Raw genomic sequence first — 56,116 nt, 5'->3', positions numbered from 1 at the left:
GTCGATAGCCGGGCAGCTTGGCCGGGCGGCATCGACGATCAGCCGCGAGTTGCGGCGTAACAGTGTGAGGACCAAGGTCTGGGCGGGCGGTTACAAACCGGTCCGCGCGCAGCAGCTGGCCGAGCGCAGGCGGCGCTGGGACTGTCGCTTCAAGCTGGCGCGCCAGCCGTACCTGCGCGAGCGGGTGAGAGACGGCCTTGCGATGGGATGGTCTCCCGAACAGATCGCCGGCCGACTGGCGCGCCAGCACGGTCGCACCGTGATCAGCCCGGAGTCAATCTACCGCTTCATCTATCACCGCTCGGCCAGCAAGGACTACTGGCACCGCCTGCTCCCCCGCGCCAAGCACAGGCGCGGCAGGCTGGGACTGCGCGGCGGCAGTCCCGTCGGCTTCATCCGCCAGCGGCGTCCGCTTGCGGAACGCACGCAGGAGGCCGCCGACCGCCGCCTCCCGGACCACTGGGAGGCCGACTACATGCTCTTTGCCCGCTACGGCCAGTCCATCCTCGTCGCCCACGAGCGCGCCTCGCGCTTCACCGTCATCGTGCGCACCCGCGATCGCAAGGCACCCCGTACCGCCCGGCACCTCACCGAAATCCTCGGACCACTCCCGGACAGCCTGCGACGCACCATCGCCTTCGACAACGGAACCGAGTTCGCCCGCCATCACCAACTCGCCGACACGCTCGGTATCGCCACCTACTTCTGCGACGTGCGCTCGCCGTGGCAGAAAGGCGTCGTCGAGAACGCCATCGGCCGCCTCAGGAGATCGCTGCCCCGACGAACCGACCTCGACGCCATCGACTGCGCCACAATCCAGGCCGCCATCGACCGCTACAACTCAACTCCGCGAAAATGCCTCGACTTCAGAACCCCCGAAGAGGCATTCTCCGCATTCCAATCAACCGTTGCACTTCAAACGTGAGTCCACATCCCAGCTCTCGCTGGGATGACGGCACGATTTTAACGCCTGCAATTAGGCGCGTGCTGAAATTCTGCCACGCGCCCTTGTTGGTCGTTCCTGGCCTGATTGTGCGATCCCGGAACCTGACGTTCGGGCATCCCTTACCCGCCAGCTCCGGCAGTGGCGCATTCGGGTGGCGTCCCGATCCGCCAGAAGCGGTGAGGGGTGGAAGGTAGGCATTAGCTAGCGGTCGCCATCGGCTGTTGATTGGGATAGAGCGACTGAATGGTGCAAGCTGTAATTTATCTCCTCGTTGGGCTGGTTCTTGGCGGCGCTGTTTGGAAGCGTTTTCGACGTAGCCATGCGGACGCATCGATAATGGCTTCTTATCGCAGCAATCACCGGGTCCCGTTTTGGTATTTTACCGTTTTGCTGGGCATCTGCGCGTTGGCATGTGTCGCTTACGGCTTGTTGGTTCTGCTTCAGGTTGTGCCGGCCGGTACAGGTTTGCGCTGAACGCAATACGTCCGCAACGGCGGCGTATGCCGCTGGGGCCGGTCTCAGGCCAAATTTTTCGACGGCCTGGGGGCTGCTTCGCGCCCTTGTCGGTCGTTCAGGGGCCGATATGAAGTTCCGAACAGCGGTCCGTCCGGTATCCCTTGCCTGGCAGGTTCTTCAGCAGCCGGGATGGGTGGCTAGCTGCCGTCCGATACGAAGCCTTGCTTCATCGGAATACCCTTCGCTTTAAGCTCGCCGAACACGCACATTGATTGCCCGTACGTGGCTTCCTCGGCGTTGGACCACCTTACAGTACCGTTGATCCACTTGAGATGATCGGGAGGCAGACCGCATTTGTCTGCAATTGCGTGAAGCTCTGGGGTCCAGTCTTTGCTTTCGGCCAAGGCGGGTCCTTCCACCAACATGAAGGCGGCAATCGGAAGGAGCGTGCGGATCATCCTGCGACAATACATTAGCCGTAGATGGCCGCAACGGGGCGCGGGCGGAAATTCTACTGTGCGCCCTTGTCGGTCGGTCGATCGCGATCCTGACGATGCCAACAGACGACATTCCGCTTTCAGGCTAGCCGTAGGAGGGTCGCTGGCCGCAGAAAATAGGCGCTAACCGAAGTTAAGCAGAGACTTTTTGAATGGAATATCCTGCAGCTTTGAGCGCAAGGGCCGCTGCAATTGCTTGAAAATGTGCTTCTTGGCCCGGTTCGAAGAGGCGACCGCGTTGATCACCGGCCTTTTGGATTGCGTCACGCATCAAGCGATAGACTTCGTCGGGAACGCTGCCGTCCATCGTCAATTGTTCGAGCGACTGAACCATAATGCCTCCATCTGCGATGCCACAGTATCTAGGAATCAAAACACCGCGAACAAGTCTACTCTGTGGCAGCTGCTGATCGGCTACGCGCCCAAGCTGGCCGCTCAAGGGCCGATCTGGCGCGCCAGGAAGCTGTCTGTCCGGTTAGGCTTGTCTATCCGAGCGGCCAGCAGCCGTGATGGGTGGATTTCGGACTGGCGGCTTTGATCACCAGACGGCATAAAAAGCTGCCATTGCAACAAGGAATGCTAGGTGACTGTCGACAAGCGCGCGCTGTTCGAAACCACGAAGGCTCTTTGGCCAGATACCGTAAGCGTGTCAGACAATTCCAATGCCACAAACGCGATATACCAAGCCAACGAGAATGCGTTTTCGCAGAACGATGATTGGCGGCAATTAGCCCTTTGGGCATTTCATCAAGCTCTAGGGGCTCATGAGAAGCGGGCAGTGACGACGGGGCAGCCGCTATATCCCCAAGAAGTCTCCTTTCACGAGTTTGATGTATGGATGAGAGCGAACCTGAACGGCGATGCGTGCTGGTCCAACGAACGAGTTGAATACGAGAGTAGTTGAACGCCCGACCGCTCTCGGGCGGGCGCCGCGTCGCTCAGTACGGCGACAAAGGGGCGCGAGCCGAAATTCCGCCATGCGCCCGGCCTCATGGAGCTGGTGTGCTGGCCTCCCGACCAAGCTTCAAGGCGCGTAGGTCGGCCAGGCGCCCAATCAAGACGTTCGACCGAGATCACGGCAAACCGATGAGCGGACATTCTGTTTAAGACCGGGGCTGCGATAGCACCATCTTGCCGCATAAGCCCCGACTGCTATCGGGCAACGGCCACGGCTCATCGCGGGCGAACTCGCCGAGTACATCGAGGTCCAGCAGATGAGCCACGTCCGCGGCGTGCCGTTACATCCGCAAGATCGAGCGCTGGCGCCAGACCTGAAGAACCGCGTCCTGCTGCAAAACTGCTCCCTGCCCGGCGATCTCGAGGCCCAGATCAAGATGTTCGTGGAGCACTGCAAGCACCAGCGCTACCACAAGAGCCTGAACAACGTGACGCCAGCAGACGCTTACTTTGGCAGGCCTCTCGCCTTCATCAAGCGCCGTGAAAACATCGAGCGAATGACCATCGAATATCGCTTGCTTCACCGCAAGATCACCGCATAATATCAACGCCTTGGTGACTCTGCGCTAATCCACGCCTCGTTCTGGGCCAAATGTTTCGACGGCGGACAGCGCGCGCTGCCTGCAGAAGAGGGCCTGTCGCTGGGAGATCGTTTCTACCTTGCCCTCGCCAAACGCGAGCGCGTTCCCGCCTATCCCGCCGATCAGGCATGGAAGAAGGTGGCCGACGCCGCCAAAGTGAAAGTGACGGTCATTCGTTGATATGAGTACGCCTTCCTCGCCGACCGCCCCCGACCCGACGGCGTTTGTGGCAGCGATGCTCAATCTGCCGGATACCGGCAGCAAAGGGTTTGAGGGCTTCGTGCGCGATTGCCTTGAGGAGTTTCTGGGTCAGAGCTTCCGGCTCATGAAGTCGGGACACCAGCACGGGATGGATGGCGCGAACGACGCGCCCGCCAATGGCCTGGCGATCGGCTTCGAAGGCAAGAAATACGGTTCCAATAGCAACGTTTCGGTGGCCGAGGTCCAACGCAAGATATCGGACGCTGCGGTCAACATAGATGCGTTGGACCTCTGGATCCTCGCGACCACCACCCACATCACCCGGACCGACCTCGCCAAATTTCGCGAAGTCGGCGCTGAACGTGGCATACAGGTCGAGGTTCTTGACCCCTCGGGGCGCGAGGATCGACCGAGTTCGCTGGCACTGCTGGCTGCGTCCGCCCCCAATGCCGTCAAAGCCCATCTTGGCGAAGCCCCAGCGATAACCGGTTATCTTGCTGCGATCGCGGCGGACGACGACTTCGAGGCAGACTGCGCCCGCGTCTTCGAGCCGTTCCGGCGGGACGACGTCGGCTATGCGTCGACAAGGATCGCCGGCGCACGCTGGCTCAAAGAGGCCTTCGAGAATGATCGCGTCGCGATCACACAGCTTCAATGCTACGGCGGTCTCGATGCACCCGGCACGATCCGGGTCGCGCGCGCGGGCCCCAGTGCCGCATTCGAGCAGTGGTGGACGATGGGTCCCCTCCTTCCTCTTGTGGTGCTGGGCGCCGAGGGCGTCGGCAAGACCTGGAGCTTCCTGGCCTGGTGGCAGGAGAAAATGGCAGCGTCCCCCGATACGCTTCCGCTCACGATCGTGCTGCCTGCGCGCGGTCTTGTCGCCCCGCCCCTTATGCCCCCGCACCGGTTCCTCGCCAAAATTATCGCGCAGCGCGTTCCGGGCCATGACGAAGATTTCTGGGAGCGCAGAATACAGCTCTGGACCAGAGCACCCGCTCAGGCGCCGCGTATCCTGCTCGTGATCGATGGCCTCAACCAGGAGGTCAATTTTACCGACTGGCAAAAGGTGATTCAGCCATTGCAGGCTGGAGGCCTTGAGGGTCATGTTGCGATCGCCCTCACCTGTCGGAAGGAATATTGGGAGGACGACCTCAAGTCCCTCTCCAACCTACTGCCCCAGGCGTGGCCGGTGACGGTCGAGGACTTCACGGAGGCCGAACTCGACGAAATGCTGTCGCGCCACCGCGTTCCTCGCTCCGAGTTGACCGAAGAGCTCCTCAAGCTGATGGCGATCCCACGCTATTGCCAGCTGGCCATCCAGCAGCGCGAACACCTTCAGGCAAGCGGCGACATCACGATCGAGCGCCTGATCTACGAAGACTGGCGGCACCGCCTCAACCTCCATGGTTCAAACCTTACCCCGAGTTCCGAAGATTTTCATCAGTTCCTAGCTCAGGAGGGTAACCGGCTCCGCGCGGCCATCGAGGATGACGCCGATGCCGAATTGCACTTGACGCGCAAGGACATGATCGAGGCGCTTGGATCGGAAAGTGGAGCTGGCGAGCCTGCCCTTCGAACGGCACTCAGCGAGATTATTTCAGGCAACTGGGTGGACCGTGTGCCTGGGAGCGCGCACCGCTTTCGTCTCAAGAAAGATCGTGTGCCCTTGGCGCTGGCCCTCGCGCTCATCGCCGATCTGGACCAAGCAAGAGCAGGACGCGCGGATCGACTGGCGCAGTTCATGGAGCCGCTGCGCGGCACCGACCGGGGCGTCGATATCCTGCGCTGGGCAGTCACCGCTTCCCTTGTGCGCCAGAATGCTTCCGGCGAAACCTTCATGCTGTTGCTGCGCGACTGGTTCTTCCAGCAGAATTTCGGTCGGCATGATTTTGCCACGCTGAACCGATTGATCCCAGGTGCGCCAGAGCAGTTCCTGGATTTCGCCGAGCAGATTTGGCTTCGATACAATAGCTCTCTTCGTGACGAGAACATCTTCATCACGGCATTCGCGGACGCGGCCAAGTATCCGGTCTTCCGCGATGCACTGGCCAACCGCCTGTCCCGATGGCTCGGCTATTACTGGGTCGATGCCACCCGGCTCCGAATCGCAGAGCGGAAAGCAACCGAGGAGGACGCGCACGCTGCGACCACCGCGGCGCTGGAAGAGCGGTATCAACGCTGGTCGGCTGTGGAGGCGGCCCAGGCTCCCGCAATCAGCACGACGCTGCAGAAAGTTGAGATGCCCGAACGGAACGAGCGCGACTATAGCGGCTTGTCAGGGAGAGCGCTTGGCATTCTCTCCATGTTGCCACGACACCCCTTTCTGCCTGCTATATTGAGCTGGGCTGCCTCGCGTGCCATCAGCGAGGCGCTTGGCCCGTTTGACGCAATGGGATGGGTGCTGCGGATCAATCCTGTCGACGGCGAAGAGACGGCTGCTACGCTTCTGGGGCTGGCGCGCCGACTGATTGATAGCGGCGATGACGTCGGTCGCGACGTTGCCCGCCTTCTTCTCGACGGCCTCGCCTCGCCGGATGCAACCAAACTGCGGGCTGAGCTGCCTGCCGTGGAGCGGCGCACCTGGTTCGGGCTTCGTGCCACCGTCGATGAAGCAGGTGTGGCCCATTTGCCGGAGGTTGCGAGCGGCAGGACGGGGGACAAACCTCTCGAGCGGTTCATCGCGCTCAAGGAGCTGGCATTTGATCCGAACGTCACGCTGGCTCCAGAGGATCAGGAACTCCTGGTCGCCGCCGCCGAAGACACCGATGCGTCCGCCGTGTTCCTGAGCGCGATGGGGCAGGATTCAGCGGACTATGCCTTGCTGCACAGTGTGCCTGTGCTGGCGCGCTGGGCGCCCGACGCATTAACGGACTTGATACGGCGAATCTATGCCAGCGCCGAGACGCGCCTCGCTTCGAATGAAGGTGAAGGCGAGGAAACGCTCATCCGGCTGGCCAAGGAGATCGGGCGATACTGGCCGCTCCTCGATGCGGAAACCCACGAGATGTTCGCGCGATCCGTCGGCCCTATGCTGGAGCACTCGCTCCTCACCAGGGAGGACAGCGACTGGCTCCATGCCCAGATATCGCGTCTTGCAGGGAAAACAGCGGCGCAGCAGATCGCAATCTTCAAGAATGACCCCACGGCCCCTGTTTCTACACGGACGAAGTCGCAGTCTTCGCCACCCCTGTGGCGGCGGACTATGAGCTCATCCGGCCTTTGCTGGGTGGTGAGCATCGGCAGCATTGGATCTCTTACCTTGCCAGCGTCGGTCTGAGCGAAATGCCTTCCAGCCTCGCGGAAGACCTTGTTGCCGGCTTTGCGACCGACAGCGATGTTACCCGGCGGCTGTTCTTCCTGATCGCTCGACGCAGCAACCAACCCTCTCTCCTTCAGGCCCTGGTCGACACCGGCTGGAGCTGCGCTGCCGACACCGAAATCAATGAAGCGGCGAATGGGTCGCTCGCGTTGATTGCGGCCGCCAGACATTTCCCGGTGCCTGACCTCGACACGCGCATTGATCCGGTCGCCTGGGGCGCGCGAGTTCAAGATGAGCCCAACGATGAGGACGCGCTCGACCATTTCGAGGCGTTCGTCCTGGACACAATCGGCAAGCAATCGTTTCCTGACGGCTTTGGCAAGCAGGTTTCATGGCTTAACGCCAATGAGGGAATGCTCGTTCTGGCCGAACGGCGCGGCCCCGCGCTTGTTGCGGCCATCGATGCCCTGCTCGCGCGCGGCGCGGAACATGCGTTCGCGTTCGACAATTTCCCGGTCATGACCGCGCTACGCGCTTTGATGATGAAGCAGCCCGAAGAGGGCGCGAGAATCTGGTCAACGCTCTATCCTCATTACAAAGAGAGCAGCTGGACAAAGATGGACAGCTTTGAGAGCCTGCCCTTTTACAGCGACCGATCCGAGATGACCCGTCACTGCGAACAGGTTCTCGAAGATGCGAACACGGATCACGCGCTGGCTTCGGTCGCCCGGTGGGCGACAGAGGGCGGGCGGCTGGGGTGGCTCCTCGACCGGATGTTCGGTTGGTTGGAAAGCCCGCTCGCCGGCGACATCGCTCGAGCGTTCGATCTTGGCCGCTTCCTCGACCCTGGTCCCGATGCAGATGACTTCTGGCAGCGAGCGAGGGCGATCCAGACCTCTGGCTGGTTGCAGGAGACGCAGGACAAGGCAGAGGAAAGCTATCGCCGACGGACCGCCGCTGGTCACTGGCGTGACCGGTTCATGTCGGGCAACGACCCGGACAAGGCCTTTGCCTCCCTCACCCTCTTCCTTGCCTGCGCCGATGATCGGGCGATCACGTTGTTCGAGCGTGCAATCGCAGCGCGCGGGTTCGATGGGCTCCCGTTTGAAGAGATGGCGATCTGGCATGCGGCGCGCCGAGACCGAGACCGCGTCGAGAAAGAAGCGACGAAGAATCTGGATAAGCGGCTCTATTTCACCGATATCTGCAAGGAGACCCATGCACCCTGGCGTGCCAGGGCGCGCTCCCTTCCGGACTGAGAAAAGGCAGGCACCGAGGCGATGACAAGAGACCGAGCGGGATTCATCAATAGTTTAACGAAAAAACGTTGAAATAGCGATGAAAGGCTATATTTGTGGCTCGTAAGGAGCCCTTATGCTGTTCGAACTCGAAATTGAGAACTTCTTCTCGATCCGCGACAAGCAAGTTGTTGACCTGCGTGTGGCGGCAAACGCGCCGGATTTACCCGGCCGTCTCTCCCCGGTCTGGCCGGGCGCTTCTGATCGCGCGCCCAAGGTGGTGGCCATTTTCGGTCCGAACGCAGCTGGCAAGTCGACCATTTTGCGGGCGCTATCGTTTATCGCCTGGTTCGCGCGCGAAAGTTTCCAACTCTCGCCGACCGGTCGGCTCCCGTATGAGCGGTTCAACAGCGTGGAAGGACAATCAGCGCCAACCCGTCTGAGCCTGTCCTTTGGCGGTCACAGCGAACCAGAGGACGAGACTTCGCCCGCCTGCCGCTACACCTATTCGTTGGAGCTGGGCGGTTCGAACGCGGCCCAGCAGGTCGTGTCGGAAGCGCTGCACTATTGGCCTGAGCCTGCACGTCGAAAGGTGCGGCTGTTCGAGCGAAGCGCCGAGGGCAAAGTGGTGGCGGCCGGCGCATTCAAGCTAACCGGGTTTCGGCAAGCGCTGGAAAAGGTGTTGCGCCCCAATGCGAGCGTGATCTCGACGCTGGCCCAGCTGAAACATCCGATTGCTACCCAACTTTGGGAGGCGGCGAATACGATCTCATCGAACATCCTGATCGAGCGATCGGACGGCGTCGAAGAGCAGATGGTTCGACATTATGCAGACAACCCTGGTCTTGTCGAGGCGCTCAACCGCGAGATTGAACGCATCGATCTAGGCATCCGTACCATGCGGGTGGAAAGCGGGCCCAACGGGCCGGTAGCGCTTTTCACGCACGAGGGCCATGACGGTCCGATGCCGCTCGTACTCGAAAGCCATGGTACGAGGATGTTTCTGCGCCTGTACCCCTTCCTGCTTCGGGCTCTGGAAACCGGGGGAATTGCCGTGATGGACGAGCTGGACACGGCTATCCATCCGTTGATCCTTCCCGAAATCCTGCGCTGGTTCTATGACCCAAGCCGGAACCCGCACGACGCGCAGCTCTGGATGACCTGTCACAACGCGTCTCTCCTTGAAGAACTCATCAAAGAAGAGGTGCTGTTTTGCACCAAGTCACCGGACGGCAGGACGGAGGTTTACGCCTTACAGGACGTCCAGGCTGTGCGACGTGACGAGAATCATTACCGCAAATATCTTGGCGGCACCTACGGTGCCCTCCCGCAGATCGGATGAGCCGCCAGAAGCGCAAGGTCGTCCCGCAGCGCCGCCGTATTTTCGTGGGCTGCGAGGGCGAAAGCGAACAGGGCTATGTCGCGCTGCTGACCCGGCTTGCGGAGACGCAGCACCTCGCCGTGCATCTCGATGCTGTCCTGCTACAACCGGGCGGTGGAGACCCCTCGTCACTCGTGGACCTGGCGATCAAACGTGCCGCTGAACGGGAAAAGCGCCACGGGGCGTTCGAGGGGCGCTTCATTCTGCTTGATGATGACAAGCTGGGCATCAGCCCTGACCGGGACGCCCGCATCGCTCCTGCGGCCAACAAGGCCGGCCTGGGTTTGATCTGGCAGCACACTTGCCATGAGGCTTTGCTTCTTCGGCACCTCGATGGCTGCGCGCAGCGGCGGCCCGGCAGCACCAACCTTGCGATCGCTGCGCTTTCGCAGGCTTGGCCTGGCTATCGTAAGGGTATGCCGGCGGTGCGGCTTGCAGACCGGATCGACCATGAGGCGATCGCACGAGCAGCAGCGGTTGAAGGGGCCCTCGCTGGCCTTCTTGCCAAAATCGGCCTTATCGAGGCCTAATTACTTTTAGCAGAAAGGAACTTCGATGAATAATGCTGAACTGGCAGACGCCCTCGCGCGGCTAATGGCTTGACGAAGGCAGACGCGCGCAAGGCGGTCGACGCCGTTTTCGCCGCCATCACCGACGCGGCAGCCAACGACGAAGAAATCGCGATCAATGACTTCGGGAAATTCAAGGTGAAGCCCCCCCCCGAGCGTGAGGGCCGTAATCCTTCCACCGGCACAACCATCACTATTGCCGCAGCCAAGAAGCTCGGCTTCACGCCGGCCAAGACTGTCAAGGATCGCCTGAACGGCTGATTTAGTGCGAAGGGAGGCGGAGCTCCCCCTCCTTGCCCCATTGATCGCTTACGCTCGCCTGATCACGAGCCCGGAAGCTCCTCATCGTCGGGTTCGAACCGCTCGGTTGCGACACATGTGTGAAGCTTTCCGTCGAAGCGGGCCTTCTTTCCCACCGCCACATAATCGCCGTAGAACCGGCAAAAGCCGTCTTTAGGCGGCATGGCCAACATCATGTCATGCCGTTGTTTGGTTTGAAGCGCCTGAACATCGATTTCAGCTATAGTTGGTTTCGACATTGGTTTTCCCCTTGCTGGCAAATCAAGGCACCGCGCGCACCGGAATGCTCAAGGCGCGTTCGGAGGATTCCTTCTGAAGGTTAATGAGCTGCTGGATGATCGTGACGATCTGCATCGACCGAAATCCGCTTTCTGGAATGCTGTAATCATGGTCCATGAACCGAACAGCGAGCAGCGCTGACCGGTCCCGCTTTTTCTCGACTTGAAACAGCGCAACCCTTTCTTTCTGCTCGCCGGCGCAGTTGGTCGTCCCATCGGCGCAGACAGCCAATGTGGGGGTAGCAAGCAGGCCCTGGTGCCTCACCATTTCGCCTACGGCGCGCAGCACCGCCTCCGGCGATCTGAACACCAGTTCTACAACCACTTTGGCCCTCTGCCTTTCGGCCACGCCATTTACGACCGTGCCTACCAGCGCGTAGTTATCGCCGAGATATTGCGCTTCGGCCTGATATTCTGAGGGTACCGCAAGTGCGGAGGCGGGTTGCGGCACTCCATCACAGCTTCGCAGGACCAGCTTGGGCATACGGCTCTTCGCGCCAGGCTTTACCACATAGACGGTCGCATCCGTTTTTCCGTCAGCGCTGATTCCTTCTGGATCGGACAAACCGAATTTTTCCCCATCAAACAGGGCCAGTTGCTCGAGGGTAATGCGGTCCTTGCCGGCCGCTGTGCTGAGATCCAGGCGGGAAATCGGGGCAATCTTGGTGGCCGAGCCGCGCATGTCTGCCACGTCGAGCGCGTTGCAATCGATGATGGCCTGGAATCGCGCGCGATCGCTGGCATCGTTCCGGATACTCGCGATTGCATCGCCAATTTTCTTATCTTTTACCGTCGGGTCCTCCCGATAAAGATCGATCCGTGCGATCAGGAGGTTGGCTATAAGATCTGCTTCGAACCCCTGATTTATGAGCATTTCGACGGTAGAGAATGGCACTGCCGACAGGATGCCCTGATAGAACTTCTGCTGGTCGAATACCTGGACGTCGAACGCGGTCCCAGAGTTGAGTTCACCGCCGATCTGGGGAGTGTAGACATCGACCCCTTCGGCAATCCCGCTGACGATTGAAGACGTGGAGGCGGGCGTAGTCACTACGCTATTGTTTGTTGTGAGCCCTGCCGGAGCCAGACTGGTGCCGGCAGTCGTTGCTGTGGAGAGGCTGTTGCCGCCGGTTTCGCTTTGGGTAAGGCCCGATCCCCGCAACTGGCCGTTCATGCTCCCAGTCGCTTTCATGGAGAGCGTTCCGGTAAACCGGCTAACGGATGTGAAATGCGTGGGCATTCCCTTGCTTGCCCGCAAGATATTCAGCATGGTCTGTTCATTGGCCATTGAAGCCAATGCTTCATTATACTCTACGCCAAATCGCTGGACATGGGTTGGAAATGCGCAACCGGATACCAAAAAGACACAGCTTAGCCCCAATACACCAAACTTCATCATGCCCCCCCCCTAATGCCACTGATGAAACCTTAATTTAGTATAAGGGATTAAGGCCGGCAAGCTAAATATACTGTCAGGCTATATCATAGTCACATCCAGATCATTGCTATATTGTCCGAAATGGATATTCATGAGGATCGATCCATTTCGGAAGTGTTTGCATCTGACTGATGGTGATAGCGATTTGCGTATTGCGGTAAAACTAACTCAACACTACCTCATGCATTGCCTGCAAAAAAACGTTTTTTCTATCGAGTATAAATAATTATTGCAAATTTCATCGCGCGATGATGATAAATTTATTTCGGTGTTGTCAATCGCCGTGTGATCCCCCACTTGGCTCGTTTAGTTGTGCAGAAAACGAGAGAAATGTGGACGCTATTGATTATGATCCCGATTATGACGGACGCACGGTCTTCTTGCCGGACGTTTCACTTTTCCGTCCCGGCGATATCGTTTTAACCTCCAGCGTGGAGTCGACGGATGAGCGCTCAAGGGGCATTTCCCAACGTATATGCGAAGCGACCGGAAGTCGTTTCAGCCACGCGCTAATATGCACGAGCCCGCCCACGCTTACTGAAGCTATCAGCGAAGGCGTAAGTTCATTATCTCTAGTCAACTGCTTCGCGCACGCGCTTGAAAACGTGCGCATTCTTCGTCATCGAAATGAAGGATTGGCGAGGAGGGCCGCTGCCTACGCGCAGCAGGGGATCGGACGCGAATACTCGTTTAGGCAAGCTATGCAAAGTCTGCGCTCTGACGATTCTGCTGTAGCAAAAATCAGCGATAACGGGACTTTCTGCTCGGCCTTCGTGGCCCAAGCTTTCCTAAAGGCGGGCGCGGACGAATTTTCCGGCGTGCCGATCGAAAAAACGACACCGGCAATCTTAGAGAGCCTAGATGGTCTAGTCGATGTTACAAATCAGGTCTTCCATGCAGAAATGGCGCCTAGAAACATCGAGCAGATGAGTGCCTTGGACGGTGACTATGCCCTGACGCCGTCGTCTCCACAGACAGAAATATTCCAACGATATGCAAAAGCTGTCCTTCCAATTGCAGAGCGTGTTTTAAAGGATTTTCCTGAAGCCGAGTTAGAGCGGCAGACGACCTACTTTGGCCTGCTGCTTATGATCCTTAGCGCTGACGCCGCTATCCAGAAGATTGACGACTCCCGCCGGGCTCAATTTTCATGCGCGATCGCGGAACTGGACACCGCGCTTGCCGCGCAACAGGCGGATGGTGCACTCAAAGCGCTGCATGCAAAGATGGTGGCGAGCGACACCGAGCAATTGCTACGGAACCTCCAAGAGACGTTCGCCGCAACCCCCGATATTGACGTCGCCGCGATGAAAAGCCTGTATAAAACTGGTGAGGAAGGGATTGCCCAAAGAAAGTTCGCGTTGAATTCCATGAAAATTGGGCAGGTTTGGCAATCCATCAAAGCGCATTGCGAAGTCCAGGAAGCGGGTATCTACTTTCTGATTCAGAGGCAGAAATTAATCGAGGAAGTTCTGAACAGGATGGGGTGTTCGCCGTCGGGTTGAGCAAGGGGGGGGCTTCGGACGGGAGTCATCCGCCTTATACCATACCTCTTAAATCTGACCCTCCGAGGGTATCAGGCTTGGCGCTGACTTGTTTCCCCATCGTAACCGGTAGGAGTTTTGCGATGGCCGCGCCAAGGATGTTGGCCAAGTCCGCCGCCTGCTCTCGATTGCGCCGAACGCATACGATTGATAATACCACGAGGATGCCAAGACAATTTCGCGAATTGAGTTTCCGAATTACGCGACAACGGAAATAGAAGCTCGACAGGAAGTGATTCAGGACGCTCCTTTAGCCATCGTGAGCGTCAGCTATCCTCGCAACGAAATTCCAAACCTGTCGTTCGCCAATCGGCCCATCGCGGCCACTGACGGCCCTCGAATTGACCAGCGCACTCACGCGGAGAGAAAAGCCGTCGCCTTTCAGTGTCGCTTCCCATTCGTCGAGACTAGCCGCAAAAAGGGCTTGGGCTTGCCCTGGGGCGGCCGCACCTCAGCCGCAGGTGCGCTTCTAGGCTCACTACAGCGGTTGCTTTTGGGCGAGCCGGACCTCGCTTTCCTCGTGGTTGCGCCATCGATCATGTCCGCCCAGTCCTGAAGCATGCGCCGCCGCGAGGAAATATAGAGCGCGCTGTTGTATGCCCCCCTCACCGAGTTGGTTTCCGAATGCGCCAGAGCCATCTCGATCCAATCGGAGCTGTAACCTTCCGTTTCGTTAGCCCAGGTCGATGCCAGTCCTCGGAAGCCGTGAACCGTCTGCCGGCGCCGATAACCCATGCGATAGCAGGCATAAATCATGGTGTTCTCGGAAATCGGCTGACCGGGCTTCGGACCGGGGAAGACGAACTCGCTTTCGCTTGCTGAGCGGCGACGGTGCAGCAGTGCGACGGCCTGCCTCGGCAAGGGTACGAGATGCTCGCGCCCCATCTTCATGCGTTCAGCCGGGACGCGCCAGAGAGGTTCGCTTCCCTCCAAATCCTCGAATTCATTCCATGCAGCGAATCGCACCTCACTCGTCCGCGCCCACGTCATCATGGTGAACATCAGGGCGTCGCGCGTAAGCGACTGGCAGCGCGGGTTCTCTTCGCCATCGTAGGAAGCGATGGCCCGCAGCAATTGGGGCAGTTCCTTGAGCGGAACACGAGACATGTGCTTAACACGCGGCCGAGGTTTGAGCGCTCCCGCAAGGTGAACCGAAGGATCGTCTTGCGCCCAGCCGTTGGCAATCGCGAAACGGAAGACCTGCCCCACGCATTGTTTGGCCCGGCGACTAATATCGAGAGCCCCACGCTCTTCAATCTTACGGATCATGGCCAGGATCTCGGGAGCGGTGATCTGGGTTATCGGCTTTGCGCCCAGCATCGGGAAGACGTCCCGCTCCATTCGACTCAGCACACGCCTGGCGTGCGCATCGTCCAGCCCCCCTTCTCTATTCGCGTGCCACTTGCGCGCCACTGTCTCGAAAGTGTTCGTCCTGACCTGGACCTCCGCAGCGATCTCGACGCCAGGATCGCGCCCCTCGGCGAGCAGCCCCCGCGCCACATCCCTGCGCGCACGGGCGACCGCGAGGGAGACCTCGGGGTACTTGCCGAAGCTCAGCAGCTTCTCCTTGCCCGCGAAGCGGTATTTCATCCGCCATAGCTTCGAGCCGTTGGGCTGGACGAGCACATGCAGCCCACCCCCGTCCGAAAGCTTGTAGGGGCGCGGCCGGACGGCCGCATATTTCACCTCGAGTTCCTTGAGTGCCATGTGGGGGTATCGCCGTTGTGGGGTATGCGGCGATGGTACCCCCAGATTCGGCGAAAATTCAAACCGACACCCCCAAACGCAGCCGAACGCGCTCGGACGTCGGCGCACGCGGACAACCGGGAAAAATAATTGATTTTAAAAAGAAAAAAGACGCTGCCGGCTTGTTCTGGACTAGCGCGGACAACGTCTGAAAATGGGGTATGGTAGCGGAGGAGGGACTCGAACCCCCGACACGCGGATTATGATTCCGCTGCTCTAACCAGCTGAGCTACTCCGCCATACCATGGTCGATACAACGTTCGACCTGATCTGGAACCCCGCGTCTGCGGGGCAGGTGCGTGCCTTTAGGGGGGCGTTTCCGATTGGTCAACACCGAAAAATGCAAATCAGCCATGAAATGTGACGAGCTTGAGCGGACGCCACAATCCCTTCTCCCAGGCGTAAAGGCCAAAGCCCCGGAAGCGGAACGAACGCGGCTGCAGCGTACCAGCCAGATCGCGCTGGAGGGCCTGTGCCTGCGCGGAGGAAACCTTGTTCTGGATGGTCACGTGGAGGCGTAGGGGCTGTGCGTCCTGACGGGTCAGGAGGCCATGCATGCGGGCCGCAATTTCGGCGTGCAGGTCGACCATTTCGGGCGAATCGAGCGCGATCGCCGTCCCGCCGCCCAATTTCATGAGGCCCGCCGTCCGGGCCTCGGGAGGGCGCCTGCGAGCAAGACTCTTGAGCACCTGGACCAGTTCGCCCTCAACCGAAGGCGGAAGCGCGTGGAACAGCGTGACGTGGGCACGCAGCCGGTTGCGTTCCGGGGGGAAATGGGCCTGGCGCAGGCCATCTGCCCAGGCGAGAACATCGGCCGGAAGTTCGGCGGTCACCAGCAAGGGAGCGCCGGGGGCACGATCGCGCGCCAGCTCTTCCCCACTGCGGTTCACCGGAGCGACGCCGGGCGAGCGGACACGCTGGCTACGAAGCGCAAACGGCCGATCAGATTTCGCCGCGCGCGCGCCGGATCGCGAACCATTTCTTCACGTTCTCGTTGTGCTGCGCGAGCGTGGAGGCGAAGACGTGCCCGCCCTTGCCATCGGCCACCATGTAGAGTGCGTCCGTATCTGCGGGATGGAGCACGGCCTCGATCGAGGCCTTGCCCGGATTGCAGATCGGGTACTTGGGCAGGCCGACCATGGTGTAAGTGTTGTAGTCGTTGATCGCCTGTATCTCGGACTGGCGAATGCGCCGGCCGAGTGGCTTGCCACGCGTGATCGGATAGATGATAGTCGGGTCCGCTTGGAGCAGCATCCCCTCGCGCAGCCGATTGGAATAGAGCCCCGCCACCACCGTGCGCTCTTCGGGCTTGGCGGTCTCCTTTTCGACGATCGATGCCAGAACGAGCGCTTCCTCGGGCGTCTTGACGACCAGGCCAGACGCGCGCTTGGCCCAGAGCTCCTTGAGCTCGCGGCTCATCGCCGCCTGCATCTGGCGCAGGACTTCTTCGCGCGTCTCGCCCTTCTGGATGTCGTACGTGGCCGGGAGGACCGAGCCTTCTTCCGGCACGGTGATCTCGCCCGTCAGCGCTTCCTGGGCCTTGAGACGGTCGTAGACCATCACCGAGGGCATGCCCTCCGGGATCATCACTTGGCGACGGATCACGTCGTCGCTGGTTATGATCGAGAGGACGCGCGAAGCGCTCGCGTGCGCGGGGATGGAAAATTCCCCGGCCTTGATCGAGCGCCCACCGCCGAACAGCCGCGCGCGAAAGGCGAAGCCGTCCGCCGAGGCGACGACACCCTTCTCTTCCAGCTTTTCGGACACCGACGAGAGGCTTGCCCCGCTCGGCACGATGAAGCTGGCGTCCTTCGCGAGCGGACCGGATCCATACCAGCCGCCCACGAAGTTCCAGCCCACGATCGCAACGACCAGGACGAGCGCCGCCAGAAGGGCATATGCGCGCCGCGACATCATCGAAACTGTGCCTCTCGCCGCGCGGGTCGTCAGTCGACCTTCTTCATGATCAGGCTGGCGTTGGTGCCACCAAATCCGAAGCTGTTGTTGAGCACCGCGCGCACTTCACGCTTGCGGGCCACCTTGGGCACCAGGTCGACGCCCTCACAGCCCTCCGACGGGTTGTCGAGGTTGAGCGTGGGAGGAACGATCTGGTCGCGCATGGCAAGGATGCAGAAGATCGATTCGACCGCACCCGCGCCGCCCAGGAGGTGACCGATGGCCGACTTGGTCGAGCTCATCGAGACACCGTCCATCGCCTCGCCGAACAGGCGGCGCACGGCGCCGAGTTCGATTGTGTCGGCCATGGTCGAGGTGCCGTGAGCATTGATGTAGTCGATGTCGGCCGGCGTCATGCCTGCCTTCTTGAGCGCGGCGGCCATCGAACGGTAGGCGCCGTCCATTTCCGGATCGGGAGCGGTCACGTGGTAGGCATCGCCCGAAAGACCGTAGCCGACGACTTCGGCATAGATCTTCGCGCCGCGCGCCTTGGCGTGCTCGTATTCCTCGAGCACGAGGACGCCAGCGCCCTCACCCATCACGAAGCCGTCGCGGTCCTTGTCGTAGGGACGGCTCGCCTCTTCGGGACGGTCATTGTAGCTGCAGTTGAGCGCGCGCGCCTGCGCGAAGCCGGCAATGCCGATCGGACAGATTGTGCTTTCCGCACCGCCCGCCAGCATGATGTCGGCATCGTCGTCCTTGATCATGCGCGCGGCGTCGCCGATCGAGTGCGCGCCGGTCGAGCACGCGGTGACGACCGCGTGGTTCGGGCCCTTGAGGCCGTACTTGATCGAGACCTGGCCCGAGATGAGGTTGATCAGGCGCCCGTGCACGAAGTGCGGGCTGACGCGGCCGGGGCCACGATTGGCGAGCACCAGCGATTCGCTCTCGATGCCAGGAAGGCCACCGATGCCCGAACCGATCGAGCAACCCGCGCGCAGCTTGGTCGCCTCGTCCATTTCGGTGAGGCCGGCGTCTTCGAGCGCCTGGCCCGCGGCATCGATGCCGAAGACGATGAAGGGGTCGACCTGGCGCTGGATCTTGGAATCGACGCGCTTGTTGGCATCGAAGCCGTACTCGTGATCGGCGGGCTTGACCTCGCAGGCGATCTGGCACTTCTGATCCGACGCATCGAACTTGGTGATCGGTCCGGCCCCGCTCTTGCTGGCCAGGATGTTCTTCCAGGTCGTTTCCACGTCAGCGCCCAGCGGGGTGACGAGGCCAAGTCCGGTTACGACGACACGACGCATTCTTACGTTCTCCGAAACGGCGACAGGCCCGCCCCCTTAGAGGTCGAGCCTGCCGAATTCAATCCAAATGCCCGCTCTCCGGCATCGTTCACCCCGAATTCGGGGCGACCGGAGGCTTGCGGGCGGGCCCGGATCAGCCCTTGTTCTCGTCGATGTACTTGATCGCATCCGAGACGGTGCTGATCTTCTCAGCCGCATCGTCGGGGATCTCGACGCCGAATTCTTCTTCGAACGCCATCACCAGCTCGACGATGTCGAGCGAGTCGGCACCCAGATCATCGATGAAGCTTGCATCTTCGGTGACCTTGTCGGCTTCCACACCGAGGTGCTCGACGACGATCTTCTTAACCCGATCGGCGGTATCGCTCATTTGTATAGACCCCTTCAGAAAGCGGAGGATTAATCTTTTCGCTTGCCGCCCTAGTGCGAAGGGCGAAGGCTGGCAAGTGCCGCCACAAGCATGGGCTTCGCACTTGTCCCAAGTCCGGCGCCATTGCAAGGCCCAAAGACCGCAACAGCGCCGGAATTCGGATTTTTGCGCGAAACCCCGCGGTTTCAGGCGCCCGGCTTGGGCTGCGGCTCGACCACACGCATGTGCAGTTCGCGCAGCTGCTTGGCCTCGGCCGGCGACGGGGCCCCCATGAGAAGGTCTTCCGCGCGCTGGTTCATCGGGAACAGCGTGATTTCACGCAGGTTCTGCGCCCCGCACAGGAGCATGACGATGCGATCGACACCGGCCGCCATGCCACCGTGCGGCGGAGCGCCGTACTGGAACGCGCGGTAGAGACCGCCGAAGCGCTCCTCCACATCCGCCTTCGACAGGCCGACCTTCTCGAAGGCGGCGACCATCAGTTCGGGATCCTGGTTACGGATCGAGCCCGAGGCGATTTCGAAGCCATTGCAGACGAGGTCATACTGGTAGGCCTTGATCGTGAGCGGATCCTGCCCCTCGAGCGCGTCCATGCCGCCCTGCGGCATCGAGAACGGGTTGTGCGCGAAGTCGACCTTCTTGTTGTCCTCGTCCCATTCGAAGAACGGGAAGTCGACAATCCAGCACAGCTCGAAGCGGTCCTTGTCGATGAGGTCGAGCTGCTCGGCAACGCGGGTGCGCGCAAGACCAGCCAGCTTGGCAGCCTGCTCGGCCTTGCCTGCAGCAAAGAACACGCCGTCATTGGGACCAAGGCCCAGCGCCTCGATCAGCGCCGCGGTCTTTTCCTCGCCGTGGTTCTTGGCGATCGGGCCACCCGGAGCGCCGTCCTTGATGTTGATGTAGCCAAGGCCCGAGAAACCTTCGCCGCGCGCCCAGGCGTTCATGTCGTCGAAGAACTTGCGGCTGCCCGCGCCCGCACCCGGTGCGGGGATCGCACGGATAACACCGCCGCCCGCGACGATTCCGGCAAAGATGCCGAAGCCCGATTCGACGAAGTGCTCGGTCACGTCCTTGATCAGGATCGGGTTGCGCAAGTCCGGCTTGTCCGACCCATAGTCGAGCATCGACTGGGCATAGGGAATGCGGCGGAATTCACCGGTCGGCGTCACCGGCTTGTCGCCCGCGAATTCGGCGAAGATGCCCTGGATCACCGGCTCCATCGTCTCCCAAACCTCTTCCTGGGTGACGAAGCTCATCTCGAGGTCGAGCTGGTAGAACTCGCCCGGCAGGCGGTCGGCGCGCGGGTCCTCGTCGCGAAAGCACGGCGCGATCTGGAAGTAGCGATCAAAGCCAGCGACCATCAGCAGCTGCTTGTACTGCTGGGGGGCCTGCGGCAGCGCGTAGAACTTGCCCGCATGGATGCGGCTGGGCACGAGGAAATCGCGCGCACCTTCGGGCGAGGAGGCGGTCAGGATCGGCGTCGAGAACTCGGTGAAGCCAATGCCTTCCATGCGGCGGCGCATGTCCGAGATGATCTTGGTGCGCTTGACGATGTTCGCGTGAAGCGTCTCGCGGCGCAAGTCCAGAAAGCGGTACTTGAGGCGGATGTCCTCGGGGTATTCCTGCTCGCCGGCGACCGGCATGGGCAGTTCGGCCGCCTTGCCCAGCACCGTGACCGAGCGGGCGTAGACCTCGATCTCGCCGGTCGGGAGGTTCGGGTTCACCGTCTCGGGCGTGCGGGCCTTGACCGTGCCCTCGATGGTCACCACCGATTCAAGGCGCATGCCGTCGAGGATCGCCAGCGCGGGGCTGTCGCTGTCGGTCACGACCTGGGTCATGCCGTAATGGTCGCGCAAGTCGACGAACAGCACGCCGCCGTGGTCGCGCTTGCGATGGACCCAACCCGACAGGCGGACCGTCTGGCCAACTTCGGCCGCCGTCAACGCGCCGCAGGTGTGGGAACGATAGGGATGAGTCATGGATCGAGGCTTCTTCTTCGCGAAAACGTGGGTTCTGGTGCGGTCCCCTAGCCCGGTGGCGTTGCGATTTCCAGCCACGGATTGATCGCCCCGCAAAGGATCTACGCGTAACCCCATATAAACCATTCGCCGATAAGCCCTCAAAGCAGGGTCGAATGGAGTGTTGAATGTTGGCTGAGGTCGCGATTGAAAGCGCGCAGAACTCTGCGCTGCGCCGTTCGATCGAGGACATGATCCGAGGCAGGCGCGCGCGCGAGGCCGCCGACATGCTGCGCGACCTGCTTGCGCCGCTGTGTTCGGGACAAGCCCCCCTGCCCGCCAATTTCCTCGACGTGGATGCCGGTTCGATCTCCTTCGTGGGCTGGAACATGTTGGCCGACGCCATCTGGAAGCTCGACCAGTGCGGAGAGCCCGTTTCGGCGATCTCGCTCGAACTCGACGCGCATCGCATCGGCGAGCACGATGGCGAGCCGGTTCTCGCCACGCGCTTCTACTTCGATACCGCCTGGCCCTTTTCCGAATGCAGCTTCGAGGAACTGCGCGAAGGCTTCAACGACTTCGGCTCGGCCTGGCACAACGAACACGCCGATGCCGACGACGACATCGTGGGCATCGACGGACTCGGCGCGATGGCCGAAGCGCTTGCGCGCCTCGCCAAGACCAATGCGCGCGCCGAAGACACCACCAGCACCACCATCCAGGCCCAATTCTTGGCGACGCTCTACATCGGCGTCCTGTTCCACCTTGCCGTCGACGACATGGCCCGTCGCACGGGCCTTCCGCGCCCTCTGGCGCTCCTCGCCGAAAGTGTGAGCCCGCACGCCGGGCTTTCCGCTCCCGTCATGGCCGCCGGTGAAGTGCCCGCCGCACGCAGCGAACGTCCGGCGATGAGCCACGCCCCCGAAATCGAAGACGCGACGGCCGCATCCGAGGCGCAGGCCGATTTCGCGACCGATGCCTCTGGCGCGACCACGGACCACACGGAGACGGTCTCGGCGCTGCTTGCACCGCAGGACGAGGAGCACGAGCACCGCGAAGACGAATCCAAGGCCTGGCACCTCCCGCCCCCTGGCATCCACACCACCGGAACGCAGTTGCGCCGTCGCTTCGTAACCGAGGAAAGCATTGCCGAATTGCAGGAAATGCGTCCCAAGGGCCTCTTCGCACGGCTCTTTCGTCGCCGATAATCGCATTCAAACGCGAATCGGATCATCGCCGCCGTTGATCCTCCCGCCCGTTCAGCGTAACGCCACACCCAAATGAAGATTCACAAACTGATCACGGACAGCGGCGAACTCGCCGAACTGTGCGAACGGCTCGCCAAATCCGACTTCGTCGCGGTCGACACCGAGTTCATGCGCGAGAACACCTATTGGCCAGAGCTGTGCCTGGTGCAGATCGCCAATACCGAGGAAGCGGCCGCCATCGACCCGCTGGCGAATGGTATCGACCTCACCCCGCTCCACGATTTGCTGACCGAGAATCACGACGTTCTCAAGGTCTTCCACGCGGGCGGGCAAGACGTCGAGATCATCTTCAACGCAACAGGCAAGACCCCCTCGCCGATTTTCGACACGCAGATCGCGATGATGGCGATCAGCCAGTCCGAGCAGATCGGCTATTCGAACCTCGTCGAATCGTGGCTCGGCCTCATCATCGACAAAGGCGCGCGCTTCACCGACTGGTCGCGCCGGCCGCTCACCGAACGCCAGATCGAATACGCGATCGGCGACGTGACGCACCTTTCCAAGATCTTCCCCAAGATTCTCAAGCGCCTGATCAAGACCGGCCGCGGCTCCTGGCTCAACCAGGAGATGGAAAAGCTCGCCGATCCGGAGAACTACCGCAACGATCCCACGCTCGCCTGGCGCCGGATCAAGGCAGCGGGCCGCAATCCCCAGATGCTCGGCCGCCTCAAGGCGATCGCCGAGTGGCGCGAGATCGAAGCCCAGGGCAAGAACATTCCGCGCGGTCGCATCGCCCGCGACGAGACGCTGGCCGACCTGGCCAGCCACCCGCCCAAGCAGCAGTCCGACCTCGCCAAGGTGCGCGGCCTCTCGCAAGGCTGGAAGGACAACGACATCGGCAAGCGCCTGATGACCACGATCGCCAAGGCCCAGCCACTGGATGACGACGAACTGCCCCCTCGCCAGCCGCGCGGCGCGCCGCTCGGCAAGGAAGGCGCGCTCGTTGCCGACCTGCTCAAGCTGCTGGTCAAAATCCGCGCGCGCGAGATCGACGTCGCCGCGCGCCTGCTCACCCGCAGCGACGAGCTGGAACTGCTTGCCGCCGGAATCCGCAAGAACCTGCCGATCCTGGAAGGCTGGCGCTACGAGGTCTTCGGCAAGGACGCACTCGAACTCGTCGAGGGGCGCCTTGCCTTCGCGGTCGAAAAGGGCCGCCTCAAGATGACCCGCGTAGGCGAGAATTCGGGCATCTTCGCCGAAGCCGGTGAGGAACCCGACGACGACGGCGAATCATGACGGTCTACCAGCCGACGCTGAAGCAGCTTCAGTACCTGGTAGCCCTGCACGAACACGGCCATTTCGGCCGCGCCGCCGAAGCCTGCTTCGTCTCGCAATCGACGCTTTCGGCAGGCCTGCGCGACCTCGAGACCCTACTCGACGTGACACTGGTCGAGCGCACCAAGCGCGCGGTGCGCTTCACCCCGCTCGGCAATGCCGTTGTCGAAAAGGCGCACCGCATCCTGCGCGAAACCGAGGAACTGTCCGAGCTCGTGCAGTCGAGCGGCAAGCCACTCTCGGGCGAAGTGCGCATGAGCGTGATCCCGACGATCGCGCCCTTCCTGCTGCCGCGCATGTTGCCGCGCCTGCGCCGTGAACGCCCGAACCTGAGGCTGTTCCTGCGCGAGGAGCCGAGCCAGGCCGCCATCGAATCGCTGCACCACGGGCGCGCCGACTGCGTCCTTCTTGCGCTTCCCTACGCCACGGGCGAGGTGGAGAAGGAGACGATCGAGCTCGATGCCTTCTTCGTCGCCTTCCCCGCCGACGATCCGCGCGATCCACCGCAGGAAGTCGGCCCCGACGTGATCGACGAGCACCGCCTGCTCCTTCTCGAGGATGGGCATTGCCTCAAGGACCATGCGCTCGCGGCCTGCAACCGGCCCGAACTGCGCGCTTCGGCGACGATGATCGGTACCTCGCTGCACACGCTGGTGCAGATGGTGGACAATGGGCTGGGCCTCACCATGCTGCCCGAAATGGCGCTCGATGCGGGAATCCTGAACGGAACCAACGTCGTCGCCCGCCCGCTCATCTCGCCCAACGCCAACCGCGAGATCGCGCTGGTCTGGCGCAAGAACTCGCCGCGTTCAGACGAATTCCGGATGCTCGCGGACGAATTGCGCGCGGGCTGAACGGCCTTCAGGCGAGGCCCGAGGCGGCCTCGCGCGAGGCTCCAAACTGGAGCGCCACGCAGCACAAGCTGACGACGATGCCCAGCGCCGAGACGCCCGGCCAGCCGAAATGCGTCCACGACGCCATGCCAAGCGCCGAGGCAAGGCCTCCTGCGGCGAACATGCTGGTCATGTAGACGGTATTGATTCGCGAACGCGCATCGGGCCTGAGCGCATAGATGATGCTCTGGTTCGATATCTGGCTCGACTGGACTCCGAAATCGAGCGCAATCACGCCCAGCATCAGGCCCGCAAGACTGTCCCAGAAGGCAAAGACCAGCCAAGAGGCGAGCGTCGTCAGGGCGGCGAGCAGGATCACCTGGCGCGGCCCCTTGCGGTCGGCAATACGCCCGGCGACGGGTGCGGCCAACACGCCGACCACCCCCAGCACGCCGAACAGTCCGGCGACCTGCGGACCGTAGCCGAATCGGCTTTCCAGCCGGAAGGCCAGAACCGTCCAGAAGATGCTGAACACCCCGAACTGGCAGCACTGGATGAAGGTGGCCCGGCGCAACGTGGGATAGTCGCGCCACAAGCCGACCAACGAGCGCAGCGTCTCACGGTAGCTGCCGCCTTTCGCCGCCGGCTCGCTATGCGGCAGCTTGAGCGCGAGCAGAGAGGCAATGCCCAGCGCCAGCGGCGCCGCGATCCAGAACATCTCGCGCCAGCCCAGATACTGCGCGACGAAGCCCGCCACGGTTCGGCTGAGGAGAATGCCGCAGAGCAGTCCGGCCATGACGATCCCGATCACCTGCCCGCGGCGCTCCGAGGGCGCGAGGTCCGCCGCAAGCGGAACGATCTGCTGCGCCACCGAACCGAACGTGCCGACCAGCAGCGAGGCGGCCAGGATCGGCATCGCCCCGGGGGCCAGCGCCACGCCCGCACAGGCCAGCGCGAGGGCAAGGCATTGCAGAAGGATCAGGCGCTTGCGCTCGACCAGATCGCCGAGGGGAACGAGGAAGAGCAGCCCCAGCGCATAACCGATCTGCGTTGCCGTCGGGACATACGCTACGGCCGGATCGCGCAAGTCGCCCTGCATCTGCTCGAGCATGGGCTGGCTGTAGTAGATGTTCGCCACGGTCACTCCGGCCGCCACGGCCAGGACGGCGACGACACCGCGGCTCAGAACGTGGGGCGAGGAAGCGGGGGACGAGATGGCTGGGCTCCGGAAATGTCGGCGAGGATCAGCCTACGCCTGTCCCGCAGATATGGTGCGAGGGCTCCGGGCGCGATTGCAACGAGCGCAAGCCTTCGCGCGCGCGCCGCACGCGGATCAATCCATGTGCTTGAGACCGACCCGCAAGTAATCCCACCCGGTAACGAGAGTGAGCGCCGCGGCAGCCCACAGAGTGGTGAGGCCCACGGTATGCGGAATGTTGATCTCGATCCCGGCGAAGGGCGTGTTCCACCAGGGCATGGCCCGCCCCAGGATCAGCGCGCCAAGCGAAACCATCTGGAAGGTCGTCTTCCACTTGGCGAGCTTGCTGACCGGGATCGAGACCCGCAAGGGCCCCAGAAACTCGCGCAGGCCCGAGACCGCGATCTCGCGGATCAGAATGACCAGCCCTGCGATCACGTGCATGTCGCCCACGTAAGGGCCGCGCAGGATGCCTTGCGCGGTCAGCACGAGAATCACCGCCGCGACCATGATCTTGTCCGCGATCGGATCGAGGAAGATACCGAGTTTCGAGACGGTCCCGCTCGAGCGCGCAAGATAGCCGTCGAAATAGTCGGTAATGCCCATCAGGCAGTAGAGACCGAAGGCCAGAGCGTAGCCAAATCCCCACGTCGGCCACCACAGCAGGAAAGCCAGCAGCGGCACCGCGAATATGCGCGAAAGCGTCAGAATGTTGGGTAGCGTCAGCATGTCGCTGCCCCATAGCCGGGAATCCCTGTCGGAATAAAGTGCCGATCGGGGGTTGCGGCATCGGCCCACCGCTTTATGGGTCCGGACAACCTGAACGGCCAGAGACCGGCAAGACCCTATACATGACGCAATCGATCCAGCTGATCCGCGCGCGACGCTTCCTTCCGTTATTCGTCACCCAGCTGCTGGGCGCGTTCAACGACAACCTGTTCAAGAACGCGATGGTCCTCTTCGTGGTCTACAGCGTCTACAACTCGGAATCCTCCGAGGCGATCTTCAGCGCCGTCGCCTCGCTGATCTTCGTGATGCCTTTCTTCCTGTTTTCCGCTCTGGCCGGCCAGCTTGCCGACATGCGCGACAAGGCGGCGATCATTCGCACCATCAAATTGTGCGAGATCCTGATCATGCTGGTGGGAGGCCTGGGCCTCGCGCTCGCCTGGAAGGGCATCGCCATGCACACGCTGGCGATCCCTCTGCTGCTTGTCGCCGTCTTCGCGATGGGCGTCCATTCCACCTTCTTCGGGCCCATCAAGTACGCGATCCTGCCCCAGCACCTCGAGCGCGAGGAAGTGCTCGCGGGCACCGGCCTGGTCGAGGCGGGCACCTATCTTGCCGTGCTGGCGGGGACCATCGTCGCGGGCTGGGTCAGTGTCGATGCCGCCGCGATCGGCGTGATCGGCGTTGCCATCGTGGGGTATATCTCGGGCCGCAGCGTTCCACCGGCCCCTCCGATCGGAAAGGTCGAGCCGCTCGACTTCCATCTCGTACGTGCGCCGGTCCGCCTCATCCGCTCGACGCTGAGCGATCGACGGGTCTATCTCGCGGTCTGTTCGATCAGCTTCTTCTGGGCGCTCGGCACGATCCTGTTCATCCAGTTCCCGCCGCTCGCCAAGAACATCCTGATGGCCGCCAAGGAAGTGGCCAGCCTGTTCCTGGTGATCTTCTCGGTGGGCATCGCGATCGGCTCGATCGTGATCAATGCCCTGCTCAAGGGCAAAGTCTCGGCCCGCTGGTCGCCGATTGCGGTGATCGCTATGGCCCTGTGCCTGTTCGCCTTCGAACTGGTCTGCGAGGCCTGGCATGCCAATTCCAGCCAGGCCGGCCTGATGGACGTCGCGACGTTCGTTGTGCAGCCGCTCGCCGTTCCGCTGATGCTCTCGCTACTGGGCGTGGCGATCGCGGGAGGAATGTTCGTGGTCCCGCTTTACGCCTTCCTCACAACCTTCGTCGAGAAATCGCAGACGGCGCGCACGATCGCGGCGAACAACGTCGTCAATTCAGGCGCGATGGTCCTGGGCGGCGCAATCGCCGTCGCGATGAACTTCTGCGGGCTGCCGATCGTCAAGCAGTTGCTGGTCGTCTCGGTCTCGTGCCTCGCCTCGGCCTGGCTTGCCCATCGCCTGTACCGCGCGGAGCGGCAGGCGGTCGAGCCAGCCCCCGCGCGCTAGAGGATGAACGCGAAGATCGCGACGAACGAGGCGCAATAGGCGGCAAGAAAGCGCTGCCAGTCCCCACCGTTCAGTTTCCAGAGCCGGGCCGCTTCGGCATCGGCGTCGGCATCCCTGCACACCGGCACTGCCAGCACATGCGGCGGCAGGGACCGACGGAAAGGATGTCCGGCATCTTCGGATGTGAGGACCAGGGTGCGGCGCTTCGTGGATTTCATGCCCTCATGGTTAACAAATCATTTACGCCGTTGCCAAGATGGATGATGCCACCTTCCCATAACGGGACGAGGGCCGGCGCGAGAGCGCAGCACAACCCGTAGAAATACCTATTAAAATTGTCGGATAACGACGAAAAAGGGCCGCCAATGGCGACCCTTTCCAGATCTTCGGGCTAGCCCGAAGACAATCGTGCGACAATGGTCAGACGCGGTCGCCGACGGCGCCCTTTACCTTGCCCATGCCCTGCTGGAGTTCGCCCTTGCGTTCCTGCATCTTGCCTTCGGCCTTCTGCGCGGGATCGTTGCGGACATCACCGGCGACCTGCTTGGCGTTGCCGGCGGCTTCGTTGGCGAGACCCTTGACGGTATCCTTGAGCTGACCCATGATCATATCTCCTTGTTAAAGCGCGATAAACTCAGCGCCTTTCACAAGAGAGAACGTCGCTTGGTGCCGTTGCGTTCCTGAGCTGGGATGACCCGGTGCTGGCGTGAGACAAGCGGCCAATCCGCCTCATCCCCCCGCGAGTTCGAGAATATGCTGCCATTCCTCGGGCGTGACTTCGCTGACCGAGAGGCGCGAAAGCTTGACCAGTTCCATCTCAGCCAAAGCCGGGTCCCCCTTGGCCTGCGTGAGCGTGACGGCGCGGGCCAGTTTGCGTACCGGCTTGACCTTCACCGCTGCCCACTTGCCCTCCGGATCGGTCGGGTCGGCAAGACCGGACGCGCTGATCGCGACGATGCCGACGATCTCGCGCCCTTCGTTCGAGTGGTAGAAGAACGCTTCGTCGCCCACCTGCATGGCGCGCAGGTTGTTCGCCGCACGGTGGTTGCGAACACCATCCCAGGTCCCTTCCCCCTCGGCGACAAGGTGCCGCCACCCATAGACGTCGGGTTCCGATTTCAACAGCCAGTAGCGCTTTGCCATGCGGGGCCTTTCCGTTTCGACTAAGTCCGACAAAACCTCTAAAGCGGCCCCATATACGATTCTTAATGGAAATGTACCTGCCATGGACCTCGCCAATATCCCCGTCCTGAGCCTGTCGGCCGACCGCGACGAACTGCCCGCCCGCATCGGGGCCTCGTTTCGCACCTTCGGCTTCGCCATGATCCGCGATCATGGCATCGACCAGGACCTCATCGACCGCGCCTGGGCCTTGACCCGCGCGTTCTTCGAACTGCCCGAAGAGACGAAGCGCGCCTACTACCTGCAGGGCAAGTCGGGCGCGCGCGGCTATACGCCGTTCCGCACCGAAGTGGCCAAGGGCGCCACCGAGAAGGACCTCAAGGAATTCTGGCACGTCGGGCGCGACCTGCCCGAAGGTTCGCCGCTTTCCGATTCGATGCCGCCCAATGTCTGGCCCGGCGAGATCGAAGGGTTCGAGGAGACGTTCAAGACGCTCTATGCCCGTTTCGACGAAGTCGGCGCGCAGATTCTCTCCGCGATCGCCGTCGATCTGGGTCTTGCCCCCGAATGGTTCGATCCCGCGATCGACGACGGCAATTCGGTCCTTCGCCTGCTGCACTATCCGCCCGTGGCCGAAGGCGCCGGTGGCGCGATCCGCGCGGGCGCACACGAGGACATCAACCTCATCACCTTGCTTCTGGGGGCCGAGGAAGCCGGTCTCGAACTGCTTGACAAGAATGGCGAGTGGCTCTCGGTCGCTCCACCCGAGGGCGCAATGGTCGTCAACATCGGCGACATGCTGCAGCGCCTGACCAACAACGTCCTGCCCTCGACCACGCACCGCGTGCGCAACCCCGACGGCGAACGGGCGCGTTTCAGCCGTTACTCGATGCCCTTCTTCCTGCATCTGCGCAGCGACTTCCCCTTCGTCACGCTGCCGCAATGCATCAGCGCCGAAAACCCGGATCGCTACCCCGAGACGATCACCGCCGACGACTATCTGCAGGAACGTCTTCGCGAAATCGGCCTGAAGGCCTGAAATCCTTTGCATCACCCCGAACGCCTGAGGTGATCCCCTCTTCGCATTTTAGCGAATTTAACCAAAATTTCAGGGGATCCCCTTAGGTCTGAGGGCATCTGATCGATGCAGGGGGCTGGTTTTGAACGCCAAGGTCGCGACGGCCGTTGATTTCAATGACGATTCATCGACCAAGCGGCCGGTGGACGTCGTCGCACTGGGAATCGTCACCGCCGCGATTCTCCTGTTCGTTGCCACCGGCAGTGTCGTTGGACCTGACATCGTGCGCTCGTTCATGGGCGTGGGTTCGGGGCCGGACCACTTCATCCTCAACGCTTTCCTGCTCAACATCGCGATCATCATCTTCGGATGGAGCCGCTACCGGCAGTTGAACGCCGAGCTCGAACAGCGCACCCGCGACGAGGCCGCCGCGCGCCGGCTCGCCGAGACCGATCCGCTGACCGGCTTCTTCAACCGTCGCAGCTTCAACTTGCGCGTCGACACCATGATTGCCGAGGCCCATGCCTGCGGCCGCGCCGTCGCGTTGCTGATGATCGACCTCGACAACTTCAAGCAGGTCAACGACTTCAACGGACATGCCGCGGGCGACCAGTTGCTGCGCCAATGCGCCTCGCGCATCCGCGAGGTAGTCCCTGCCGGAAGCATCGTCGCGCGCATCGGCGGCGACGAGTTCGCCATCGCGATCAACTACCTCCCGGCCCAGAGCGCGCATCTGAACCGACTTTCGGAGATCCTGCTCAAGCAAGTCGCGCGCACCATGCGCATTGGCGACTCGGCGGCCGAAGTCACCGCCTCGATCGGCCTCGCCGGCTCGATGGCGCGCAATCCCTCGGACATCGCGGTGTCGGCGCGCTCGCTGCTCGAATACGCCGACGTCGCGATGTACCATGCCAAGCACCGGGGCCGGAACGCCTACGCCTGGTTCGAACCGCAGATGGCCGAAGAGCTGCACTTGCGCACCGAACTGGAGGACAAGATCCGCAAGGCCATCGCCGACCGCGAGTTCGTGCCCTACTACGAGCGCCAGATCGAGCTGCGCAGTGGCAAGCTGACCGGATTCGAGATGCTTGCGCGCTGGAAATCGCCCGAACTGGGGATCGTCTCGCCCGAAATCTTCATTCCCATCGCCGAGGACATCGGTGCGATCGCGGAAATGTCGGAGGGCTTGATTCGCAAGGCGCTCGAGGACGCGAAGCTGTGGGCACCGCAGCTGACGCTTTCGGTCAACATTTCGCCGCTGCAGTTGCGCGACCCCTGGTTCGCGCAGAAGCTGCTCAAGATCCTGCTCGAGGCCAATTTCCCGCCCGAACGTCTCGAGATCGAGATCACCGAAAGCTGCCTGCACCATAACGTTGGTCAGGTTCGTTCGCTGCTCACCAGTCTCAAGAACCAAGGCATCAAGGTCAGCCTCGACGATTTCGGCACCGGCTACAGTTCGCTCGCGCAGCTGCGCAGCCTGCCCTTCGACCGCATGAAGATCGATCGCAGCTTCGTCGAGAAAGTCCACGAAGATCGCGACAGCGCGGCCATCGTGCGCGCAATGGCCATGCTCGGCGAAGGCCTGCGCCTTCCGGTGACCGCCGAAGGGATCGCCAACGCCGAGATACTCGAGGAACTCAAGACCTTCGGAGACCTCAAGGGGCAGGGACACTATTTCGGCGTTCCTCGCCCGGCCGAGGAATTGAGCGAATGGCTCGCCTCCGAGGAAATCCGCAGCCTGCGCGCCGCCGCCACGGTTTCGCAAGAGGATGCGCCTCCCTCCGTGACCATGCTCGACGCCAAGACCGCCACCGGCGCCTTGAGTTCCGGACGGCGCTGATCACGACAGGCCGGCCTGCCGGGACCAGCCTATTGCAAAAAGCTGGACCAATCCGCCCGGAATACCTAGATCGCGCTCCATGCGGATCGACTTCATCAAGATGCATGGCCTCGGCAACGATTTCGTCGTTCTCGACGCGCGCACGCAGCCCCTGCCCGTCATCGACGGCAGCATCGCCAGTGCGCTCGCCGACCGGCATACCGGGATCGGCTGCGACCAGTTGCTGGTGCTCGAGCCCTGCGATGGCGCCGACTTTCGCATGCGCATCTTCAATCCCGATGGCAGCGAGGTCGAGGCCTGCGGCAACGCCACGCGCGCGGTCGGCCTGCTCCATGGCAAGCCCGCACGGATCGAGACGCTCGGCGGCCTGGTCCAGGCCAATCCGTCCGAGACCGGCATCGCCGTCGAGATGGGCACGCCCCGTTTCGACTGGGACCGCATCCCCCTTGCCTACGCGATGGACACCCATGCGATGCCCGTCGCCTGGGAAGAGCTCGTCAATCCGTCCGCCGTCAACGTCGGCAACCCGCATGCGATCTTCTTCGTCGAGGATCCCTACGCCATCGACATGGCGCGCCTGGGCCCTCTGATCGAAAACGACCCGATCTTCCCCGAACGCGTCAACGTGAACGTCGCGGGGATAACAAGCCGCGAGGCAATCACGCTCCGGGTCTGGGAACGCGGCGCGGGCCTCACGCGTGCCTGCGGCACCGGCGCCTGCGCGACCGCCATCGCGGCCATGCGGCGCGGTCTCGTCGAGCGCCGGGTCGCGGTGACGCTTCCGGGCGGCACCTTGCAGATCGAATGGCGCGAGGACGGCATGATCGTGATGACCGGCCCGGCAACCGAGAGCTACCGCGGTTCGTTCGACGCCGCCAGCTTCGGCTTCGCCGCCGAGCGCAGCGCGGGAACCGGGATTCCCGCTTGAGCGTCGAAGTTCATTCGCTGGGTTGCCGGCTGAATATTTCCGAAAGCGAGGACATGCGCGCGCTGCTGCGCGAGGCCGACGATCTCGTCGTCATCAATTCCTGCGCGGTCACTGCCGAGGCCGTTCGCCAGACCCGCCAGGCGATCCGCCGCGCGCGCCGGGCGCGACCCGAAGCGCGCATCGTGGTAACCGGCTGCGCCGCCGAAATCGAACGCGACGCACTCGCCGCCATGCCCGAAGTGGACGGCCTCGTCGCGAATGGGTCCAAGCTCGACCCGCGCGCCTGGAACGCCCCCCTCCCCGCGGCTCGCGAGCGCAAGGCGGGCTATACGCGTGGCTTCGTGCAAGTGCAAAATGGCTGCGACCATGCCTGCACGTTCTGCGTGATTCCGCGCGGGCGCGGCGCCAGTCGCTCGCGCAGCCTCATCGAGGCGCTTGAGGACATCGCCGTGCACGTAGCAGCCGGGGTGCGCGAAGTGGTGCTCACCGGCGTCGACCTGACCTCCTGGGGGCAGGACCTTCCGGGGACCCCGCGCCTCGGCGACTTGTGCACGGCCATTCTGGACCGCTTTCCCGACCTGCCGCGCCTGCGCCTGTCGTCGATCGACGGCGCCGAAGTCGATCCGCGGCTGTTCGACCTGATCGCGCACGAACCGCGCGTGATGCCGCACGTGCACCTCTCGCTCCAGCACGGTGACGACCTCATCCTCAAGCGCATGAAGCGCCGCCACAGCCGCGCCGATGCGCTCGCTCTCGTCGACGGTCTGCGCGCGCGGCGCCCCGGACTTGTCGTCGGGGCCGATCTCATGGCCGGATTTCCGACCGAGGACGAGGCGGCGCACGCAGCGAACCTCTCCATCATCGCCGAACTTGGCGTCGTCCACGGCCATGTCTTTCCCTATTCCGCCCGCCCCGACACGCCCGCCGCGCGCATGCCCGCCGTCGATCCCGCCACGATCCGGCGCCGCGCGCGCGAATTGCGCGACGCGGTGTCGAAAGAGCGTGCGCGCTGGCTTGCCGCACAGGTCGGCCAGCCGCTATGGGTTCTCGCCGAAAAGGATGGTACCGGGCACGCCGAGAATTTCGCGCGAGTCCGACTGCCGCAAGGGACTGTCCCGGGCACCGTGCTGTGCCTGACACCCGCCCACGTGATCGAAGGAATATTGGAAGCATGAGCGACACCACCCCACCGAGTGGAGGGCCCGCCGAAACGCAAGACGGCGACTGGTCCAACCGGCTCTTTGGCGGGTTTCGCAAGACCTCCGAGCGCCTGACCGGCAACCTGGCGGGCATCGTCGGCGGCGGGCGTCTCACCGAAGCCCAGCTCGACGACCTCGAGGACGCGCTGATCATGTCCGACCTCGGCCCGCGCGCGGCCGCCCGCATCCGCGAGCGACTGGCGAACGAACGCTTCGAACGCGACGCCGACGAGCGCGCGATCATGGAAGTGGTCGCCCGCGAGATCGCCGAAATCCTGCGCCCGGTCGCGAAGCCGCTCGACATCGTCGCCTTCCCACGTCCTCAGGTGATCCTCACCATCGGCGTCAACGGCTCGGGCAAGACCACCACCATCGCCAAGCTCGCACACTTGTTCCAGGAACAGGATTACGCGGTCATGCTGGCGGCGGGTGACACCTTCCGCGCCGCTGCGATCGGCCAACTTGCGGTCTGGGCCGATCGCCTCGACGTGCCCATCGTCAAGGGCCCCGAAGGCGGTGATCCCGCCTCAGTGGTGTTCGATGCGGTCAAGGCCGCCACCGACGACGGCACCGACGTCCTCATCGTCGACACCGCCGGGCGCCTCCAGAACAAGCGCGAGCTGATGGACGAGCTAGCCAAGGTGCGCCGCGTACTTGGCCGCCTCAACCCCGAGGCGCCGCACGACGTCGTACTCGTGCTCGATGCCACCAATGGGCAGAACGCCCTCTCGCAGATCGAAACCTTCAAGGAAGTCGCCGGCGTCACCGGCCTGATCATGACCAAGCTCGATGGCACCGCACGCGGCGGCGTACTGGTCGCGGCGGCCGAACAGTACGGCCTGCCGATCCACGCCATCGGCGTGGGCGAGACGATCGACGACCTCCGCCCCTTCAACCCGGACCTGCTGGCGCGGGTCATCGCAGGAATCGCGTAAATGACGACCGACAAGGACACGGGCACCGGGGCCGAGGCCCCCGCGACGCCGAAGTCCAGCTGGATCAACCTGGTGGTCGATTTCGGCCCGCTCTTGATCTTCTTCCTCGCCTACCGCCACTTTTCGCCCGCCGAGAGCGGCGACACGCTCGGCACGGTTTCGGCCGTCATCAAGGGCACTGTCGCCTTCATGGGGGCGACCGTGGTCGCACTTGGCCTTTCCAAATGGCGCCTGGGCAAGATTTCACCGATGCTCTGGCTGACCACCGCGCTGATCCTCGGCTTCGGCACGCTGACGGTGATCTTCCGCGAGGCGATCTGGATCCAGCTCAAGCCCACCGCCGTCTACCTGATGTTCTCGGTCGTGCTCTTCATCGGGCTGGCCAAGGGCAAGCCGATGCTCAAGTATCTCCTCCAGGCCGCATTCGAGGGATTGAACGAGGAAGGCTGGATCAAGCTGTCGCGCAATTGGGCCTGGTTCTTCCTCGTCCTTGCCATCGCCAACACCGCGCTTGTCTACACCGTCAGCTTCGACGCCTGGCTCCAGGCCAAGGTCTGGGGCTTCACGGTCGCCTCGTTCCTGTTCACCTTCTCGCAGCTGCCGATGGTCCTGCGCCACGGCATGGGCCAGGATACCGCGCGCGAGGAACTGCTCGACAATCCGCCCCACGATTGAACGATCTGCCGGACCACCGGCCAAACGCACGACGACGAAGCGGGCCCTTCCCTCATCCGGAAGGCGCCCGCTTTTTTATCCTATTGGCCGGCCAGGGCGAGCGCGAGGCCGTACTGAGCAAGGGCAAAGACGCCGTGGTTGACGACCACCAGCACGAGACTGCGACCGCGATGCGGTGATTGCGAGGCGAAAAAGCCGCCACCCAGCGCCGGAGAAAGAATCGCAAGGCCCGCCAGCGAGCTCACCACGACGCCGATGATCAGGAAAGGACCAAGGCGCGGCGCATCGAGCAGGGCCGCGCCCCAGACGAGCGGATAGGCCGCCGCGTAGAGAAGGCCTACCAGATAGTGAAAAGCCCAACCCAGCGCGTGCGGGCCCGGCCCAGGTGCCCTGCCCGGCCTCGGCCGATAGCACAGCCTGCCACGCATCAGGCCGCAGAGCCAATCGCCCACCACGCGCCAGCTCGTCCCCGAAACGCCCAACGCGACGCGCAGGAACACGATCCACAGGTCGAGCGCCGCCGTGGCTCCGATGCCGACCACGGCGACGAACGAGACGATCTGCATGGACATGGAAAATCAAATCTCGAGCTGGCTGCCCAGTTCGACCACTCGGTTGGTGGGGAGGCGGAAGAAAACCATCGCGCTTGCCGCGTTGCGCATCATCCACGCGAAGAGCTTTTCGCGCCAGATCGCCATGCCCGGCTTTTCGGAAGCCACCAGCGTCTGGCGCGACAGGAAGAAGCTGGTCTTCATCATCTCGAAGGGCTGACCGCACATCTGGTTGTGCGCCAGCGCGGCGGGAATGTCGGTCTCTTCCATGAAGCCGTAGCGAAGCGTCATGCGGTAGAAGCCCTGGCCGAGGTCCTGAACCGAGTAGCGCTCGGACGATTCGACATAGGGCACGTCCTGGACTTCGACCGTCAGCACCACCACGCGTTCATGCAGGACCTTGTTGTGCTTGATGTTGTGGAGCAGCGCCGAAGGCACGCCCACGTTGCTGGACGCCATGAAGATTGCCGTGCCCGATACGCGCGTGGCGCTGCCATGCGCGCTCTTGGCGAAGACGTTGAGCGGCAGCGCGGCCTCGGTCATGCGGTCGCGCATGAGGCGCCGGCCCTTGTTCCAGGTCGTGAGCAGCGTGAAGGCCACCGCACCGATCATCAGCGGGAACCAGCCACCATCGGGGATCTTGGTCGCATTCGCGGCGAAGTAGGCACCGTCGACCACGAAGAACACGATCGCGACCGGGATCGCCAGCCACAGCTTCCAGCGCCACAGCACGATGAGCAGCACGGTCATTAGACAGGTGTCGATGAGCATCGCGCCGGTCACCGCGATACCGTAGGCCGAGGCGAGGTTCGACGAGTTCTGGAACACCAGCACCAGCACGATCACGCCGATCATCAGCGCCCAGTTCACGAAGGGGATGTAGATCTGGCCAACTTCGTGCTCGGACGTGTGGCGCGTCGACAGGCGCGGGATGAAGCCGAGCTGCATGGCCTGGTGGGTGATCGAGAAGGCGCCCGAGATCACCGCCTGGCTGGCGATGAAGGCGGCGCAGCTGACCAGGATCACCAGCGGCAGGCGCAGCGATTCGGGCGCGAGGTTGAAGAACGGGTTCTCCATCGCCAGCGCGGCCTGCGCATCATCGAGGCTGAGGATCATCGCAGCCTGGCCGAAGTAGTTGATCAGGAGGCACGGCATCACGAAGCCGAACCATGACAGGCGCATCGGGCCCCGGCCGAAGTGGCCCATGTCGGAATAGAGCGCCTCGGCCCCGGTCACGGCAAGGACCACCGAGCCGAGCGCGAGGAAGCCCAGGATCTTGTCGGTCAGGAAGAACTGGACCGCGTACCAGGGGTTCAGCGCCACGAGCACCTCGGGCATCTGCACCAGATGGTAGAGCCCCAGGACGGCCAGTACCGTGAAGTAGGCGACCATCACCGGCGCGAACAGCGCGCCGACTTTGGCCGTTCCACTCTTTTGCAGCACGAAGAGGCCAACCAGCAGGATCAAGGCGATCGGCAGGACGAAAGGCGACAGATTCGACTGGACGACGGTCAGGCCCTCGACCGCCGAAAGCACCGAAACGGCCGGTGTGATCATCGAGTCGCCGTAGAACAGCGCCGTCGCAAAGACCCCCAGCATGACGATGAGGCCGCCGTACCCCGAACGCCGGATCGCGCCCGAGATCAGCGCGACGAGCGCGAGGCTGCCGCCCTGCCCCTTGTTGTCCGCCCGCATCAGGATGCCGACGTACTGGACCGAAACGACCAGCGACATCGACCAGAAGATCAGGCTGACCACGCCCAGCACGTGAAGATCGTCGATCGCCAGCGGATGCGGGCCGACGAACGTTTCACGAAAGGCGTAGATCGGACTGGTGCCGATATCCCCGAAGACAACGCCCACTGCCCCGAAGGCCAGCTTTGCGATGTTTCCGGAAGAATGGCCGTGGGAGCCCTTGGCCCCGTTGTCGGATTGCACGTCACCGGTCGGCTCGATAGCCGTTCCAGCCCCGTTCATATCCGTAGTAGCATCACTCATTCGTGCGCCCCGTCTATGGACTCAAGACCCCGTTTCGCACTCGCGGCAAGGTTGAAGGCCGTTAGCAGCATGGCACATGCCTAGCAACGCTGCTCAATCACTTGGGCCCTCGGAAGGTTCCGTATTTTCTGTCGCGGTCGGGGCCGACGCTTTGGCCTGTGCCGCCAGAAACGCGTCCAGACGGCCCAGTTCAGCCGCAAGGACCGGGCGCCATTCGACATTTTCCGGCGTCCGTGCGAGCAGATCGCCCCAGAGCGCCTTCGCATCGGCAAAATTGCCGGACTGCGCCATGGCGAGACCGAGAAAGAACGGCGGCCCCGGCGCCTTGGGATCGGCCTTCGCCGCATGGCGGAAGGCATAGAGCGCGGCCGGCGTGAGGGCGCCTTCCGAATGCGCGACGAGCGCATTGGCGAGCGCGAGCCAGGCATCGCTGTCCTTGGGATCCTCGTCGACCGCGGCCAGCAACACGCTCGCCGCCTCCGCTGTCTGACCATTGCGGGCGAAGCCATCGGCGATCACGACATAGTGATTCGTCGGCGGAATCGTGCGGTTGGTGATCTTGCCGCGCGCGGTCACCAGGAACGCGGCGCTTTCGCCGCCGCGTTCCTCGGCCGCACTCGGGCTTGCAGGCATGCGCGGCGAGCCTTGCAGCGCATAGCCGGCCACGCCCAGCAGCAGCGCCGCGGCCACGGCCTCACGGCCACCGACGGGAACCTTGAGAACGAAGACCGCCAGCACGAAGGCGACCACCACCAGAAGGACAAGGAAAAACCAGATCATGCCTCATCCCCCGGGGCATCGCCCGCGACGTCCAAGGCATCGCGCCGCAAGGTGAAACGGCGGCGCAGCAGCAGGAAGGCCACCAGCAGAAAGACCAAGGGTACCGCGAAGAGCGGCCAGGTCAATTCGGTGAGCTGGGGCGCATAGCTGACGTAGTCGCCGTAGCGTTCGATCAGCCAGGCGCGAATCTGCTCAGGCGTTTCACCAGCCGCAATTCGTTCGCGCACCAGGCTGCGCATCGAGCCCGCGATCGGCGCGTCCGAGTCGGCGATCGACTGCCCTTGGCACTGCAGGCAGCGCAGCGTCTCCATGAGCGCCTTGGCGGTGCGCTCCTTGGCCGGATCATCGAGCTGGCGATAAGCGTAGGGCGCGGTCGACTGCTCCTGCTGCGCCAGCGCCGGGGCGGTAAGCGCGAAAAGCGCTGTCAGGGCCAGCAACAGCCGTTTCATCGGCCCGCCTCGTCCAGCTTCTGGAGGATCATCGCGAGCTGGTCCGCGCGGATTTCGCCGACGTGCTGGTAGCGGATCACGCCCTTCCCATCGACGATGTAGGTCTCGGGAACGCCCGAAGAACCAAGCGCAAGTTGCACCTGTCCGTCGTCGTCCGCACCGATGCGCTGATAGGGATCACCGTTCTCCTGCAGGAAGGCGAGCAGGTTGTCCTTCGAATCGCGTACCGAGATGCCTTCGATCGGCACGCCCGCCTTGGCCAGCTCCGCAAGCTGCGGCGCCTCGACCCGGCAGGGAATGCACCAGCTGGCGAAGATGTTGACGAGATGCGGCTTCCCATTGGTGAGCACCGCGCTGGCGAGGCCGTCGCGGCCGGGCAGCGCGGGCGGCAGGTCAAAGGTGGGCATCGGCTTTCCGACCAGTGCGCTGCGCACCGTATGATCGGCCGGGCGCAGCAGACCGATCAGGACGAGCGCCACGAAAGCCGCGAAGACCCCCAGGGGCAACCAGATCGTCCAGCGGCGCGGACGCACGCCGGCGCTTGTCTCGCTCATCGCCTTGTCGCTCATGCCCGTTCCTCCCGCAGCCTCTGCTCATCGTCCCGCCGGTCCGCGATGCGATCGCTGATGACGCTGCGACGGAGGTCCGTCGTCACGCGGCCCATGAGCGCAAGCAGGCCACCGAGCGCGATCAGCAGGCCGCCGATCCAGATCAGCGGCACGAAAGGCTTCCACCACAGCCGCAGCTGCCAGCGTCCGCCCTCGGCCTCGCCGCCCAGAACCGCGTAGAGCTGCCCGTTCCAGCGCGTGAGCAAGGCCGATTCGGCCGTGTTCTGCGGCGGCGCCCAGAACGTGCGCGACTGCGGCGCCAGACGAACGACCTTGCCGTCCCCGCCATAGCGCACCAGCAGGCGCGCCTGAAGTGCGGTCCAGTTGGGACCGGCGATCGGCTCGATGCGGTCGAGCTTCACGCCCCAGGGGCCGACCTGGGTGATCTCACCCACGTGCACGGCCACCAGCTTCTCGCTCGAGAACGCGCTTTCGCTGCTCATGCCGATCAGCGCCACCGCGATGCCGAAGTGCGCGAGGACCATTCCCCAGACCGCCAGCGGCAGACGGCGCAAGTTGCGCCCGCGCAAGGGCAGCACGCTCGCCCAGGCGAGCCCGACGCCCAGCACCAGACCGAGGAACGGCAGCAGCGGCACTTTGGCGAAGGCGACAAGAGCAATACCCATCGCGACGACCAGCATGGCCGGAATGACCAGCCCCTTGCCGACTCGCGCGAAAGTATCGCGGCGCCAGCGCAGCAAGGGCCCCACGGCGAGCACCAGCAGCATCGGCACCGCGAACAGCGCACTCATCGGGTTGAAGTAGGGAGGCCCCACCGAGACCTGTGCACCAAGCGCCTCAGCCAGCAGCGGGTAGAGCGTGCCGAACAGCACGATCCCCAGGATCGCGCAAAGCAGCACGTTGTTGATCACCAGCGCGCCCTCGCGGCTGACGGGCGCGAAGCGCGTGCCTTCGCTCACCGTACCCGCGCGCAAGGCGAAAAGCGTAAGTGCCCCGCCGATGTTGATGGCAAGCAGCGCCAGGATGAAGCTGCCGCGCTCGGGATCGACGGCGAAGGCGTGCACGCTCGTCAGAATGCCCGACCGCACCAGGAAGGTGCCGACCATCGACATCGAGAAAGCAACCACGCCCAGCATCACCGTCCAGGTGCGCAGCGCGTCGCGCGAGGCGAGCACGCCGACCGAGTGCAGCAACGCGGTCGCGGCGAGCCAGGGCATGAGCGAGGCGTTCTCGACCGGGTCCCAGAACCACCAGCCCCCCCAGCCCAACTCGTAATAGGCCCAGTACGAACCGGCCGTGATGCCGACCGTCAGGAAAATCCAGGCGCCCAGCACCCAGGGCCGCATCGCGCGGGCGAAGGCGGGCCCCACCTCGCGCGTGACGAGCGCGCCGATGGCGAAGCTGAACGCGATGGATAGGCCAACGTAGCCCAGGTAGAGCGTGGGCGGATGGAACGCGAGGCCAAGGTCCTGGAGGAGCGGGTTGAGCCCCTGCCCTTCGGCTGGAACCGGCGAAAGCCGCTCGAAAGGGTTCGAGGAAAGCAGCAGGAAGGCATAGAAGCCCAGGCTTACGAAAGCCTGTCCGGCGAGCGTCGCCAGCATCGTCCGCTCAGGCAGGCGCCGCTCGATAAGCGCGACGAAAGCGCCGCCAAGGCCCATCACCGTCACCCACAGCAACATCGAGCCCTCGTGGTTGCCCCAGGCCCCGGCGATCTTGAAGACGAGCGGCTTCATCGCGTGCGAGTTGAGCGCGACGAGCTTCACCGAAAGGTCGGTGACCGCAAAGACGTAGATCAGGCAGAAGAAGGCGAAGAGCGCGAGCAGGCCCTGCACCACCGCGACGGGACGCACCACGCCGCCCAGCGCCGCGCCGCGTTCGGTCTGCGCCAGAGCGCCGCCCAGCAGTTGCAGCCCGGCGAGTGCCGCCGCGAGCCAGAGCGCGGCCAATCCCAGTTCCGCGATCATTTGCCCTTGGCCATTGCCTGCTGCATCTGTTTGCCCGTCATGTTCTGCATCTCTCGCGGTACGTAGTTCTCATCGTGCTTGGCGAGCAGGTTGTCGGCAACGAACGTGCCGTCCGATCCCATATGCCCTTCGGCAACGACGCCCGATCCCTCGACGAAGAGCGAGGGCACGATGCCGCGGAAGGTCACCGGCACCTTGGCCTGGTTGTCCTCCACGACGAAGGCGATGCTCACGCCATCGGGCAAGGTGTGGATCGAGCCCTTTTCGACCATCCCGCCCAGACGCACCCCGCGCGAGGATTCCGGCGGATTGGCGATGATCTCGCGCGGCACGTAGAAGTAGCTCGCCTGGTTGCGAAGCGCCCAGATCGCCAGGATCGCCGCGCCGATCAGCACGACCATCGCGATGCCGAGCAGGACCAGGCGCTGGTGTTTTGCCTTGATAGCCATCGTCTCTCAGCGCTTCCTTGCTTCGTCGCGCCGCTTTTCCGCGCGCTTCATCGTGATCAGCGACCAACCGACCATAAGGGCCGTGCCACCCACGCCGATGGCATAGGCGGCCATGACGAAGGTCCAGGGATCAAGAGCTTCGCGCATCGATCAGTTTCCTTGCGCCAGGGCCTTGCGGCGAAGCCGCGCCTCGGCCTGCTGCTGGGCGAGAATGGCGCGCATGCGCGCCAGCACGACGCCTGCAAAAAGCAGCGTGAAACCCAACATCGCGATCAGCAAGGGCCACAGGAACGCGCCCGACATCGCCGAGCCGCCGGTGGTGATGCTGGGCGGTTGATGCTGGCTGTTCCACCAGATGACCGAATAGTGGATGATCGGAATGTTTATCGCCCCGACCAGACCGAAAATCGCGGGCGCCTTGGAATCCGCGCCGTCCGAAGCTTCGCTTGCCTGAGCGAGCGCGATCCAGCCGAAATAAAGGAACAGGAGGACCAGCATCGAAGTCAGCCGGCCGTCCCACACCCACCAGGTCCCCCACGCGGGACGCCCCCAGAGCGAGCCCGTGACGAGGCAGATCGCGGTAAACACCGCGCCGGGTACCGCACAGGCTCGGGCCGCGATGCCCGCCAGCGGATGGCGCCAGACAAGCTGCGTGAAACTGGCGATGGCAATGCCGCTCCAACCGGCCATGCCCAGCCAGGCCGAAGGCACATGGAGGTAAACGATGCGCACCGTTTCGCCCTGCAGACGCTCCGCAGGCGCGAAGAGGAGGCCCCATCCCAGGGCCGCAAGTGCGATGAAAATGCCAGCGCCCATGCACAGCGGCATGAGCCAGCGTGCAATGCGCAGGAAACGGGCAGGATTGGCAAAGCCGTGCATGATCCGCGCTTCTAAAGACCGCACCGAAAGGAGCAAGTGACTCGCGTCAAAGATACGTCATTTTCACCCGGGAACCGGGCTAAAGTATCACGAAGCTGGAAGAAAATGGGGCGATTGATGGGGTTCGAACCCACGACCTCCGGTACCACAAACCGGCGCTCTGACCAACTGAGCTACAATCGCCACACGTCCCGTCTGACCGATGCAGGCCGGGAAACATCCGCTGTCTGGGAGAACGTTGCCGTCTCCTCTGTGCGGGAGCGCGCCTTTGCACACAGATGCGGTGCTTGCCAAGCAAAAAAGCGATGCAAAGCACAACTCATGCAATTTTCTTGGAGGCAGGCACGGTCTATCGTGCCCGCCATGGTCGCCACTACCGATTCCTACGCCGTCCCGATCCAGGCCCACCCCGGCGCGTTGCGCGTCCCTTCGCCGCGAATCGAGATGTACATCCTGCGCGATTTCCTCACGCCCGCGCAGTGCGACACGCTGATCGCGCGGATCGAATCGCATCACCGCCCCTCCACGATCACCGGCTACAACGGCGACGACGTCTTCCGCACGAGTTCGACATGCGATCTTCCCTCCAGCGATCCCGACGTCGCCGACCTGCGCAACCGGCTCTGCGCGCTGTCGGGCATCGCGATCACGCACGCCGAACCACTCCAGGGCCAGCGCTACGAGGTGGGTCAGGAATTCAAGGCCCACACCGACTACTTCGAACCCGACCGACCCGAGTTCGCCAAGTACTGCTCGGTCGCCGGTCAGCGGACCTGGACCTACATGCTCTACCTCAACACGGTCGAGGCCGGTGGCGCCACGCGATTCAAGGTCGCCGACAAGATCATCCAGCCCGAACGCGGCAAGCTGGTGTGCTGGAACAACCGCCGCCCGGACGGTTCGCCCAACCCCGCCACGCTCCACCACGCCATGAAAGTGCGCAAGGGCCGCAAGTATGTCCTGACGCAATGGTTCCGCGAACACCCCTGGGGCTGATTCGCCAGCCACGTAGTTTATCGCGGGCGCGATTCAGCACCGGACAACCCTTGCTCGACTAGTCTTTGCGCTTGTTGCAGCGGACGAGACAGGATCCCGCCACGATGACCAGACCCGTGGCGCCCGGCGCCGCATCTCCGGCGGTGAGCCTCGACGAGAGACGCCGCGAACACCGCCACCCGACCCGCCATCGCCTGTTCCTGCGCACCAACGGCGCACCGCGCGGGCGCGTCTGGCTTGTCGATCTCTCCAGCCACGGGTGCTGCGTCCAGGCAGACGGCCTCGACTTGAGGCCGTCGCAGGCGCTCACGCTCCACCGTGGCGCCGGGGTTGAATACCTCGCTTCGGGACACGGCGCGCTCGTGCGCTGGGTTCACGAGGACCAGGCAGGCCTCGAGTTCGTCAAGGCCATCGGCGCTTCCGACACGCTCTGGCAGGGGCTCATCGCCGAGTGCGACACCCGCTGACCCCGCCTCGCCCGGTTCGCATTGTACAACGAAAAAGGGCGGCCCCGCAGGACCGCCCTTTTTCGTTAACAGGTTCGGATGAACCGGTCGCTCACTTCTTGTTGAGCGAGAGACCACCGAAACGCTTGTTGAACTGGGCAACGCGGCCGCCTTCGTTGACGCGCTGCTGACCACCGGTCCAGGCCGGGTGCGTGGTGGGATCGACGTCCAGAACGAGCGTGTCGCCTTCCGAGCCCCAGGTCGAGCGGGTCTGGAAGGTCGTGCCGTCGGTCATCTGCACGGTGATCATGTGGTAGTCGGGATGCGTATCGGCCTTCATGTCGTAATCTCTCTTGCATATGGCCGGTTCCGACCGGCCTGCCCTGGAAAGCGGCGCCCTTACCGCGCGGCGTGCAAAAATGCAAGCCCTGCGCGGCAACGGCGGTCAGGATCGCCGATCAGGCGTCCGCGATCATCGCCGTGAAGGCAACCTCGCAGGTCACCTTGCCGTCGATCGAAGCCTCGCCCGCGAACTTGCAGACGCGCGCGCGCTTCTGGACGAAGCTGACCTTGAGATCGAGCAAGTGGCCGGGCGTCACGGGATTGCGGAACTTCGCGTTCTCGATCGCCATGAAATAGACCAGCTTGCCCGAACCGGCGAGCCCGAGCGTCTCGATGGCGAGGATGCCCGCCGTCTGCGCCAGCGCCTCGATCTGGAGGACGCCGGGCATGATCGGACGACCGGGGAAATGGCCCTGGAAGAAATCCTCGTTGAAACTCACGGCCTTGACCGCGTGGATCGATTCCTCGTCGAAGGAAACCACACGGTCGACCAGCAGCATCGGGTAGCGATGCGGCAGGGCCTGGAGGATCTTCGGGATATCGTAGACCAGTTCGCCCGGTTCGCTCATCTTGCCTGTACTCTCGTCTTCAGAAAATCAGCGGCCTGCGGGGGCCTTGGCGCCGGCGGCCGGAGCCTGCTGGCCGGCCGCGGCGGCCTGGCGAGCGCGCGCTTCACGGACCTGGCGCGGTTCCCAGCCCTGCGGCGGGACGATCTGCGCGCTCGGGATCGCGGTGTTGAGCTCGTTCAGGATGTCCTGGTTGAGCGAGTAGGCACCGTCCGAAATCGCCTGGATCGCCTGCGGGTTGAGCAGGATGGTGACCTTCTTCTTGGTCATTGCGGTCTTGACCGCGTCGTTCAGCTTGTCCTCGATCTGCTCGTTGACATAGGCTTCCGACAGCGAGACGGGCGCCAGGATCTGCTGCAGTTCCTGCTGGCCCTGCTGCTGGATCTGCTGGATCTGCGCGGCCTGCTGCTGGAGAGCGGCCTCGTTGGGCTTCGCGGCGCGGCTGTCGGCCTGGTACTTCTGGATGAGCGGGTCGAGCTGGGCCTGGATCGCGGTGCGGCGCGCATTGGCCTGGTCGATCTGCGCCTTGTAGGTGGTCGCGCGCTGCTCACGTGCGGTCTTGTTGGCGTTCGAGCTCATCACGATGCCTTCCAGGTCGGCGACGCCGAGGCCCGGAACGATGGTGCCCGAGGTCTGCGCCGAGACGGCGGCCGGAGCGACAACGGTGGCCAGCGCCAGGGTGGACGCCAGCGCAGCGGACTTGAAAAGGGTTTTCATCAGAATTGCGTTCCCACGTTGAAATTGAAGACCTTCGTGTCGTCGCCCTCGCGCTTGAGGAGGACCTTCGAGATGTTGATGCGGAACGGCCCGAAGGGCGAATTCCAGTTCACGCCGACACCCACGGCAACACGCGGCAACCAGGTGTCGCCAACGTAAGTCTCGGTGAAGTAGCTCGTCGAACCGATCGCCTGGTTGGCGATGCCGTTTGTGGTCGAACTGGTGGTCGTCGTGTAGCTCGACGAGTCGTAACCGTTCGCGGTACCGTTGTTGACATAGTACAGCTGGTTGCCGTCGCTGTCGCGCGTCCCGATGAAGCAGCCGGAATCGCCGTCACACTGCGTCAACTCGGGCTTCTTCGTGCCCCATACCGCACCGACGTCGGCGAAGATCGAAGGACGCAGGCCCATTTCGCGTGCCCCCGAACCCAGCGGAATCTCGAGCTCGGCACGGCCCATGTAGTAGTACTTACCGCCCAGCGCGTCGTCCGACTTGCTCGACTTCGCCGAATCCTCGTCGTTCACCGGACCGCTGTAGTACTGGCGAATGACGCGCGGGCCGATGCCGCGGATCGCGAAGCCGTTGATCTGCGGCTCACCGAGGTAGAAACGGTCGGTCAGGCGCACGTAGTCGTCGCCGCCGTAGGGCTCGATCAGGCCACCCTCGCCCTGCAGCGAGAAGATGAAGCCCTTGCCGATCGAATAGTACTTCGCCGCGTTGGCCCGCAGACGCACGTACTTCACGTCGCCGCCAAGACCGGCCACGTCGGCGCTGATCTGCGCCGTCACGCCGCGCGTCGGATGCATGCGGTTGTCGAGCGTGTCGTAGATCAGCGAGGACCCGACGATCGAGCTCAGGCGCTTGCCGATTGCGTCGCACAAGTAACGGCCGGCGCGCAGCGGATCGCACGAATAATCGCCGTTGTCGTCGATCGAGTAGAACTGGCTCTTGGAGAGCGAGACGTCGTCGTAGTTCAGCGTATAGCGCGCGACGGCGGTGATGTACTCGGTCACCGGAACACCCGCACGAACCTGGAAACCGGTCGTGGTCTGCTCGTAGGTCGTGTTGCGATCCGAGTTGTAGTAGTTGAAGTTGTTGTAGTCGCGACGGTAGATGTCGACGCCGAGCGAGATGTTCTTGTCGAACAGGTAGGGCTCGACGAAGCTGGCCTGGACCGACTTCGAGTAGGACGAATAGCTGCCCGAAAGACCGATCGTCTGGCCGCGGCCGCGGAAGTTGCGCTGCTTGATCGAGGCCTGGAAGATGAAGCTCTCGAGGCTGGAGAAACCGGCCGAAAGCTGGAGTTCGCCGGTCGGCTTCTCTTCGAGGTTCGCCTCGAGCACGATGCGATCGTCCGCGCTGCCCGGCTTCTGCTCGACTTCGAACTTCTCCTGGAAGTAGCCGAGCGACTTGATGCGGTTGGTCGAGCGCTTGACCTGCAGCGAGTTGAACGCGTCGCCCTCGGCAAGACGGAACTCGCGGCGCACGACCTTGTCCTGGGTCAGCGTGTTGCCGTTGATGTCGATGCGCTCGACATAGACGCGCGGTGCCTCGCGGATCACGAAGGTCAGCCCCATGGTGAGGTTGTCCTTGTCGCGATCGTACTGCGGACGCACGTCGGCGAAGGCATAGCCGAAGGCACCGGCGGTGTTGTTGAGGTTCTCGATGGTGTCTTCCACCATCTTGGCGTTGTACCAGTCGCCCGCCTTCATCGGCAGGTTCTTCGAAAGCTTCTCGCTGTCGAAGTCGCGGATCTGGCTTTCGACCTTCACGTCGCCGAACTTGTAACGCTCGCCTTCCTCCACCACGTACGTGATGATGAAGTCCTTCTTGTCCGGCGTGAGCTCGGCCACGGCCGAAACGACGCGGAAGTCGGCGTAGCCTTCAGTCAGGTAGAACTGGCGCAGCTTCTGCTGGTCGAAGGCCATGCGATCGGGATCGTAGCTCGTCGCCGACGAGAACAGGCGGAAGAAGCGCGACTGCTTGGTCACCATCTGCGAACGCAGCTCTCCGTCGGAGAACTCCTTGTTGCCGATGATGTTGATCTGGCGAACCTTTGACTTGTCGCCCTCGGTGATCTCGAAGACGATGTCGACGCGGTTCTGGTCGAGAGCCACCATCTTGGGCTCGACGGTCGCGGCGTAACGGCCCTGACGCTTGTAGAGCTCGATGATGCGCGCAACGTCCGCACGGACCTTCGAACGGGTGAAGATCTGGCGCGGGGCGAGCTTGATCTCGGGCGTGATCTTGTCGTCCTTGATGCGCTTGTTGCCCTCAAGGATGATGCGGTTGATGACCGGGTTTTCCTGAACCTCGACCACGACGTTGCCATTGTCGTTGGTGACCTCGACCGTCTTGAACAGTTCGGTCGCGTAAAGGTCCTTGAGCGCGCCGTCGGCCGCCGCCTTGGTGTAGGGCTGGCCGATGCGCAGCTTGATGTAGGAAAGCACCGTCTGCTGCTCCAGGCGCTCGGCGCCCTTCACGGTGATCGACTTGATCGTCTGCGCGCCAGGTTCGGCGGTCGTTTCCACCGGAGCGGCCTGGGCCCCGTCGTCCTGGGCGAAAGCATTTCCCGGCGCGCCCGCAAGGATCGTGGTCCCAAGGAGCACGGCCGCGACGTGTGACGTGCGGCGAGCCTCAGTGCTGCGAACCATTTTCACTCCGATCATTCCAAGCAAATTCCCGATAAACGCGTCTGCGCGATCTACGACTAAATTCACAGGTCTGCACCAAAACCTGCGCAAGACCGCAGCCATCTGCCTGATGCGCTCGCCACGATCAAGCAGCCAAACCCGGCGACGCCAAGATCCCTGAAGTTTTTTCCGCCCTATCCCCCGAAAATCGGCAAGGCGACAATGTCGTTCACTGTGACGAACAGCATCAGGGCGAGAAGAAACATTACCCCCGTGCGGATCGCCCATTCCTGGCTACGTACGTCCAGGGGTTTGCGGCGGACCCATTCCGCTGCGTAGAAAGCCAGATGTCCTCCGTCGAGCCCCGGAATTGGCAGGAGGTTGATGAATGCCAAGTTAATCGAAATGAAGGCCGCGAAGCCCACGAAATTCTCCCAACCCAGCGAAAATTGCTGCCCCGAGGCCTGCGCGATCTTGATCGGCCCGCCCAGTTCCTTGACCGAGCGTTCGCCGAATACGATCTGGCGCAATCCTGTCAGCATGTCCGAGAGCAACTCGAAGGACCGGTCGAACCCGATCGCCACCGCCTTGAACGGTCCAACGGGCACCAGACGCCCGATCTGCGCCTCGACGCCGATCATGCCGACCGCCTTGGCCTTGCCCTCGCCATCGGGCCGCATCGCCTTCTGGACGGGCACCAGGAAAACGTGGCGCGCGCCTTCGCGCAGCACGGTGAAGCGCAAGGTCTGCCCGGCCCTTGGCTGGACTTGCCCGACCACATCCTGGAAACTGGTGACGTCGACGTCGTCGATGCGCACGATCCGGTCGCCGACCGCGAAGCCGGCCGCCTTGGCGGGGGAATCCGGCGCAAAGCCGGCCACGACAGGCTGGTCGAACGCGATCCCGAGATCGCCGATCCGCGCCTTCTTGCCAAAGCCGTCGTCGATCTCGCGCGTTGCGATCGTGACCGGCAGGCGCACTTGCTTTCCCGCCCGCTCGACCACCACCGGCACGCGCCCGTCGGCATGCAGCATCACGTAGCGCGCTACGTCCTGCACGTCGCCCACGCCCTGCCCGTCGATCGAGACGATGCGATCGCCGATTGCGAGCCCCGCGGCCTTCGCCGCCGAATGCTCGGCGAAATCGGAAATCACCGGCTCGATGACGCGGTTGCCCTGGAAGAACGTGAAGGCGGCAAAGATCGCGACGCACAGCAGCAGATTCGTCAGCGGCCCGGCGAACACGATCAGCGCGCGCTGCCACAAGGGCTGGAACTGGAACATCTGCGCCCGCTCCTGCGGCGAAACCGATGCAGCAGCACCACTATCGGGGGCACTCGCCGGGTTCATGTCACCCGCGAACTGGACGTAGCCGCCAAGCGGCAGCGCGCTCAGCTTCCAGCGCGTGCCGCGCCGGTCGGTCCATCCGGCCAGCTCCTTGCCGAAGCCGACCGAGAAAGCCTCGGCCTTCACCCCGAACAGGCGCCCGACGAGGTAGTGGCCCAGTTCATGAATCACCACGAGCGGCCCGAGCACCAGCAGGAATGCGAAAACGGTTGTCAGGACGCCCATTGCGTCAATTCCCTTCGATCAGGCGCATGGCATCAATCCTAGCGCTTGCTGACGCGCCTCGGCGTCGACGGCAAGCACTTCGTCGAGGCTTGCAGGCGCGCAGGGCGCGTAGCTCGCAAGCACGCGCTCAACGTCCTCGGCAATCCGCGTGAAGCCGATCCGGCCCCGCAGGAAGGCGTCGACAGCAACCTCGTTCGCCGCATTCAGAACCGCAGGCATCGCACCTCCGGCCCGAGCCGCCTCGCGCGCCAGGCGCGTAGCCGGGAAACGCACTTCATCCGGGGCCCGGAAAGTCAGCTCGCCGATGGCGGCAAGGTCGAGCGGACCGCAGGGGGTCTCCATGCGCTCGGGCCAGGCCAAAACCGAGGCGATCGGCACGCGCATGTCCGAGGGGCCGAGCTGCGCCAGCGTCGAGCCATCCTGGTATTCGACCATTGAATGCACGATCGACTGCGGGTGCACGACGATGCGGAGCCGATCGAGGCCGACCGGAAAGAGGTAGTGCGCCTCGATCAACTCGAGGCCCTTGTTGAACATCGTTGCCGAATCGACGCTGATCTTGGCGCCCATCGACCAGTTGGGATGCTTGACCGCCTGCGCCGGGGTTGCCGCCGCCAGCTGCTGGGCCGTCCATTCGCGGAACGGGCCGCCACTGGCCGTCAACGTGATCGCGCGCACGTGGCTCGCCTTGTTGCCCTGCAGGCATTGAAAAATCGCGTTGTGCTCGGAATCGACGGGCAGCAGTGTCGCGCCATGTTGCGCGACGGCGGCAGTCATGATCCCGCCCGCCGAAACGAGCGCCTCCTTGTTGGCGAGGCCGATCAGCCCGCCCTGCTCGATCGCCGCCATCGTGGGCGCAAGGCCCGCACAACCGACGATCGCGGCGATGGTCATGTCAACGCCGCGTGCTGCGGCCTCGACCAGCGCCTGCGCGCCGCCGGCCGCCTCGATCCCGCTGCCCGCCAGCGCCTCGCGCAGTTCGGGAAGACAGGCCTCGTCGGCGACAACCGCGATCTCGGCCGAGAATTCGCGGGCAAGCTTCGCAAGTGCAACCGCATTGCCATTGGCGGTCAGGGCGACCACCCGCCACGCATCGCGATTACGGCGGATCAGGTCGAGTGTGGAACTGCCGATCGACCCGGTCGCTCCCAGAATGGATATCGTGCGCTGTTCTTGCGTCATTGCGCTGATCATGGCTGAAAGAGGATCATCAGGGCAAGCACGAAGAGCACCGCCAACAGGCCGTCGACCCGGTCGAACAGCCCACCGTGTCCCGGAATGAGATTCCCGGAGTCCTTGAGGCCCGCCCGGCGCTTCATCCAGCTCTCGAGGAAATCACCGCCTTGGGCACAGACCGCAAGGATGATCCCGAAGAGCAGGCACTGCGCAAAAAGCGCGACCGGATTGGCGGTCAGGTACCAGCAGGGCTGCGAGCCGAAGCACGCCTGGTGCGCCGCAGGATCGCTCGAAGCGCTGATCGCAAGGCTGCCCCGGTGCCAGAGCATGACCGCCCCGAACAGGACGAGCGTCGCCCCGGTGCAGCCCCCCACCAACCCCGACCAGGTCTTGGACGGGCTGATCGCAGGTGCGATCTTGGGCCCCCCGAAGGTACGCCCGGCAAAATAGGCGCCGACGTCGACCGCGATGACGCACAGCATCACCGTCAGGAGGGGGGCCAGCGTAAAGGCCGGGTTACGCAGGAACAGGAGCATCGCCGCGCCCACCCCCACGTAGAACATGCCGGCAAAATTCCAGAGGCCGCGGTGGACCGGGTCCTGCGTCGCCCGGCGCGCCATGCGCACCCATTCGTAGAGCACGCCAAGCGCCACGGCGCAGACGAAGGCCGTCCACAGGACGCCGCCCATCCACACCGCCGTGCCCGCGAGGGCAAGCATGACCACGGCCGAGGCCGAACGCACCTTGAGGTCCGAGGCCCCCTTCGCCTTGCGGTCAGCGCCCTCCATAACGCCTCTCGCGGCCGGCAAAGCACGACAGTGCCTCGCGCAGATGGTCGAGCGTGAAGTCGGGCCAGAGCACGTCGGTGAAGTAGAGCTCGGCATAGGCACATTGCCAAAGAAGGAAGTTCGAAAGACGCACTTCCCCCGAGGTGCGGATCAGGAGGTCGAGCGGCGGAAGCTCCGCCGTGTCGAGCTCGGCCGCGATCGTCTCGGGCGTGATCGCGCCCTTGGCGGCGGCCTTGCTCGCCGCGCGCGCGATCTCATCCTGCGCGCCGTAGTTCAGCGCGACAGCCAGCGTCGTTCCCGAATTCGCGGCGGTGCGTTCGATGGCGCCCTCGATCAGCTCGACGACGTCGGGCTTGAAGGCCGAATAGTCACCGATGATCTTGAGGCGCACGCCCGCCTGCGCAAACTCATCGAGGTCCGAGAGGATGAAGCGCTTCATCAGGCTCATGAGGTCGGAGACCTCTTCCTCCGGACGGCGCCAGTTCTCGGTCGAGAAGGCATAAAGCGTGAGCGCTTCCAGTCCCAGCTCGCGGGCTCCACGCACCACCCGGCGCACGGCCTCGACGCCGCGCTGGTGGCCCATGGCCCGCGGCAGGAAACGCTTCTTGGCCCAGCGCCCGTTGCCATCCATGATGATGGCAACGTGGCGCACGGACTTCGGTTCGTCGGCCCCCATCAGACCCCTCCCAGGACGAACAGTGTGGGCATCACTTGCCGAGGATTTCCTTTTCCTTGGCCCCGTAAGCCTCATCGACGGCCTTGATCTGCTCGTCGGTCAGCTTCTGCACGTCGGTCTCGGCACGCTTGCGGTCGTCTTCCGAGATTTCCTTCTTGTTCTCGTCGGCCTTGAGCGCTTCCATGCCGTCACGGCGCACGTTGCGGATCGCGACCTTGGCCTTTTCTGCGTACTGACCGGCGATCTTGGCAAGCTCCTTGCGGCGCTCCTCGGTGAGGTCGGGGATCGGCAGACGCAGCGTGTTGCCGTCATTGATCGGGTTGAGCCCGAGACCGGCCGAACGGATCGCCTTCTCGACCGGGCCCACGTTCGACTTGTCCCACACCTGCACCGAGATCAGGCGCGGTTCGGGGACCGAGACGGTCGCCACCTGGTTCAGCGGCATCTTCGAGCCGTAGACTTCGACCGTCACCGGATCGAGCAGCTGGGTGCTGGCACGGCCGGTGCGCAGGCCCGTCAGGTCGCCCTTGAGCGATTCCACGGCACCCGCCATGCGGCGTTCGAGATCATCCTTGTCGTACTTGGCCATCGTCAGGCTCCTTTCTGCACGATCGTCTTGGTGCCTTCGCCCGCCAGAACAGCGGCGAGATTGCCCTGTTCGCGGATCGAGAAGACGACGATCGGAATCGCGTTGTCGCGGCATAGCGCCACGGCGGAAGCGTCCATGACCTTCAGGTTGTCGGCCAGGACGGTATCGTAATCGACGCTGTCGTAGCGCTTGGCGTCCGAGTTGGTCTTGGGGTCGCTGTCGTAGACCCCGTCGACACTCGTGCCCTTGAGCAGCGCGCAGCAGCGCATTTCGGCGGCGCGCAGCGCGGCGCCCGAATCCGTGGTGAAGTAAGGGGCGCCCACGCCCGCGGCGAAGATCACCACGCGGCCCTTCTCGAGGTGGCGCTCGGCGCGGCGGCGGATCACCGGTTCGCAGACCTTGTCCATCTCGATGGCCGACTGCACGCGCGTGGGCACGCCGAGCTGCTCGAGCGCATTCTGCATCGCCAGCGCGTTCATGACGGTTGCGAGCATGCCCATGTAGTCAGCCTGGGCGCGGTCCATGCCGCGCGCGGCGCCGGCCATGCCGCGAAAGATGTTGCCACCGCCGATGACGAGGCAAATCTCGAGGCCGGTGTCCTTGGCCGCCTTAACTTCCTTGGCCAGTTCCGCGACGAATTCGGGATCGATCCCGAACTGCTGGCTGCCCATGAGAACTTCACCCGAGAGCTTGAGAAGCACGCGTTTATAGGGGGAGGAACTCATCGCCGCACAATCTCCTGAACTGGGGGTCGGCAAGGGCTTTAGGAGGGCGCGTGCGCCTTGCCAAGGGCGAGAACCTAGATTTCCGGACGGATACTGCGTTCGGTATTGTTCAGCTGACCAAGGCCATCCGCTTGTCGTAGCTTTCCTGGGCCAGGGCGACCGCATCCATGCGCGTCTGCGCCCAGGCGATCATGGCCTGCAAGGCCTCGAGAAGCTCGCCGCCGAGCGGCGAGATCGTATAGCTCACGCGCACCGGAACGCTCGCCACGACATGGCGCTCGACAAGTCCATCGCGCTCGAGCGCGCGCAGCGTCTGGCTCAGCATCTTTTGCGAGACGCCCTCGATCCGCCGCCGCAAGGCATTGAAGCGCATCTCCTGGGCGCCGAGCGTCGTCAGGATCAACACACTCCACTTGTCGGCGATGCGATCGAGCAACTGGCGCGTGGGGCAATTAGCCGCGAAGACGTCGGCCTGGCGAACGGCGGTTACTGCGGCGTAACCCGGTGCGGAAAAAGTGCCTTCTTGCATGATCGCTGACGATAGCACACCTGGTACCCATTGGTAACCACATAAGGACTAAACCATGAAGATTGCCGTTTTGGGCGCCAGTGGACGCGCCGGATCGCAGATAGCCCAGGAAGCCGCCGCACGCGGCCACGTCGTCACCGCGATCGCGCGCCACCCCGAAAAGATCCCGGCCTCGCCGGGCATCACGCCCGTGGCTGGCGATGCGGCCGACGGGGCCGCCCTCGCCCCGCTGATCGCCGGAAGCGAAGCCGTCATCAGCGCGCTGCATTTCGACGTTCCGGCCAGCACGCTCCTTGCGGCGCTGCGCGCAGCCGACGTCCCCCGCCTGCTCGTCACTGGCGGCGCGGCCAGCCTGAAAGGCCCGGACGGCGTGCGTCTCATCGATGGCCCCTGCTTCCCCGAGGACTGGAAGCCCGCCGCGCTGGGTGGCATAGCTTTCCTCGAGGACCTCAAGGCCAGCACCGACATCGACTGGACCTTCTTCTCGCCCGCGATGATCATCTTCGAAGGCGAGCGCCTCGGCCACTACCGCAAGGGCGGAGACGACCTCGTGGTCAACGACAAGGGCGAGAGCACGATCAGCTTTGCCGACTACGCGATCGCGATGGTCGACGAACTCGAAGCCCACGCCCACAGCCGCGCCCGCTTCACCGCCGCGTACTGAACTTGGACCGCGCGCCAGGCTCAGCGCTGCCGGGCCTGGCGATCCAGATTTTCGGCGCGATAGAAGGCGGTCAGTTCGCGTGGCGATCCCAGGCGAAGCACGGGGATGTCGAGCCTCTCGACTTCCCGCGCATAACGCTGGCGGTTACGGCGTGTCGGGCCGACGATGTGGTGGATCATCTTCCACTTGATGCTGTCGCGCCCGCCGAGCAGCGCGCCTGCCCGCTCGCGCTCGAACAGGCACCTTCGTACGTATCGCCAGAGGCTGGTCGCCGTCGGGACATCGAGGAGGATCACTCCGGTGGCACAGGCGAATCGCCGAGGAAAATTCGCCGAATAGTTCCCGTCCAGCACCCACTCAGGCGCCGCGATGGCGGCCTCGTGAAGGGTGGCAAAGTCGCCTGGAGGTCGCGGCAGCCAATCGGTTCCGGGCAGATGGTAAAGGACATCGAGATGAACGACTGGCAAGCCTTTCGCGACGCCGATCGCCTGCGCCAGCGTCGACTTCCCCGAACCTGACGGACCCAGAACGCAGATTCGAGGCCCCAGTTGATCGAGGGAAAGCATGGTGGACCGCCCGGAATGTCGAAGTCCGAGAGGCTATCCCCGCTCGGCACGATGGCCAAGAAAAAGGCCGCAGGAGCGTGTGCTCCTGCGGCCTTTTTCG

Annotated in this window: 56 protein-coding genes, 2 tRNA genes and 2 pseudogenes (1 of these 60 cut by a window edge); 22 read left to right on the top strand and 38 right to left on the bottom strand. The window is 63.4% G+C overall.

What is annotated here, in order from left to right; all coding sequences use genetic code 11:
* Positions 1–925, top strand: the 3' portion of a protein-coding gene (locus tag HT136_RS06985; protein ID WP_214199220.1) for an IS30 family transposase. Its footprint begins 80 nt before the window's first position; 925 of the gene's 1,005 nt are visible here — the last part of the coding sequence; the start codon falls outside the window, past its left edge; the stop codon is at positions 923–925.
* 674 nt (positions 926–1,599) lie between these two features.
* On the opposite strand, the gene HT136_RS06980 is transcribed toward HT136_RS06985, so the two are convergent.
* Positions 1,600–1,860, bottom strand: coding sequence for a hypothetical protein (locus HT136_RS06980; protein ID WP_214198858.1), 261 nt, complete (start codon positions 1,858–1,860; stop codon positions 1,600–1,602).
* A gap of 172 nt (positions 1,861–2,032) precedes the next feature.
* Complete coding sequence (locus HT136_RS06975) at positions 2,033–2,233, bottom strand: hypothetical protein (RefSeq protein WP_214198857.1); 201 nt, start codon at positions 2,231–2,233, stop codon at positions 2,033–2,035.
* Positions 2,234–2,482: 249 nt separating this feature from the next.
* On the opposite strand from HT136_RS06975, the gene HT136_RS06970 reads away from it, so the two are divergent.
* The 7 genes and pseudogenes from HT136_RS06970 (at position 2,483) to HT136_RS06945 (ending at position 10,346) form a co-directional block, all read left to right on the top strand.
* The gene (locus tag HT136_RS06970) at positions 2,483–2,803 is read left to right on the top strand and encodes a hypothetical protein (protein WP_214198856.1); all 321 of its coding nucleotides are present in this window, start codon (positions 2,483–2,485) and stop codon (positions 2,801–2,803) included.
* A 209-nt stretch (positions 2,804–3,012) separates the two neighbouring features.
* Positions 3,013–3,398: pseudogene (locus tag HT136_RS06965) on the top strand (IS3 family transposase); the annotation flags it as partial.
* Positions 3,399–3,618: 220 nt separating this feature from the next.
* Entirely contained in the window at positions 3,619–6,915 is a 3,297-nt protein-coding gene (locus tag HT136_RS06960; protein WP_246543434.1) for an NACHT domain-containing protein, read from the top strand.
* 5 nt (positions 6,916–6,920) lie between these two features.
* On the top strand, positions 6,921–8,156 hold the full coding sequence (locus tag HT136_RS26225; RefSeq protein WP_246543433.1) for a hypothetical protein: 1,236 nt from the start codon (positions 6,921–6,923) through the stop codon (positions 8,154–8,156).
* A gap of 115 nt (positions 8,157–8,271) precedes the next feature.
* Positions 8,272–9,477, top strand: a complete 1,206-nt coding sequence (locus tag HT136_RS06955; RefSeq protein WP_214198854.1) for an AAA family ATPase — start codon at positions 8,272–8,274, stop codon at positions 9,475–9,477.
* Positions 9,474–10,046, top strand: coding sequence for an RloB domain-containing protein (locus HT136_RS06950; RefSeq protein WP_214198853.1), 573 nt, complete (start codon positions 9,474–9,476; stop codon positions 10,044–10,046). The genes HT136_RS06955 and HT136_RS06950 overlap by 4 nt, the downstream gene beginning before the upstream one ends.
* A 25-nt stretch (positions 10,047–10,071) precedes the next feature.
* A pseudogene (locus HT136_RS06945) lies at positions 10,072–10,346 on the top strand (HU family DNA-binding protein).
* A 62-nt stretch (positions 10,347–10,408) separates the two neighbouring features.
* On the opposite strand, the gene HT136_RS06940 reads toward HT136_RS06945, so the two are convergent.
* The gene (locus HT136_RS06940; protein ID WP_214198852.1) at positions 10,409–10,624 is read right to left on the bottom strand and encodes a hypothetical protein; all 216 of its coding nucleotides are present in this window, start codon (positions 10,622–10,624) and stop codon (positions 10,409–10,411) included.
* Positions 10,625–10,646: 22 nt separating this feature from the next.
* Positions 10,647–12,062, bottom strand: coding sequence for a hypothetical protein (locus HT136_RS06935; RefSeq protein WP_214198851.1), 1,416 nt, complete (start codon positions 12,060–12,062; stop codon positions 10,647–10,649).
* A 371-nt stretch (positions 12,063–12,433) separates the two neighbouring features.
* Here HT136_RS06935 and HT136_RS06930 point away from each other — a divergent pair, with 371 nt between their 5' ends.
* Entirely contained in the window at positions 12,434–13,606 is a 1,173-nt protein-coding gene (locus HT136_RS06930; protein ID WP_214198850.1) for a hypothetical protein, read from the top strand.
* 420 nt (positions 13,607–14,026) lie between these two features.
* On the opposite strand, the gene HT136_RS06925 is transcribed toward HT136_RS06930, so the two are convergent.
* From HT136_RS06925 to aspS, 7 genes are all read right to left on the bottom strand, one after another.
* Positions 14,027–15,352 (bottom strand): tyrosine-type recombinase/integrase, encoded by a 1,326-nt coding sequence (locus HT136_RS06925; protein WP_214198849.1) that lies wholly within the window; start codon positions 15,350–15,352, stop codon positions 14,027–14,029.
* 201 nt (positions 15,353–15,553) lie between these two features.
* Positions 15,554–15,630, bottom strand: a tRNA-Met gene (locus tag HT136_RS06920).
* Between the two features lie 108 nt (positions 15,631–15,738).
* On the bottom strand, positions 15,739–16,281 hold the full coding sequence (locus tag HT136_RS06915; protein ID WP_343222127.1) for a 2'-5' RNA ligase family protein: 543 nt from the start codon (positions 16,279–16,281) through the stop codon (positions 15,739–15,741).
* 52 nt (positions 16,282–16,333) lie between these two features.
* The gene (gene mltG / locus HT136_RS06910; RefSeq protein ID WP_214198848.1) at positions 16,334–17,308 is read right to left on the bottom strand and encodes an endolytic transglycosylase MltG; all 975 of its coding nucleotides are present in this window, start codon (positions 17,306–17,308) and stop codon (positions 16,334–16,336) included.
* 29 nt (positions 17,309–17,337) lie between these two features.
* Positions 17,338–18,597: a beta-ketoacyl-ACP synthase II gene (gene fabF, locus HT136_RS06905; RefSeq protein WP_214198847.1), complete on the bottom strand. Its 1,260-nt coding sequence runs from the start codon at positions 18,595–18,597 to the stop codon at positions 17,338–17,340.
* Positions 18,598–18,730: 133 nt separating this feature from the next.
* Complete coding sequence (locus HT136_RS06900; protein WP_028657713.1) at positions 18,731–18,967, bottom strand: acyl carrier protein; 237 nt, start codon at positions 18,965–18,967, stop codon at positions 18,731–18,733.
* 185 nt (positions 18,968–19,152) lie between these two features.
* Positions 19,153–20,946 (bottom strand): aspartate--tRNA ligase, encoded by a 1,794-nt coding sequence (aspS, locus tag HT136_RS06895; protein ID WP_214198846.1) that lies wholly within the window; start codon positions 20,944–20,946, stop codon positions 19,153–19,155.
* A gap of 167 nt (positions 20,947–21,113) precedes the next feature.
* Here aspS and HT136_RS06890 point away from each other — a divergent pair, with 167 nt between their 5' ends.
* The 3 genes from HT136_RS06890 to HT136_RS06880 all read left to right on the top strand — a co-directional run bounded on the left by HT136_RS06890 (position 21,114) and on the right by HT136_RS06880 (position 24,322).
* Positions 21,114–22,133: a hypothetical protein gene (locus HT136_RS06890; protein ID WP_214198845.1), complete on the top strand. Its 1,020-nt coding sequence runs from the start codon at positions 21,114–21,116 to the stop codon at positions 22,131–22,133.
* Between the two features lie 72 nt (positions 22,134–22,205).
* Positions 22,206–23,429 carry a ribonuclease D gene (rnd, locus tag HT136_RS06885; RefSeq protein ID WP_214198844.1) on the top strand — a complete coding sequence of 408 codons (1,224 nt, stop codon included), beginning with the start codon at positions 22,206–22,208 and terminating at the stop codon, positions 23,427–23,429.
* Entirely contained in the window at positions 23,426–24,322 is an 897-nt protein-coding gene (locus tag HT136_RS06880; RefSeq protein ID WP_214198843.1) for a hydrogen peroxide-inducible genes activator, read from the top strand. The genes rnd and HT136_RS06880 overlap by 4 nt, the downstream gene beginning before the upstream one ends.
* Positions 24,323–24,329: 7 nt before the next feature.
* Here HT136_RS06880 and HT136_RS06875 read toward each other — a convergent pair whose 3' ends face one another.
* Positions 24,330–25,457: an MFS transporter gene (locus HT136_RS06875; RefSeq protein WP_343222126.1), complete on the bottom strand. Its 1,128-nt coding sequence runs from the start codon at positions 25,455–25,457 to the stop codon at positions 24,330–24,332.
* Between the two features lie 177 nt (positions 25,458–25,634).
* Positions 25,635–26,228 carry a CDP-diacylglycerol--glycerol-3-phosphate 3-phosphatidyltransferase gene (gene pgsA, locus HT136_RS06870; RefSeq protein ID WP_214198842.1) on the bottom strand — a complete coding sequence of 198 codons (594 nt, stop codon included), beginning with the start codon at positions 26,226–26,228 and terminating at the stop codon, positions 25,635–25,637.
* Between the two features lie 122 nt (positions 26,229–26,350).
* Between pgsA and HT136_RS06865 the strand changes: the two genes are divergently transcribed.
* Positions 26,351–27,676: an MFS transporter gene (locus tag HT136_RS06865; protein ID WP_214198841.1), complete on the top strand. Its 1,326-nt coding sequence runs from the start codon at positions 26,351–26,353 to the stop codon at positions 27,674–27,676.
* Here the strand turns inward: HT136_RS06865 and HT136_RS06860 are convergent.
* From HT136_RS06860 to HT136_RS06850, 3 genes are all read right to left on the bottom strand, one after another.
* Positions 27,673–27,894 carry a hypothetical protein gene (locus HT136_RS06860; RefSeq protein WP_214198840.1) on the bottom strand — a complete coding sequence of 74 codons (222 nt, stop codon included), beginning with the start codon at positions 27,892–27,894 and terminating at the stop codon, positions 27,673–27,675. The genes HT136_RS06865 and HT136_RS06860 overlap by 4 nt on opposite strands.
* A gap of 202 nt (positions 27,895–28,096) precedes the next feature.
* Positions 28,097–28,279: a CsbD family protein gene (locus HT136_RS06855; RefSeq protein WP_214198839.1), complete on the bottom strand. Its 183-nt coding sequence runs from the start codon at positions 28,277–28,279 to the stop codon at positions 28,097–28,099.
* 126 nt (positions 28,280–28,405) lie between these two features.
* Positions 28,406–28,819, bottom strand: coding sequence for an EVE domain-containing protein (locus HT136_RS06850; protein ID WP_214198838.1), 414 nt, complete (start codon positions 28,817–28,819; stop codon positions 28,406–28,408).
* An 82-nt stretch (positions 28,820–28,901) separates the two neighbouring features.
* On the opposite strand from HT136_RS06850, the gene HT136_RS06845 reads away from it, so the two are divergent.
* From HT136_RS06845 to HT136_RS06820, 6 genes are all read left to right on the top strand, one after another.
* The gene (locus HT136_RS06845; protein WP_214198837.1) at positions 28,902–29,837 is read left to right on the top strand and encodes an isopenicillin N synthase family dioxygenase; all 936 of its coding nucleotides are present in this window, start codon (positions 28,902–28,904) and stop codon (positions 29,835–29,837) included.
* Positions 29,838–29,958: 121 nt separating this feature from the next.
* The gene (locus tag HT136_RS06840; RefSeq protein WP_214198836.1) at positions 29,959–31,656 is read left to right on the top strand and encodes a putative bifunctional diguanylate cyclase/phosphodiesterase; all 1,698 of its coding nucleotides are present in this window, start codon (positions 29,959–29,961) and stop codon (positions 31,654–31,656) included.
* A gap of 79 nt (positions 31,657–31,735) precedes the next feature.
* The gene (dapF, locus tag HT136_RS06835; RefSeq protein WP_214198835.1) at positions 31,736–32,584 is read left to right on the top strand and encodes a diaminopimelate epimerase; all 849 of its coding nucleotides are present in this window, start codon (positions 31,736–31,738) and stop codon (positions 32,582–32,584) included.
* Positions 32,581–33,759 (top strand): MiaB/RimO family radical SAM methylthiotransferase, encoded by a 1,179-nt coding sequence (locus HT136_RS06830; protein WP_214198834.1) that lies wholly within the window; start codon positions 32,581–32,583, stop codon positions 33,757–33,759. The genes dapF and HT136_RS06830 overlap by 4 nt, the downstream gene beginning before the upstream one ends.
* Positions 33,756–34,718: a signal recognition particle-docking protein FtsY gene (gene ftsY / locus HT136_RS06825; RefSeq protein ID WP_214198833.1), complete on the top strand. Its 963-nt coding sequence runs from the start codon at positions 33,756–33,758 to the stop codon at positions 34,716–34,718. The genes HT136_RS06830 and ftsY overlap by 4 nt, the downstream gene beginning before the upstream one ends.
* Entirely contained in the window at positions 34,719–35,393 is a 675-nt protein-coding gene (locus HT136_RS06820) for an inner membrane-spanning protein YciB (RefSeq protein WP_214198832.1), read from the top strand.
* Positions 35,394–35,473: 80 nt separating this feature from the next.
* On the opposite strand, the gene HT136_RS06815 is transcribed toward HT136_RS06820, so the two are convergent.
* The 10 genes from HT136_RS06815 to HT136_RS06770 form a co-directional block, all read right to left on the bottom strand.
* A complete protein-coding gene (locus HT136_RS06815; protein WP_214198831.1) occupies positions 35,474–35,965 on the bottom strand; it encodes a DUF2938 family protein in 492 nt (163 codons plus the stop codon).
* 6 nt (positions 35,966–35,971) lie between these two features.
* Complete coding sequence (locus HT136_RS06810; RefSeq protein WP_246543432.1) at positions 35,972–37,942, bottom strand: potassium transporter Kup; 1,971 nt, start codon at positions 37,940–37,942, stop codon at positions 35,972–35,974.
* A 93-nt stretch (positions 37,943–38,035) separates the two neighbouring features.
* Positions 38,036–38,695, bottom strand: coding sequence for a tetratricopeptide repeat protein (locus tag HT136_RS06805; protein ID WP_343222125.1), 660 nt, complete (start codon positions 38,693–38,695; stop codon positions 38,036–38,038).
* Positions 38,696–38,718: 23 nt separating this feature from the next.
* Positions 38,719–39,171, bottom strand: coding sequence for a cytochrome c-type biogenesis protein (locus HT136_RS06800; protein ID WP_214198829.1), 453 nt, complete (start codon positions 39,169–39,171; stop codon positions 38,719–38,721).
* Complete coding sequence (locus HT136_RS06795; RefSeq protein WP_425516884.1) at positions 39,168–39,740, bottom strand: DsbE family thiol:disulfide interchange protein; 573 nt, start codon at positions 39,738–39,740, stop codon at positions 39,168–39,170. Before HT136_RS06795 ends, HT136_RS06800 begins: the two co-directional genes overlap by 4 nt.
* Positions 39,737–41,704: a heme lyase CcmF/NrfE family subunit gene (locus HT136_RS06790; RefSeq protein ID WP_214198828.1), complete on the bottom strand. Its 1,968-nt coding sequence runs from the start codon at positions 41,702–41,704 to the stop codon at positions 39,737–39,739. Before HT136_RS06790 ends, HT136_RS06795 begins: the two co-directional genes overlap by 4 nt.
* Entirely contained in the window at positions 41,701–42,153 is a 453-nt protein-coding gene (gene ccmE / locus HT136_RS06785) for a cytochrome c maturation protein CcmE (protein WP_214198827.1), read from the bottom strand. Before ccmE ends, HT136_RS06790 begins: the two co-directional genes overlap by 4 nt.
* 6 nt (positions 42,154–42,159) lie before the next feature.
* Positions 42,160–42,300, bottom strand: coding sequence for a hypothetical protein (locus HT136_RS06780; protein ID WP_214198826.1), 141 nt, complete (start codon positions 42,298–42,300; stop codon positions 42,160–42,162).
* Between the two features lie 3 nt (positions 42,301–42,303).
* Entirely contained in the window at positions 42,304–43,032 is a 729-nt protein-coding gene (gene ccmC / locus HT136_RS06775) for a heme ABC transporter permease CcmC (RefSeq protein WP_214198825.1), read from the bottom strand.
* Positions 43,033–43,138: 106 nt separating this feature from the next.
* Positions 43,139–43,215: transfer RNA gene (locus HT136_RS06770), tRNA-His, on the bottom strand.
* A 180-nt stretch (positions 43,216–43,395) separates the two neighbouring features.
* Between HT136_RS06770 and HT136_RS06765 the strand changes: the two genes are divergently transcribed.
* Together HT136_RS06765 and HT136_RS06760 are read left to right on the top strand one after the other, a co-directional pair.
* Entirely contained in the window at positions 43,396–44,028 is a 633-nt protein-coding gene (locus tag HT136_RS06765; protein WP_214199211.1) for a prolyl hydroxylase family protein, read from the top strand.
* A 104-nt stretch (positions 44,029–44,132) separates the two neighbouring features.
* The gene (locus HT136_RS06760; RefSeq protein ID WP_214198824.1) at positions 44,133–44,495 is read left to right on the top strand and encodes a PilZ domain-containing protein; all 363 of its coding nucleotides are present in this window, start codon (positions 44,133–44,135) and stop codon (positions 44,493–44,495) included.
* A 91-nt stretch (positions 44,496–44,586) separates the two neighbouring features.
* Here HT136_RS06760 and rpmE read toward each other — a convergent pair whose 3' ends face one another.
* The 11 genes from rpmE to HT136_RS06705 all read right to left on the bottom strand — a co-directional run bounded on the left by rpmE (position 44,587) and on the right by HT136_RS06705 (position 54,786).
* Positions 44,587–44,814, bottom strand: coding sequence for a 50S ribosomal protein L31 (gene rpmE, locus HT136_RS06755; RefSeq protein WP_214198823.1), 228 nt, complete (start codon positions 44,812–44,814; stop codon positions 44,587–44,589).
* A 118-nt stretch (positions 44,815–44,932) separates the two neighbouring features.
* Positions 44,933–45,385: a 3-hydroxyacyl-ACP dehydratase FabZ gene (fabZ, locus tag HT136_RS06750; protein ID WP_214198822.1), complete on the bottom strand. Its 453-nt coding sequence runs from the start codon at positions 45,383–45,385 to the stop codon at positions 44,933–44,935.
* Between the two features lie 27 nt (positions 45,386–45,412).
* Positions 45,413–46,099 carry an OmpH family outer membrane protein gene (locus HT136_RS06745; protein ID WP_214198821.1) on the bottom strand — a complete coding sequence of 229 codons (687 nt, stop codon included), beginning with the start codon at positions 46,097–46,099 and terminating at the stop codon, positions 45,413–45,415.
* Positions 46,099–48,753, bottom strand: a complete 2,655-nt coding sequence (gene bamA, locus HT136_RS06740; RefSeq protein WP_246543431.1) for an outer membrane protein assembly factor BamA — start codon at positions 48,751–48,753, stop codon at positions 46,099–46,101. Before bamA ends, HT136_RS06745 begins: the two co-directional genes overlap by 1 nt.
* A gap of 173 nt (positions 48,754–48,926) precedes the next feature.
* Entirely contained in the window at positions 48,927–50,303 is a 1,377-nt protein-coding gene (gene rseP / locus HT136_RS06735; protein WP_214198819.1) for an RIP metalloprotease RseP, read from the bottom strand.
* 18 nt (positions 50,304–50,321) lie between these two features.
* Positions 50,322–51,485 carry a 1-deoxy-D-xylulose-5-phosphate reductoisomerase gene (locus HT136_RS06730; protein ID WP_214198818.1) on the bottom strand — a complete coding sequence of 388 codons (1,164 nt, stop codon included), beginning with the start codon at positions 51,483–51,485 and terminating at the stop codon, positions 50,322–50,324.
* 8 nt (positions 51,486–51,493) lie between these two features.
* Positions 51,494–52,267: a phosphatidate cytidylyltransferase gene (locus tag HT136_RS06725; RefSeq protein ID WP_214198817.1), complete on the bottom strand. Its 774-nt coding sequence runs from the start codon at positions 52,265–52,267 to the stop codon at positions 51,494–51,496.
* Positions 52,254–52,943 carry a polyprenyl diphosphate synthase gene (gene uppS, locus HT136_RS06720; protein ID WP_214198816.1) on the bottom strand — a complete coding sequence of 230 codons (690 nt, stop codon included), beginning with the start codon at positions 52,941–52,943 and terminating at the stop codon, positions 52,254–52,256. Before uppS ends, HT136_RS06725 begins: the two co-directional genes overlap by 14 nt.
* Before the next feature lie 31 nt (positions 52,944–52,974).
* The gene (frr, locus tag HT136_RS06715) at positions 52,975–53,532 is read right to left on the bottom strand and encodes a ribosome recycling factor (RefSeq protein WP_214198815.1); all 558 of its coding nucleotides are present in this window, start codon (positions 53,530–53,532) and stop codon (positions 52,975–52,977) included.
* A gap of 2 nt (positions 53,533–53,534) precedes the next feature.
* Positions 53,535–54,257 carry a UMP kinase gene (gene pyrH, locus HT136_RS06710; protein ID WP_214198814.1) on the bottom strand — a complete coding sequence of 241 codons (723 nt, stop codon included), beginning with the start codon at positions 54,255–54,257 and terminating at the stop codon, positions 53,535–53,537.
* 109 nt (positions 54,258–54,366) lie between these two features.
* Positions 54,367–54,786, bottom strand: coding sequence for a winged helix-turn-helix transcriptional regulator (locus HT136_RS06705; protein ID WP_214198813.1), 420 nt, complete (start codon positions 54,784–54,786; stop codon positions 54,367–54,369).
* 55 nt (positions 54,787–54,841) lie between these two features.
* On the opposite strand from HT136_RS06705, the gene HT136_RS06700 reads away from it, so the two are divergent.
* Positions 54,842–55,450 (top strand): NAD(P)-dependent oxidoreductase, encoded by a 609-nt coding sequence (locus HT136_RS06700; protein WP_214198812.1) that lies wholly within the window; start codon positions 54,842–54,844, stop codon positions 55,448–55,450.
* A 20-nt stretch (positions 55,451–55,470) separates the two neighbouring features.
* Here the strand turns inward: HT136_RS06700 and HT136_RS06695 are convergent, their stop codons facing one another.
* Positions 55,471–56,016: a P-loop NTPase family protein gene (locus HT136_RS06695; RefSeq protein ID WP_214198811.1), complete on the bottom strand. Its 546-nt coding sequence runs from the start codon at positions 56,014–56,016 to the stop codon at positions 55,471–55,473.
* Between the last annotated feature and the right edge of the window lie 100 nt (positions 56,017–56,116).

The sequence above is a fragment of the Novosphingobium profundi genome (assembly GCF_018491765.1).
GTDB classification, from domain to species: Bacteria; Pseudomonadota; Alphaproteobacteria; order Sphingomonadales; family Sphingomonadaceae; genus Novosphingobium; species Novosphingobium profundi.
Note: the sequence above shows the minus strand (reverse complement) of the source record. Positions and strands in the feature narration are given on the sequence as shown.

Bases quoted from the DNA above. Each gene is read 5' to 3' on its own strand.
- HT136_RS06980 (WP_214198858.1), bottom strand. From the start codon at position 1,860: ATGATCCGCACGCTCCTTCCGATTGCCGCCTTCATGTTGGTGGAAGGA.
- HT136_RS06975 (WP_214198857.1), bottom strand. From the start codon at position 2,233: ATGGTTCAGTCGCTCGAACAATTGACGATGGACGGCAGCGTTCCCGAC.
- HT136_RS06960 (WP_246543434.1), top strand. From the start codon at position 3,619: ATGAGTACGCCTTCCTCGCCGACCGCCCCCGACCCGACGGCGTTTGTG.
- HT136_RS26225 (WP_246543433.1), top strand. From the start codon at position 6,921: ATGCCTTCCAGCCTCGCGGAAGACCTTGTTGCCGGCTTTGCGACCGAC.
- HT136_RS06955 (WP_214198854.1), top strand. From the start codon at position 8,272: ATGCTGTTCGAACTCGAAATTGAGAACTTCTTCTCGATCCGCGACAAG.
- HT136_RS06950 (WP_214198853.1), top strand. From the start codon at position 9,474: ATGAGCCGCCAGAAGCGCAAGGTCGTCCCGCAGCGCCGCCGTATTTTC.
- HT136_RS06940 (WP_214198852.1), bottom strand. From the start codon at position 10,624: ATGTCGAAACCAACTATAGCTGAAATCGATGTTCAGGCGCTTCAAACC.
- HT136_RS06935 (WP_214198851.1), bottom strand. From the start codon at position 12,062: ATGATGAAGTTTGGTGTATTGGGGCTAAGCTGTGTCTTTTTGGTATCC.
- HT136_RS06925 (WP_214198849.1), bottom strand. From the start codon at position 15,352: ATGGCACTCAAGGAACTCGAGGTGAAATATGCGGCCGTCCGGCCGCGC.
- mltG (WP_214198848.1), bottom strand. From the start codon at position 17,308: ATGATGTCGCGGCGCGCATATGCCCTTCTGGCGGCGCTCGTCCTGGTC.
- fabF (WP_214198847.1), bottom strand. From the start codon at position 18,597: ATGCGTCGTGTCGTCGTAACCGGACTTGGCCTCGTCACCCCGCTGGGC.
- HT136_RS06900 (WP_028657713.1), bottom strand. From the start codon at position 18,967: ATGAGCGATACCGCCGATCGGGTTAAGAAGATCGTCGTCGAGCACCTC.
- aspS (WP_214198846.1), bottom strand. From the start codon at position 20,946: ATGACTCATCCCTATCGTTCCCACACCTGCGGCGCGTTGACGGCGGCC.
- HT136_RS06890 (WP_214198845.1), top strand. From the start codon at position 21,114: ATGTTGGCTGAGGTCGCGATTGAAAGCGCGCAGAACTCTGCGCTGCGC.
- rnd (WP_214198844.1), top strand. From the start codon at position 22,206: ATGAAGATTCACAAACTGATCACGGACAGCGGCGAACTCGCCGAACTG.
- HT136_RS06880 (WP_214198843.1), top strand. From the start codon at position 23,426: ATGACGGTCTACCAGCCGACGCTGAAGCAGCTTCAGTACCTGGTAGCC.
- pgsA (WP_214198842.1), bottom strand. From the start codon at position 26,228: ATGCTGACGCTACCCAACATTCTGACGCTTTCGCGCATATTCGCGGTG.
- HT136_RS06865 (WP_214198841.1), top strand. From the start codon at position 26,351: ATGACGCAATCGATCCAGCTGATCCGCGCGCGACGCTTCCTTCCGTTA.
- HT136_RS06860 (WP_214198840.1), bottom strand. From the start codon at position 27,894: ATGAAATCCACGAAGCGCCGCACCCTGGTCCTCACATCCGAAGATGCC.
- HT136_RS06855 (WP_214198839.1), bottom strand. From the start codon at position 28,279: ATGGGTCAGCTCAAGGATACCGTCAAGGGTCTCGCCAACGAAGCCGCC.
- HT136_RS06850 (WP_214198838.1), bottom strand. From the start codon at position 28,819: ATGGCAAAGCGCTACTGGCTGTTGAAATCGGAACCCGACGTCTATGGG.
- HT136_RS06845 (WP_214198837.1), top strand. From the start codon at position 28,902: ATGGACCTCGCCAATATCCCCGTCCTGAGCCTGTCGGCCGACCGCGAC.
- dapF (WP_214198835.1), top strand. From the start codon at position 31,736: ATGCGGATCGACTTCATCAAGATGCATGGCCTCGGCAACGATTTCGTC.
- ftsY (WP_214198833.1), top strand. From the start codon at position 33,756: ATGAGCGACACCACCCCACCGAGTGGAGGGCCCGCCGAAACGCAAGAC.
- HT136_RS06820 (WP_214198832.1), top strand. From the start codon at position 34,719: ATGACGACCGACAAGGACACGGGCACCGGGGCCGAGGCCCCCGCGACG.
- HT136_RS06815 (WP_214198831.1), bottom strand. From the start codon at position 35,965: ATGTCCATGCAGATCGTCTCGTTCGTCGCCGTGGTCGGCATCGGAGCC.
- HT136_RS06810 (WP_246543432.1), bottom strand. From the start codon at position 37,942: ATGAGTGATGCTACTACGGATATGAACGGGGCTGGAACGGCTATCGAG.
- HT136_RS06800 (WP_214198829.1), bottom strand. From the start codon at position 39,171: ATGAAACGGCTGTTGCTGGCCCTGACAGCGCTTTTCGCGCTTACCGCC.
- HT136_RS06795 (WP_425516884.1), bottom strand. From the start codon at position 39,740: ATGAGCGACAAGGCGATGAGCGAGACAAGCGCCGGCGTGCGTCCGCGC.
- HT136_RS06790 (WP_214198828.1), bottom strand. From the start codon at position 41,704: ATGATCGCGGAACTGGGATTGGCCGCGCTCTGGCTCGCGGCGGCACTC.
- ccmE (WP_214198827.1), bottom strand. From the start codon at position 42,153: ATGGCTATCAAGGCAAAACACCAGCGCCTGGTCCTGCTCGGCATCGCG.
- HT136_RS06780 (WP_214198826.1), bottom strand. From the start codon at position 42,300: ATGCGCGAAGCTCTTGATCCCTGGACCTTCGTCATGGCCGCCTATGCC.
- ccmC (WP_214198825.1), bottom strand. From the start codon at position 43,032: ATGCACGGCTTTGCCAATCCTGCCCGTTTCCTGCGCATTGCACGCTGG.
- HT136_RS06765 (WP_214199211.1), top strand. From the start codon at position 43,396: ATGGTCGCCACTACCGATTCCTACGCCGTCCCGATCCAGGCCCACCCC.
- HT136_RS06760 (WP_214198824.1), top strand. From the start codon at position 44,133: ATGACCAGACCCGTGGCGCCCGGCGCCGCATCTCCGGCGGTGAGCCTC.
- rpmE (WP_214198823.1), bottom strand. From the start codon at position 44,814: ATGAAGGCCGATACGCATCCCGACTACCACATGATCACCGTGCAGATG.
- fabZ (WP_214198822.1), bottom strand. From the start codon at position 45,385: ATGAGCGAACCGGGCGAACTGGTCTACGATATCCCGAAGATCCTCCAG.
- HT136_RS06745 (WP_214198821.1), bottom strand. From the start codon at position 46,099: ATGAAAACCCTTTTCAAGTCCGCTGCGCTGGCGTCCACCCTGGCGCTG.
- bamA (WP_246543431.1), bottom strand. From the start codon at position 48,753: ATGGTTCGCAGCACTGAGGCTCGCCGCACGTCACACGTCGCGGCCGTG.
- rseP (WP_214198819.1), bottom strand. From the start codon at position 50,303: ATGGGCGTCCTGACAACCGTTTTCGCATTCCTGCTGGTGCTCGGGCCG.
- HT136_RS06730 (WP_214198818.1), bottom strand. From the start codon at position 51,485: ATGACGCAAGAACAGCGCACGATATCCATTCTGGGAGCGACCGGGTCG.
- HT136_RS06725 (WP_214198817.1), bottom strand. From the start codon at position 52,267: ATGGAGGGCGCTGACCGCAAGGCGAAGGGGGCCTCGGACCTCAAGGTG.
- uppS (WP_214198816.1), bottom strand. From the start codon at position 52,943: ATGGGGGCCGACGAACCGAAGTCCGTGCGCCACGTTGCCATCATCATG.
- frr (WP_214198815.1), bottom strand. From the start codon at position 53,532: ATGGCCAAGTACGACAAGGATGATCTCGAACGCCGCATGGCGGGTGCC.
- pyrH (WP_214198814.1), bottom strand. From the start codon at position 54,257: ATGAGTTCCTCCCCCTATAAACGCGTGCTTCTCAAGCTCTCGGGTGAA.
- HT136_RS06705 (WP_214198813.1), bottom strand. From the start codon at position 54,786: ATGCAAGAAGGCACTTTTTCCGCACCGGGTTACGCCGCAGTAACCGCC.
- HT136_RS06700 (WP_214198812.1), top strand. From the start codon at position 54,842: ATGAAGATTGCCGTTTTGGGCGCCAGTGGACGCGCCGGATCGCAGATA.
- HT136_RS06695 (WP_214198811.1), bottom strand. From the start codon at position 56,016: ATGCTTTCCCTCGATCAACTGGGGCCTCGAATCTGCGTTCTGGGTCCG.